Source organism: Actinomadura sp. KC216, assembly GCF_004348535.1.
Taxonomy (GTDB): Bacteria; Actinomycetota; Actinomycetes; order Streptosporangiales; family Streptosporangiaceae; genus Spirillospora.
Map to the genome: position 1 here is coordinate 1 of NZ_SMJX01000032.1, position 43,676 is coordinate 43,676.

At 71.8% G+C, this 43,676-nt stretch carries 27 protein-coding genes and 2 tRNA genes; 15 read left to right on the top strand and 14 right to left on the bottom strand.

From position 1 onward, the window contains the following. Positions 1-94: 94 nt before the first annotated feature. The 5 genes from orn (at position 95) to E1264_RS08280 (ending at position 3,436) form a co-directional block, all read left to right on the top strand. Positions 95-694: an oligoribonuclease gene (gene orn, locus E1264_RS08260; RefSeq protein WP_165964073.1), complete on the top strand. Its 600-nt coding sequence runs from the start codon at positions 95-97 to the stop codon at positions 692-694. A 55-nt stretch (positions 695-749) separates the two neighbouring features. Beyond that, positions 750-825 (top strand) — tRNA-His (locus tag E1264_RS08265). A gap of 101 nt (positions 826-926) precedes the next feature. Beyond that, positions 927-1,490, top strand: coding sequence for a GIY-YIG nuclease family protein (locus E1264_RS08270; RefSeq protein WP_207935790.1), 564 nt, complete (start codon positions 927-929; stop codon positions 1,488-1,490). Positions 1,491-2,178: 688 nt separating this feature from the next. Then, complete coding sequence (locus tag E1264_RS08275; protein ID WP_132171268.1) at positions 2,179-2,394, top strand: hypothetical protein; 216 nt, start codon at positions 2,179-2,181, stop codon at positions 2,392-2,394. 193 nt (positions 2,395-2,587) lie between these two features. Continuing rightward, the gene (locus E1264_RS08280; protein WP_132171269.1) at positions 2,588-3,436 is read left to right on the top strand and encodes a hypothetical protein; all 849 of its coding nucleotides are present in this window, start codon (positions 2,588-2,590) and stop codon (positions 3,434-3,436) included. Here the strand turns inward: E1264_RS08280 and E1264_RS08285 are convergent. Beyond that, on the bottom strand, positions 3,421-3,867 hold the full coding sequence (locus tag E1264_RS08285) for a DUF488 domain-containing protein (RefSeq protein ID WP_132171271.1): 447 nt from the start codon (positions 3,865-3,867) through the stop codon (positions 3,421-3,423). The genes E1264_RS08280 and E1264_RS08285 overlap by 16 nt on opposite strands. Before the next feature lie 135 nt (positions 3,868-4,002). Between E1264_RS08285 and E1264_RS08290 the strand changes: the two genes are divergently transcribed. After that, positions 4,003-4,572 carry a response regulator transcription factor gene (locus tag E1264_RS08290; RefSeq protein ID WP_132171273.1) on the top strand — a complete coding sequence of 190 codons (570 nt, stop codon included), beginning with the start codon at positions 4,003-4,005 and terminating at the stop codon, positions 4,570-4,572. Positions 4,573-4,641: 69 nt separating this feature from the next. After that, positions 4,642-4,714, top strand: a tRNA-Lys gene (locus tag E1264_RS08295). Positions 4,715-5,125: 411 nt separating this feature from the next. On the opposite strand, the gene E1264_RS43215 is transcribed toward E1264_RS08295, so the two are convergent. The 3 genes from E1264_RS43215 to E1264_RS08305 form a co-directional block, all read right to left on the bottom strand. Next, positions 5,126-5,284: a hypothetical protein gene (locus tag E1264_RS43215; RefSeq protein WP_165964068.1), complete on the bottom strand. Its 159-nt coding sequence runs from the start codon at positions 5,282-5,284 to the stop codon at positions 5,126-5,128. A gap of 37 nt (positions 5,285-5,321) precedes the next feature. Continuing rightward, on the bottom strand, positions 5,322-6,704 hold the full coding sequence (locus E1264_RS08300) for an OFA family MFS transporter (RefSeq protein WP_132171275.1): 1,383 nt from the start codon (positions 6,702-6,704) through the stop codon (positions 5,322-5,324). 326 nt (positions 6,705-7,030) lie between these two features. Then, entirely contained in the window at positions 7,031-8,374 is a 1,344-nt protein-coding gene (locus E1264_RS08305) for a beta-propeller fold lactonase family protein (RefSeq protein ID WP_132171277.1), read from the bottom strand. Positions 8,375-8,603: 229 nt separating this feature from the next. Here E1264_RS08305 and E1264_RS43220 point away from each other — a divergent pair, with 229 nt between their 5' ends. Next, entirely contained in the window at positions 8,604-10,916 is a 2,313-nt protein-coding gene (locus tag E1264_RS43220; RefSeq protein ID WP_165964069.1) for a glycosyl hydrolase, read from the top strand. Positions 10,917-10,980: 64 nt separating this feature from the next. Here E1264_RS43220 and E1264_RS08315 read toward each other — a convergent pair whose 3' ends face one another. From E1264_RS08315 to E1264_RS08360, 9 genes are all read right to left on the bottom strand, one after another. Continuing rightward, entirely contained in the window at positions 10,981-12,234 is a 1,254-nt protein-coding gene (locus E1264_RS08315) for a cytochrome P450 (RefSeq protein WP_132171279.1), read from the bottom strand. A 302-nt stretch (positions 12,235-12,536) separates the two neighbouring features. Beyond that, positions 12,537-13,391 (bottom strand): hypothetical protein, encoded by an 855-nt coding sequence (locus E1264_RS08320; RefSeq protein WP_132171281.1) that lies wholly within the window; start codon positions 13,389-13,391, stop codon positions 12,537-12,539. A 655-nt stretch (positions 13,392-14,046) separates the two neighbouring features. Then, on the bottom strand, positions 14,047-20,061 hold the full coding sequence (locus E1264_RS08330) for a hypothetical protein (protein WP_132171283.1): 6,015 nt from the start codon (positions 20,059-20,061) through the stop codon (positions 14,047-14,049). 10 nt (positions 20,062-20,071) lie between these two features. Then, the gene (locus E1264_RS08335; RefSeq protein ID WP_132171285.1) at positions 20,072-23,002 is read right to left on the bottom strand and encodes a hypothetical protein; all 2,931 of its coding nucleotides are present in this window, start codon (positions 23,000-23,002) and stop codon (positions 20,072-20,074) included. A gap of 4 nt (positions 23,003-23,006) precedes the next feature. Further along, entirely contained in the window at positions 23,007-26,528 is a 3,522-nt protein-coding gene (locus E1264_RS08340; RefSeq protein WP_132171287.1) for a hypothetical protein, read from the bottom strand. Between the two features lie 92 nt (positions 26,529-26,620). Further along, positions 26,621-29,392: a LuxR family transcriptional regulator gene (locus tag E1264_RS08345; protein ID WP_132171289.1), complete on the bottom strand. Its 2,772-nt coding sequence runs from the start codon at positions 29,390-29,392 to the stop codon at positions 26,621-26,623. A gap of 185 nt (positions 29,393-29,577) precedes the next feature. After that, a complete protein-coding gene (locus E1264_RS08350; RefSeq protein WP_132171291.1) occupies positions 29,578-32,085 on the bottom strand; it encodes an NACHT domain-containing protein in 2,508 nt (835 codons plus the stop codon). Then, positions 32,082-32,732 carry a hypothetical protein gene (locus E1264_RS08355; protein WP_132171293.1) on the bottom strand — a complete coding sequence of 217 codons (651 nt, stop codon included), beginning with the start codon at positions 32,730-32,732 and terminating at the stop codon, positions 32,082-32,084. Before E1264_RS08355 ends, E1264_RS08350 begins: the two co-directional genes overlap by 4 nt. Positions 32,733-32,777: 45 nt before the next feature. Beyond that, entirely contained in the window at positions 32,778-36,497 is a 3,720-nt protein-coding gene (locus tag E1264_RS08360; RefSeq protein WP_347813370.1) for a WD40 repeat domain-containing protein, read from the bottom strand. A gap of 205 nt (positions 36,498-36,702) precedes the next feature. Here E1264_RS08360 and E1264_RS08365 point away from each other — a divergent pair, with 205 nt between their 5' ends. Further along, positions 36,703-38,238 (top strand): MarR family transcriptional regulator, encoded by a 1,536-nt coding sequence (locus E1264_RS08365; RefSeq protein WP_165964070.1) that lies wholly within the window; start codon positions 36,703-36,705, stop codon positions 38,236-38,238. Here E1264_RS08365 and E1264_RS08370 read toward each other — a convergent pair. After that, entirely contained in the window at positions 38,229-39,239 is a 1,011-nt protein-coding gene (locus E1264_RS08370; RefSeq protein WP_165964071.1) for a phosphotransferase, read from the bottom strand. The genes E1264_RS08365 and E1264_RS08370 overlap by 10 nt on opposite strands. 183 nt (positions 39,240-39,422) lie before the next feature. On the opposite strand from E1264_RS08370, the gene E1264_RS08375 reads away from it, so the two are divergent. From E1264_RS08375 to E1264_RS08400, 6 genes are all read left to right on the top strand, one after another. Continuing rightward, the gene (locus E1264_RS08375; RefSeq protein ID WP_165964072.1) at positions 39,423-39,593 is read left to right on the top strand and encodes a Dickkopf N-terminal cysteine-rich domain-containing protein; all 171 of its coding nucleotides are present in this window, start codon (positions 39,423-39,425) and stop codon (positions 39,591-39,593) included. A 120-nt stretch (positions 39,594-39,713) separates the two neighbouring features. Continuing rightward, positions 39,714-40,109, top strand: coding sequence for a lasso peptide biosynthesis protein (locus E1264_RS08380; protein WP_132171303.1), 396 nt, complete (start codon positions 39,714-39,716; stop codon positions 40,107-40,109). After that, positions 40,109-41,623: a hypothetical protein gene (locus E1264_RS08385; RefSeq protein ID WP_132171305.1), complete on the top strand. Its 1,515-nt coding sequence runs from the start codon at positions 40,109-40,111 to the stop codon at positions 41,621-41,623. The genes E1264_RS08380 and E1264_RS08385 overlap by 1 nt, the downstream gene beginning before the upstream one ends. Continuing rightward, the gene (gene adfB, locus E1264_RS08390) at positions 41,620-41,937 is read left to right on the top strand and encodes an actinodefensin-associated protein B (RefSeq protein ID WP_132171307.1); all 318 of its coding nucleotides are present in this window, start codon (positions 41,620-41,622) and stop codon (positions 41,935-41,937) included. The genes E1264_RS08385 and adfB overlap by 4 nt, the downstream gene beginning before the upstream one ends. Positions 41,938-41,940: 3 nt before the next feature. Continuing rightward, a complete protein-coding gene (locus tag E1264_RS08395; protein ID WP_132171309.1) occupies positions 41,941-42,738 on the top strand; it encodes a hypothetical protein in 798 nt (265 codons plus the stop codon). After that, on the top strand, positions 42,728-43,676 hold a 949-nt coding region (locus E1264_RS08400; RefSeq protein ID WP_207935791.1), incomplete at its 3' end, for a hypothetical protein. The genes E1264_RS08395 and E1264_RS08400, both read left to right, overlap by 11 nt.

Sequence of the window (43,676 nt, forward strand, 5' to 3'; positions counted from 1 at the left end):
TGTCACAGTCCTGTCACAATCGAGTCCGTCGTCGCTGGTCAAATCTGGACATGTCACACTCTCCGCTCGGGTGTTTTGGCAGGTCAAGGAGGGTATAGGCGTGGAGCGTCTTGTGTGGGTGGATTGCGAGATGACGGGCCTCGACCTGCGCGACGACGCGCTCATCGAGATTGCCGCACTGGTCACCGACAGCGAACTCAACATCCTCGACGAGGGCGTCGACGTGGTGATCAAGCCCCCGCCGGAGTCGCTCGCCCAGATGACGCAGGTCGTCCGGGATATGCACACCACGTCCGGCCTGCTCGAAGCGCTGCCGTCCGGCGTCACCCTCGCCGAGGCGGAAGACACCGTCCTGAAGTACGTCCGGTCCCACGTCAAGGAGGCCAACCGGGCGCCCCTATGCGGCAACTCCATCGCCACCGACCGCTCGTTCCTCGCCCGCGACATGCCTGCCCTAGACGCCCACCTCCACTACCGCATGGTGGACGTGTCCTCCATCAAGGAACTCGCCCGCCGCTGGTACCCCCGCGTCTACTTCGCCAGCCCCGAGAAGAAGGGCGGCCACCGGGCCCTGGCCGACATCACCGAGAGCATCCAGGAACTGCGCTACTACCGCGCCGCCGTCTTCGTCCCCCAGCCGGGCCCAGACTCCGAAACCGCCCGCGCAGTCGCCGCCAGGGTCGCCTCCGGCTGACCCACCCGCCCGGAGCCGCTACACTAATGGGAGCCGGACAACGATCCCGGCCACGGTGGGTGTAGCTCAGCTGGCAGAGCACTTGGTTGTGGTCCAAGATGTCGGGGGTTCAAGTCCCCTCACTCACCCCAAGCGAAGGGCCTGGTCACCAAGGGTGGCCGGGCTCTGTCTCGTCTCAGAGCCCGTGATCTTCGGTGTCCGATTTTGGGAGCCCGCTGGGAGTGATCTTGCTGTGACGCCCCCTGAAGAACCGCTCGCCCCCCTGCTCGCCGCCCCAGACAGGCTCTGGACGGCTGCGGAGATTCTCACCAAGCCCAGCCCGATCCCGTCCGCTCCAGGCGTCTACGGATGGCACTTCAGCGTCTCGCCGTTCGCATCCTTGCCGGCCCAACAGCTGCTGTACGTGGGAATCGCGCCGCGCAGGATGACCTCGCGGCGTAGCCGGCAGAACCTGCGCACACGGGTCCGCTACCACTACCGCGGCAACGCGGAGGGATCCACCCTCCGGCGCACGCTCGGTTGCCTGCTCGGCCTCGAGCTCCGACGCGTGGGCAGCGGCAAGCGCATGACGTTCGGCAAGCTCGGCGAGCAACAGCTCACGGATTGGATGGCCGAGCACGCTTTCGTGTGCTGGACGCCCCACCCGGAGCCCTGGCTCCTGGAGACCCAGCTCATCACCCAGCTTGACCTTCCACTCAACCTGGACCAGAACAAGCACAACGCGTTCCACGCCCAGCTCACGGAGATCAGATCAGCAGCCAGACAACTCGCACGCGAGCTGCCCATCTTGGCCTGAGCCAGCTCAGTCGCTTGCCGAAGGCTTTCCGTCATGCGCTCGCGCGTCGCCAGCGGCGCAGAGACCCGCTGGAAGATTCCGCCCCCTGGCGGCAGTCCGCCCGTGCTACGCACGGGCCCGTCGCCGGTTTCGGGGGCGCCGGTCAGGTAGTAGGGCTGATCCTGGTCTAGCTCGAACTCGCCCAGTTGTTCCATTCCGGCTGACACTGCACGGAACAAACGCAGTGTTCACCCACCAAGCGAAGGCCCTAGTCGCCGCAGGGATGACGAGGGCTTCCTCATGATCCGGACCAGGCCCCCGCGCCTGGGAGTGATCTCGCTGGCAGAGCGCCCGTGTCCCGCCAATTGAGGCGGTGGCCAGAGAGGGACAGGCTTCCGGCCTCGGCCACGCATTCGGATACCAGGCGTCAGCCGCGTGCCGGAGCACCCGCTCCCTCTGGTTGGAACGACGGATCACAATGGTGTGCGGGCTCCTAGGGGTGGGGTCCACACAGCCGGCAGCAGTTCCGTCGCCATTTGATAGGCGAGTTTGAGCGTCCTATGCCGGGCAGCCACGGTTTCGCCGGTCTGGGCCATGAGGGCCTCGCGCAGCGGATGACGTGACTCGATGAGGTCGTTGTTGCGCTGCTCAAGCCAAGGCATCCAGGATTCGTGCGGTGCCCGGCCCCCCTTGGCATATCCCCGCGCTGATGGCGAAGCTGACCGAAGAGGGCGAAGAGCTGCGTCTGGCGGCGCCCGAGGAGCGGCTAGGAGAACTGGCCGACCTCCAGGAGGTGCTAGGGGCCCTCGCTGAGGCACTGGGGTTCTCCGACGACCAGGTGCAAGAGGCCGCGCGCCGTAAGCGGGCCGAACGAGGCGGCTTCAGCCGACGCCTGTGGCTGGACAGCGTGACAACACCCGAGTAAGACACGTCCCCCCAGCCGCGCCCAACACAACCACCCATTCGCCACCTCGCGACGGGTCGAGGTGGAAGCGTCGTTGCTGAGCGCCCATTGTGTGGCCGGTCGGCTACTGCCAGATGCGGCCAGCGATCTAGCCGCAGACTCCCCTGAGTCGCACCCTCGGAGTAGGGAGCCCCCGAGGGAGAGGCGTCCAACGGTGGGCACACCGGACCAGCCGTCGCTGTTTGAACCCGACCCGAACGAGCCGCTGACCAAGACCCCCGGTACCCGGACCGAACGCATGCGGGTACTGATCACCGTCAAGGCGGCCCCCAACCCCTCGGAGACGTACGGCGAAACCGTGTGCGTCGCGGGCATACGGATCGACCAGATACCGCACCGGTGGATCCGGCTCTATCCGATCAACTTCCGAGAGCTCGACAACCCCCGCAAGTTCCACAAGTACGACATCGTGTCCCTAGAGGCGCGGCCTGCGGTCGCGGATCCCCGGCCGGAGAGCTACCGGCCGGTGCTCGACACAGTCCGGTCCGAAAAGAAGCTGGTCGGCTGGTCCAGGCGTAAGCCGTTCATCATCGACCACGTCCAAGCGTCGATGTGCGAAGTCCTCACCGCCGTACGAGACCATCCGCCCGCGCGTTCGCTGGCCGCCATCAGACCACGCCTGGTCAAGGACCTTGAGATCCGGCCGCATGGCGGATGGGATCCGTCCGAGCAGGCGAAGATAGACCGCTACGTGCGGCAGGAGGACCTGCTCAGCACCGGGCTCCGCACGGCCCTCGAAGCCCCGAGGTTCAAGGGCTGGTACCGGTACCTGTGTCAATCTCCGAACTGCAAGGGCCACCGCCAAGGTATCTACGACTGGGAATGGGTGGCGCTACAGCGCCGGTTCTCGCATCTGGACGACGTCGCCCTGACGGCAACGCTAAGACGCAACTTCTTCGATCAGATGTGCGGCCCCGCCTACGACACCGTGTTCTACGTGGGCAACCAGAAGAAGCACCAGAATGTGTTCATGATCCTGGGCGTCTTCTATCCCAAGCGGTGAACCTCAGCGGCGATCACGTCGCGGTGGCACCGCTCCTGATCGGCCTCGAAGCAGAGCAGCGCGACCCTGCGCTCGGTGGCCCAGCCGGCGATGGTCGTGAGCCATTCGCGAGCGGCCGGTGCGGCCAGCTCTTCAGCGAAGCGCCGCCTGGCCTCCTGGACCTCGCCGGGCGGACCTCCGAAGCCCGCACGGTTCTCTCTCGGGTTGCCGAGCGGCCGAGCATGCTCGTAGGCGATCCCCACCGACTCCAGCGACTCCGACAGGGCCCGCTTGCTGAATCCGCGCTTGCGTGAGATCGGGTTGAGCCGAACGTCCACCAGCAACGACACGCCTTCCGTGGAGAGCTGATCCAGGAAGGACGCAAGATCATGCCCCTGGTAGCCGATGCCGGTCAGACCGGTCTGGCGGGTGAACTGATCGGCTACGGACATGCCGCACAGCCTCTCACGGTGGACACGGTTGCGAAGCACCCTCCCCGGCTTCGTCGTCGGCGACGCGTCGACTCAGGATGATCGGCCCGTTATGCTCCGACCCTATACATGCCAACGACACCGCAAGGGCATCGGATGAGTGTCGATGAGACGGCCCCGCTGCGCGTCCTCGTAGTGGACGGAGACCCCCGGGTCCGGGCCGACGTGACCACCATGCTCGACGCCAGCGACGAGCTCAGCGTCGTCGCCGAGACCCCGGACCCCGCCGCGGCCCTCTCCCTGGCCGAACGCCTGCGCCCCGACATCGTCCTCCTGGACGCCGCCGCCGCCGGGCACGCCAGCCCCCTCAGCCACACGTCCCGCGTGTTCGTCCTCGCCGGCGTGGACGACCCCGCCGTCCAGGACGCCCTCCGCGCCGGCGCCTGCGGCCACCTGGTCCCCGGGTCCTTCACCGTCCCCGACCTCATCCGCAGCGTCCGCGACGCCTCCCGCACGTCCCTCGGCCTGTCCGCCCGCGAGTCCGAGGTCATGGACCTCATCGCCACCGGACGCTCCAACGGGGAGATCGCACGCCAGCTCTTCCTCAGCGAGAAGACGGTCAAGAACCACGTCAACCGCATCTACTCCAAGCTCGGCGTCAGCTCCCGCGCGACCGCCATCGCCCTCTGGCGCGGCATGGTCAGCGTCCTCCCCGCCCGGGACTAACCGATTCGCACAGGTCCGCAGCTCCTGATACTGTTCTTCCTGTCGCAAGGGCCGGAGGCCCGCCGACAGGCGCCGTTAGCTCAATTGGCAGAGCAGCGGACTCTTAATCCGCGGGTTCGGGGTTCAAGTCCCTGACGGCGCACCCCGCCCCACCAGTGTGGATCCCAAGATTCTAGAGTATTTCCGGCTGTTTTGGATTGATCCAAACACCAGGTTCGCTCGCCGTTCCCGACCGGACGGTCATGCCCCCTGAACCCCACATCAAGGCTGGCTACGCCCCTTGCCGTGGGCTGGCCATCAGTCCCCGGAGCAACACGCCAGCAGCGGAGCCGACAGCAGTGGCTGCGCCTATATGGGTGTTTGAAAGGCTTGGGCCAGGCCTCGTCCGCTCGAGTCCGGAAGGTCCACGTATGGCTGCCTGAACCGAGGACCTCCACCGGCCCCTTCAAAGAGGCCGGGGCGCCGCCGTTGGGCGCGATCGCTGGCCGGGTCGCCGAGGACGATCAATTGCCCGGCACGTCCGAGCGGGGCTCCGTTGTCGGATGATGTGAGCTCACTGACCGAACAGGGGCAGGATCGCCCGGATGGTCTCGACGACGCCGTAGATCAGCGGGATGCCGACGATGGACCACGAGATGACGAGCCGCGGCAGATCCGCGGCGCCGCTCCCGATCCGGCCGTCGTCCGGGCTGCGGTCCTCGGTTGCTGACATGGTGCGCTCTTCCTTCGGTGTCGGGCCGGAGCGGTCGTCAGGTGGCGGGGCTCGGGTCGGAGACCGGGGGCTCCGCCGCGGAAGTGCGGTGACGTTCGGCCACCGGCCGGATGAACAGGTTGGCGGCGAAACCGATCGCGAGAACTCCGACCATGGTGAAGAGGGCGGGTCGGTAGTCGGCGGCCACCAGGGCGCCCGGCTCTCCGCGAGCGTCGAGGAAACGGTTCACGATCAGCGGTCCGGCGATGCCCGCCGCCGACCACGCGGTCAGCAGACGGCCGTGGATGGCACCCACCTGGTAGGTGCCGAACAGGTCCCGGAGGTAGGCCGGGACGGTCGCGAATCCGCCCCCGTAGAAGGAGATGATCAAAGCCGCGAGCGCGATGAAGAACGCGGTGGAAGCGTCGCCGAACAGCGCCAGCAGGACGTAGGCCGCCATCCCGACGCCGAGGTAGCCCACGTACGTGGGTTTGCGGCCGATGTAGTCCGAGGTCGATGACCAGACGAACCTGCCGGCCATGTTGAACATCGACAGCAGCCCGACGAACCCGGCCGCCTCGGTCGCCGACACCGAGGTCGAGGCACCGGAGCGGAAGAAGTCGCTGATCATCGGCCCGGCCTGCTCGAGGATGCCGATGCCCGCGGTGACGTTGCAGAACAGCACCGTCCAGAGCAGCCAGAACTGCGGTGTCCTGATGGCCGAAGCCGCCGAGACGCTGTGCGCCGTGACCATCGTCCTGGAGCGTTCCGACACCGGGTCGAAGCCCGCCGGACGCCATCCCGGGGCGGGGACCCGGACGTTGAACACGCCGAGCATCATCACCAGGAAGTAGGCGACGCCCAGCGTGACGAAGAGGAGGGCGACGGCCGCGCCGGACGGAGGGGAGCCACCCGGGTCGTACAGGGACAGCAGCCGGCGGGACAGCGGCGAGGCGACCAGCGCGCCACCGCCGAATCCCATGATGGCCATGCCCGTCGCGAGACCTGGCCGGTCCGGGAACCATTTGATCAGCGTCGAGACCGGCGAGATGTAGCCGATGCCCAGGCCGATGCCGCCGATGAACCCGTAGCCGAGGTAGACCAGCCAGAGCTGCCCGGCGGCGATGCCCAGCGCGGCGACGAGGAACCCGGACGCCCAGAAGCAGGCCGCGGTGAACATCGCGCGCCGTGGCCCGACCCGGTCGACCCAGGTGCCCATGACCGCCGCGGAGGCGCCGAGCATGACGATCGCGATGGAGAAGATCACGCCGATCGCGGTGAGGCTGACGTCGAAGTGCTCGACGAGGGCGGTCTTGTAGACGCTGGTGGCATACGCCTGGCCGATGCAGAGGTGGACGGCCAGCGCCGCTGGAGGGATCAGCCAGCGGTTGTAGCCCGGTTTCGCGACGGTGTGCCGCTGGTCGAGGAAGGAGAGCGCCACTGCGGGCCTCCAGGTTCGGGGAGCGTGCGGGGGGCGTTGTCTGGTTCTGGAAAGGTCGTGAGGCCCCGATACCGAAGAAACATAGACACGAACGTGCTATTAGAACAGTCCTCTGCGCAGTTTGAAGTGTTGAGTGTGCCGTCTGTCCGGCCCTACTGGGTCGCGCCTCCCGCCGGCGTCGGACTGGCTGGGCGGTGTGGAGTCCGCCGAAGCCTAGGCGGCGGTGTGCCTGGCGAGCCGTCGGCGGGTCGGCGGATCCTTCGTATCCAGCAAGGCCCAGATGATCTCGGCGAAGACCCGGCGGGAGGACGTCCAGGGGCCAGTATCTATGGCGTGCTCTGTTCGCCTATTGCGCGGGACGCAGCCCTGCGCAAGGGCAGCACGTTGACCGAATGGAACGCGGGGCGCGGGCCATTCGAGGCAGCCGTCTGGATGAGGTCGAGAGTGCCGTCCGGCGCCACCGCGAACGCGTTGACGATGCTCTCGGTGTAATCGCTGACATACAGGTGGCGCCCGTCCACCGAGAACCCGACGCCGATCGGACTGGCCATCGTGACGCGCCGGTGCTTTTCGGTAAGCCTCCCGTCGTCGCCGATCGTGAATCCCAGCACCTGGCCCGCGCGCGCATCCGGGTCGTTGCCCTCAACGCCGACCGCGGCGACGTACAGTCCGCGTCCGTCCGGGCTTATCGCGGCGCCCTCCGGGAAGTCACCGCCATCGACGGGTGAGCGCGGCACGCGAGTCAGCGTGCCACCGGAGCCGATGCGGAACCCGTGCACGTCGTTCGAGCCCTGGTTCACGACGTACACGAAACGGCCGTCCGGGGTGATGACGGTCTCCGCGCCGGAGATCCCGATCTCCTTCCGCGCGACCTCGCGCCCCACGGAGCCGTCCGATCGCAGGGCGAAGCCGGTCATCACGGTCGGCGTGGTGTCGCTTGGCGAGCCGTGGCTGACGTACACGAACCGGCCGTCGGGGGTCACGGCGACCCCCTTGGCGGCCTCCGCCCCGGTGTCCACCGGGCGCAGCGGAACGAGTTCGCCCCCTGCCCCCACCGTGAACGGCGACAGCATGCGGGTGCCCGAGTTGCTCACGTAGATCGTCTTTCCGTCCGGGGCGATCGCCATCGCGAACGGTCCCGGGGTCTCGACCTCGCCGAGGCGTTCGAGCGCGCCATCGGGCCCGATCCGGAACCTCACCAACCGGCTGACCAGGGTGTTCGCCAGGTAAGCGAACCGCAGGTCGGGGGTGAAGACCATACTGCGCGCCCCGCCGCGGTCGCCCAGCGCCACCGCGTCGACCGGCGTCAGGGCGCCGGTGCCGCCGATCGAGAAGCGGGTGACATTGGCGGCGCCGCCGACGTTCGCACTGTTCGTCACGTAGACGGTGCGCCCGCCGGGGGACGCGGCGCTCCGCCGCGCGGCCGCCCGGCTCGGATCAGATGCCGCGTCAGCCGGTCCGGCCGATAAGGGCGCGACCACGGCCGCGAGGGTGAGCAGGCCGAGGGCCGCAACGATCGCCACCCGGCCACGAATGAGTCGTCGCATGATGCAACCTCCCATGTGTTCATCGAGCCGACGCACGTCGACGACGCCGTCACACCACCCACGTACCGCGCCGAGAATCGGTTCAAAGCACACGCACATGCCGTGCCAGCCGGACGGCTCCATGAGCACTACGCGAACCCGGAAACCGGAATGGCGGATATGGGCATGGCCGTGCCGCCACGCGCGCGGGCGTCGTCTCGAATGGCGAGGTCATGGGACGAAAGGCGGCGAGGAAGGCACTCACCCGCGAGTGACCGGCTTAGGCCGGGCACCCTGCGCTATTTACTCGGTTCGCGGCCTGGGATACGAGAGGGGGCGGAAATGATCAATGCCGATCCCCCGGAGGTACGGGATGCTGCGCTCTCCACTCCGGCCAAGGCGTGCGACCCGCGTCCTGGCACTCACCGTGATCCTGGCTCCGGTGGCCGCCCTCGCCGCCGTGCCGGCCGACGCGAACACCGCGGCGCCGGCCGCACCGCCACGGCCGCGGGGGCCGATGGCGCCGGGAGAGTACAAGGCCCGGCAGGACACCTCCGGCGGTCTCGGGCTGCCGGAGCGCGCCCTGGTCAAGGCTTCGGAAGCGGCCGCGAAGGGGCCGCGGCTGCCGGTCGACTGGCGCTCCGAGGGGCCCGCCAACATCGGCGGCCGGGTCACCGGGATCGCCGTCGATCCCAACCGGCGGGACACCGTCTACGTCGGCGCAGCCAGTGGCGGAGTCTGGAAGAGCACCGACCGGGCCGCCACCTTGACCTCCGTGTGGCCGCGGCGCAACCCGCAGGCCATCGGCGCGATGGCGGCCGGCCCCGACGGGGCGATCTACGCCGGGACCGGCGAGGCCAATCCCGGCGGCGGCTCCATCACCTACGAGGGCGACGGCGTCTACAAGTCGACCGACGGCGGGCGCTCGTGGACGCGGCTCGGCCTGCGGAACTCCGCCACCATCTCGCTGATCGCCGTCGACCCGGAGAACCCGCGGCGGATCTTCGTGGCCGCGACCGGGTCGCTGTTCCGGCCGGGCGGCGAGCGCGGCGTCTACCGCTCGGAGGACGGCGGCCGTACCTGGACGCTGGTGCTGGCCGGGGCCAACGACACCACCGGCGCCAACAGCGTGGTGATCGACCCGGGGAATCCGCGGCGCGTGTGGGCGTCGATGTGGGACCGCCGGAGGGAGCCCGACCTGCGGCGCTACGGCGGCGTCGGCTCCGGGCTGTTCCGCTCCGACGACGGCGGGAGCACCTGGCGGCGGCTGGAGAACATCGTCACGCCGACGCCCGGCGACGACATCGGGCTCCGGTCCGACCCGCGGCTCGGGCGCATCGGCCTCGGCGTGGCGCCCGGCGATCCGGACCGGGTGTACGTGCTGACCTCCACGTTCAGCCAGTTCGGCGACGTGAAGGGGTTCTATGTCTCCGACGACGGCGGCGACTCGTTCAGGACCGGCACGCTGCCGGCCAGCGACGTCCCCTTCTGGTGGACCGGCCACCTCTGGGTGGACCCCGCGGACCGCGACCACCTCTACATGCCCTCGGCCAACCTGCGCGAGTCGGCCGACGCCGGCCGGACGTGGAAGGTCAACCAGGGCATGCACGTCGACCACCACGCGATGGTCTGGGACGCGAAGGTGCCCGGACGGGTGTACGAGGGCAACGACGGCGGCGTCTACCGTTCCGACGCCAATGGCGCCACGCAGACCTGGACCAAGGCGGCCAACGAGCCGTACACCCAGTTCTACAGCGTGACCGCCAGCGCGCAGGACGTCACCCGGATGGCGGGCGGCACCCAGGACAACGGCTCGGTGCGCACCTGGAACGGCCCGCGCTGGAACGAGTTCCTCGGCGGCGACGGGGAGGCCAACGTCATCCACCCGCACAACCACGACATCCTCTACAGCTGCTACCAGTTCGGCGCCTGCTTCCGCTCGGACGACGCCGGCGACACCCTCACCGAGTTGCGCGGCGCGGCGGCCGACCGCTTCAACTGGTTCAGCCCGATCGAGCTGCACCCGGCCGATCCGAGCGTCGTCTACTTCGGCGGCGACCGGCTCAACCGGTCCGCCAACGGGCTCGACTTCACCCCGATCAGCCCCGACCTCACCGGCGGACCCGGCCGCGACGAGGTGTACCCGTTCGGCACCCTCACCACCGTGGCCGCCAGCAAGACCGCCCCGGGCACCGTCGTCGTCGGCTCTGACGACGGCCGCATCTCCCTCACCCGCGACGACGGCGCCCACTGGTCGCTGGAACTGAAGGACCAGCCCTGGGTCACCCGAGTCGAGATCGATCCGCGGAACGCCCGCCGGATGTTCGCCACCCTTTCCGGGTACCGGGCCAGCGGCACCGGCGGGAACGTCCTGTACTCCGATGACGGCGGCGACACCTGGCGCGACATCAGCGGCGACCTTCCCGGGGCACCGGTGAACGACATCGTCATCGGCCCGCACGGGCTGCTGCTGATCGCCACCGATGTCGGCGTCTACGCCGGGCCGCCGTCCGGCCGCTTCTGGTTCCGCCTCGGCGACCTCCCGCTGGCCGCGATCACGGACATCGAATTCCAGGGGTCGTCCAGCCGCCTCATCGCCGCCACCTTCGGCCGCGGCATCTACAGCACCCGAATTCCGCGCGGCGTGGCCGGCAAGGTCCAGGCCGCCGGCCGTCAGACGCCGTAAGGCCGCCGCGAGCAGACGGCGCAGTGGGGTCCCATCGGCTCCCCTCTCCTCCTAAAGTCCTTGGTCACCATTCGATGAGGAGCCCCTGGGGCGCGCGGAACGCTATGTTCGGCACGAACTCGAACCGCTGCGGATCGACCAGGCGCGCATCGGGAAGGCGCTGGGTGAGGATCTTCAACACAGTTCGGGCCTCAAGCCGCGCCAGCGGCGCTCCAAGGCAGAAGTGGATTCCGTGGCCGAAGCTGAGATGGTCGGAGGCGTTCTTTCGGCGGATGTCGAACGTTTCCGGGGCGTCGAACGTCGCGGGGTCGTGGTTGGCGGCGCCGAGCAGCAGCAGGAGCGGGGCGCCGGCCGAGATGTCGATACCGCCGACCGTCACGTCCCGCAGCGCGCGCCGCCGCCAGGCGACGACCGAGCTGTCGAACCGCAGGATCTCCTCCACGGCGCCGTCGATCAGTTCCGGATCGTCGTGCAGCGCCCGCCAGGACCCGGGGTGCTCCAGCAGCCGCCGCACCCCGTTCGTGAGCAGGCTGGACGTCGTCTTGTGCCCGGCATTCAGGAACGCGAACAGCACGCTGCAGACTTCGTCCAGCGTGAAGACACCGTCGTCGCCGTCGCGGACCGCGAGCAGCGCGCTGGTCAGGTCGTCGCGTGGCGCGGCCAGCCGGTCGTCGACGAAGGCCCGCAGGTAGGTCCAGAACCGCACCATCGCGGTGGCCAGTTCCTCCTGCTCGGACGCGGTAAGGCGCCCCCAGATGAAGCGCACCTGGTTGTCGGACCCCTTCCGCACCATCGCCAGGGCGTCCTGCGGGACGCCGAGCAGGTGCAGGATCACCCGTGCCGGCAGGTCCTCCAGGAACGCGCCGACGAGGTCGTCGCCGGGACGCAGTTCGTCCAAGGCGGCGTGGGTGTTCGCCGCGATGAACGGTTCGAGTCCCGCCACGCGGCGGGCGGTGAACACTCTGCCGACGCTCCGGCGAAACCGGGTGTGGTCCGGCCGGTCGTTGTTGCCGAGGACGGGGATCAGCCCCCAGCCGCCCTCCTCCAGGACGCGCCGCGCCCCCTCACCCACCTCGGTGATCGGCTGGATCGCGTTGCTCGCGGAGTACACCTCGGGCGCCATGAGGATCGACAGGATGTCGTCGCGCCCGGTCACCACCCAGTGGCCGATCAGCTCGGAGTAGAACACCGGCGCCGTCTCGCGAGCGAGGGCGAAGAAGCCGTAGGGGTCGTCGACCATGCCTCTCGCGAACGGGTCGTAGCCGGGGTCGGGGGGCGCGTGCATCAGCGGAGTCGTCCTTTCGTCCAGCGATCTCATGGCGGAAGGGAATGCCGTGACCGATTTCGCGGATGGCCGCGGAACCACCGGCGGCGCGGGCGCCCTGGGGAGGGCCCATTCGGTCTTCCTGGGCGCAAGGGCGGCCACGTCCCGTGCGGAAGACACGGCACGGCCGCATCGTGAACCTCAGCTGCGACACGGCCGTGTCCGGACGGCCAACTTACTACACTGTGTGACCATTCATGCGGTAATCGTGAGCATGTTGCAGCCGCATGGTGCTAGGCCGGGATGCTGACGGTGGTGCTGAGTGATCCGATCGCAAGAGGTCGGGAACGGGGGTGTCAGGGGGCACAGATGGCGTAGGCGGTCACGCTCCAGGGGTCGGGTGAGCCGGCGCCTGGGGTTTCCCGTCCGGTCGCGGTGACGCTGGTGAGCGCCGTGTTCGGGACGACCCGCTCGCGGATGAGCGAGTTGGTGTCGGGAAAGCCTCCGATCGAGGAACTGCCGGCGTGCACGCGGGTGCCCGCCGGGCAGGTGGCGGTGGCCGACTTGGGCGTCGTGGAGTCGTTGGCCGACGATCCGAAGACCACGGTGCGGCCCTGGATCGGATTCGCGCAGACCGCGACGGAGGTGATGGTCCAGGTGCCGGTGTAGCCGGTGTCATCGGGCACCGCCGGGGTCAGGACCTCGGCAGGGTCGAAGGGGTTGCTGCCGAGCAGCATCACCTGTCCCTGGCCGTTGTTGATCTGGCCGCCCATGCCGATGATGTGCTTGCCGCTTGGGCAGAAGACCGAGGTGTAGGTCACACCCGTCGAGCCTGGTCCGGTGCTGGCGACGTGCTCCGCCCCGGCAGGTGCCGAGCCGCAGACGGCGTGGGCTCTGATCTTCCAGTTGCCGCTGTAGCCGGTCTCGTCCTCGTGCGCGCCGACCTGGTAGCCGCTCAGCGTCGAGGTCGGCCGCAGGCCGGTGAACACGACCTCACCGGCTCCGTTGATGATCTCTCCGCCGCCGCCGAGCACTGAGGTGCCCGCCGGGCAGGCGGCCGTGACGGACTTGGTCGTCGACGAATCGCTGACTGTGGTGGCGCTGATCCTTTGCAGATTCGGTACCGCCTGCGCCGGCGCCGTAGTGATCACCATTAAGGCGAAGGCGGTTGCGGTGACGGATAATGAGCGAATCAGGCGGTTTGCGGTCATGGTCCTCTCCGAATTCTTCTCCGCGGTAATGCGGACGGGCGTGTGCGCCTATCGTCGGCCGCGCCGGTTCGGATGCCAAGGGCGGGTGAAGGCCGGATTGTGCCATGCATCGATCCGGTATCTCGGAACTCGGGAAGGATTCTGCACGATCGCCCATCCGACGGAAAATCAGTGACCTCAGAGAACTTCCGTACCGACGGGGCGGCCACCTTGAAAATCAAGGTCGACGGCGCCGCAGAGACGATCACTGTCAGCTCCAAAAGCCTACCTGCGACCGAATCGGCTAAGGCGTGTTCCCAATATGCGGAGAGGCGCGCGAGGAAATCTCCTCCGGTTTCGGGCGACTTCCATCGGACGATCTGTCGGTACCGCTCCTGTGCCCCAGACGCGCGGACACTTCTCGATGTCACGGGGATGCATACTGATTGCTGACGGGACGCCGACCCGAAGTTCGAGGTCGAGCGAGTTGCGGCCTTCGTAGTAAATGCGGGCCGATGAAGTCGATGGCGAAGCCCTCGCGGGCGGAACCGGCCTGCTGTTCGCGGTACCGGTTCGGCCCCGGGCCGCCAGCGGCCCCACCAGCATGGTGGGGAATCTTCCCGTGAGATCCGAAACAGGGCGACCTTTGCGCCGGTTGCCGGCCGGAACGCGGGGGCTATCGGCCCTTGTCCGTCACCGGATCGCCGCTGCCAGTCTGGCCTCTACCCTGGAGCGTCGCGGTCGGTGCCAGGACGGTCTCGGTTGAGACGGTGGCCCGGTAATGGCCGTTGTCGTCGGCCGAACGGTACCGGGGACGGTCGATCGTCCAGGTGAGGTTGTAGGTGTCCGGGGCGAGCGGGGCCGCGGGGATCAGCAGGGCACGATCCTCCGTGCTGTTGGTCAGCACGGAGAGGTCGATCTCCTCGGTACGCTCGACGGGCAGCGGCAGGGCCGGACCGAGCGGCTTGCCGGAGGCGTCCAGCAGCCGTATGTGATCCAGCGGCATGGGATGCGGCGGGGTCTTGCGCGTCCGCCCCAGGTCACCGTGGAAGAGCGTGCCATCGATCTCGGCGCTGTACAGCCGGTACTCCGGGCCGGGCAGGCCGCGCACCGAGTGGACGAGCGTGTGCGCCTCGCTGACGGTCGGCAACGCCTTGGTGGAGATCGGTCCGTCGACGACGCCGTCTCCGAAGACCAGCCCGGCGGCGAACTCCAGCAGCTCGCGTGGCGCGTCGGAGGGCGGCTGCCCCTGCGACGTGTGCGTCACGCGGAGGCTGACGTCGCGGCTGAACGGCAAGCGTTCCGGGCTCTCCAGAACCAGCAGCCGCGGCCCGACCGAGCCGAGCCGCAGCCCGGGCACCGACGGCGACAGCGGGATCGCGAGTTCGCTGATCCACCGGTCGAACAGGCGCTGGCGGATCTGGGGGTCGCCAGCCATCACCGCCGGAATCCGGCCGATCGTGGCGACACGGAGCGCGGCGACGCCGTCCGCGTTGCCCGGGAGCGGCCGGACCTGGCCGTCCCAGCTGCCGATGTGCTCCTCGAAAGAGGCGTACCTGCTCGTGGTCACGTGGGTGATGTACGCGTCCAGGCCGTCGACGTGAAGCGCGGTGCATCCGGCGGATCCGGAAAGGACGACCGCGACCCGGCCCTCGCGCAGGTCTCCGCGCGCGGCCTCGACCGAGACCTCCCCGACGCGTGCGCGCACACGGTCGTCGAAGACGAGCACTTCCAGCGCGTACGGGCCCCCGGCGGGCAACGGGGCGGTGGCCAGCTGTTGCGTCGCGCCGCCGCGCCGGGCGAGGAGCCGTAGTCGCCCGGCGTCGATCAAGGCCACCAGGGCGCGGTCCACGCGGGGCAGCCCGCTGACGGCGACGGCGATGCCAGCGGCGGCTCCTTCGCCGTCGGCGGAGGAGAACTCGGCATTGATCTTGATGTGATCCCAGGTCGCTTCGCCGAACAGCGCGTAGTGCCGCAGCCCCGGCGCTCCGGAGGCGGTGAGCGCGCCATCGCCGACCCGCCACGCCGATGCGGTGGTCAGCCCTTCGTCCGCGGGGGTGAAGGCGGTCTCGTCACCGGCGGCGAACGGTCGGCGCGACACGTGGGGGCCGGCCTTCTCCCGGACGGCGACCCGCAGCGTGGCCCGCGCGGGCCAGAGTTCCTCGGTGGGCCCGTGCGCAAGGACTTGCGAGAAATGCAGCCGGAGCTCGCCGAGGTCGCAGGACGGCGACAGGACTTCGAGGTTCTCCAGCCGCCGCGCCATGGGCCGCAGCGTCGGAGCATGACGGACCGTCGCCTGCACCACCGAACCATCGATGACCCGCGGCGCACGGATCGGCGGCGGCGTGGCCCGGTGCGCGACGACCCAATCGGCGCTGGGCACCGACAGCCGCTCCCCGTCGAGCTGCGAGACGACCGGTACCCACTCCAGCAGCTGAGTGCGCTCGGCGGGGGCGTTCGGCGGAGGCGTACGGTCGACGGGGAGCAGCGAGTTGAACCGTTCGTCGAAGGCCAGCACGATCGGTTCGCGGCGATACAGCAGGTCGCCGTAGACCGACTCGACATAAGGCTCCAGCTCGGTTCCCGGCGTCACCGTCGCGTTGAGTCCGGGCAGTCCGCGAGTACGGAAACCGGCCCGCTGGACGACGAGCACCTCCTGCACGCTGCGGTCGTAGTCGACCGTCGCGCGCACGGTCAACGCGATCTCGTAGTCATGGTTGGGCAGCCAGGCCAGCTTTCCGCCACCGGCGGCGTGGGCACCGCACCGGCCTTCGTCGGCCAGCCGGTCACGTTCCTCGCGCACGGTCCGATACCGCAGCTCTTGGATCTCCAGCCATTCCCCGGCGGGCTCGGCCGGACCCGCCTGACGCTCATAGCGCAGCGTCACCGACGTGATCCCACCGGCGTCCTGGCATCGGATCGGCATCGCGGGATTGCCCTGATGCAACGGGATCACCTGACGATCGACGACGCTCAGCCCGCGCACTGCCTCGACCACGAGCGCGCTGCGCAGATCCGGCAGGGCCACCGGCCGCCAGGACGCGGTGAGGTCCAGCATGAAGGCGGGTTCGTCGAAGGTCACCACCGCGATCGTCAGATCCCGCGCGCTCGTGACCAGCACTCTGGCGGCCGCGTTCGCGACCACGACCGGGGGCCGCACCCAGCGCATCGTGCTCTCGCTCTCGGTGAAGCGCTGCACCACGGGCACGCGGCTCCCGGCGGGCAGCCCGACGAAGTCGAGAACGTGGTCGACCGCGGGCCGTTTGAAGCAGCACGGGAACGACGGATCTTTGGCGAGCAGCCCCTCCTCGACGGCCGGAGAGCCGGTCAGGAACGTGTACGGCGTATCGGCGTTCACCAGCAGCCTGCGCGGATCGACCGTGTCGTCGTCGGTGACGACGTCCGCGTCCCACCTGAAGCGCACCTCCGACCGGAACCGCACGCTCAGATCGGGGTCGTTCAGCAGGTCGCCGAGACCGCCGATCTCGCTGTCGGCCGGTGCCAGCAGGTCGGTCCACACACCGGCCCCGGGACCGAAGCGCGGCCGGCGCCGGACGCCGACCCGGACGAGCGTGTACGTCGCGCTCAGCTGATTCTCCGCGGGAGGAGTCGCCGCCTGCCGTCCGGCGCCCACCGGAGTGCTCGGCACCGCCGTGGTCTCGTTGCCGACCGCGACGGCGAGGTCGACCGCGATGACCGAGTCCACGCTGACCGGAGCCAGCCCGGCCCAGACCGATTCGTCGATCGGCCCGCCGGACGCGCTCAGCCCGGTGACCGAATGGACGGCGCCGGGCGCGCCCAGCTCCGTCGCCGCGAGCGCGGTCTCGGTCGACGTCCCGGGATCCAGTGCCCCGGCGTTCAGCAACGGCGCGGACAGCACGGGCATCGCCTCCGGCTGCGGCGTCTCCCGAATCCGGGTCACGCGCCAGGTGACGTCGGGGAGCCACCACGGCGTCTCGATCCGCACCTCAAGGCTGACCCGGCGGTAGTTGGGCTCCTGCGGCCCCAGCTGCTCGAAGACCGCCTTCACCACGGCGCCGAACGAGAACACCTGGAACACCTTGATCCGCAGCGCCACCTCGGCCCAGGCGATGAAGCCGGACGAGCCCGCCTCGTTGCCCCACACCCCGACCAGAAGGCCGAACGCGGCGTAGAGCTGGACCTTGCCGATCGGGCACAGTCCCTGCACGGACAGGGTGAGCGCGAACCCGGCTCCGCGCGTCTCCCTGGACATCTCGAAGGCGAACGCGACGGAGACGCGGCCGCTCAGCCCGAGCAGCGTCTTGTCCATCGACAACGTCAGCCAGGTCGCCTGGTCGGCGAGCCGGCCGATGGCGAACGTGGCCGGCGAGTCGCTCGCGACCACCCTCCCGGCCAGCTTCGCCAGCCCTTTGAGCATGCTGCTGTCGGTGTCGAGCAGCTTGGCGAGGTCGATGTCCACTTCGACCAAGGCGCTCCACCGGCCGTCGCCGACCTCGACCGCGCCAGTGCCGATCTTGTTCTTGAGCGCGAACACGTCGGCGGCGACGAACAGCACGGTCGAATCGCTGTCGTAGACGAAGATGAACGACCGCAGGAACACCGCCTTGCCCACCGGCAGCGTGATGTCGGCGCCGATGCCGCCCGCCACGGCGCCCTGGTCGACCCGCCAGCCGCCGCGCTGCTGGTCGCGATCGCCGCGCAGCTCGACCGCGCCGGATCCGCTGTGCTGCTTGTACCAGTCGAGCAGCCGCATCTCCTGCGGGCGACCGCTCGGCTCGGGCAGGAGCGGCGACAGGCCGGAGGCGCCCAGCGCCCGCACGTTGCGCAGTTGCGTGAAGCCGAGCGGCAGGTGGGACAGCTGGACGCCGAACAGCCAGTACGTGAAGTTCTCCACCGGGCCGGTGACGCGGCCGTACGCGAACTGCGCGCCGACGCTCACGTCCGTGCCGAGCGCCGGGAACCGGAGCAGCAGGCCGAGGGCGAACTCCCGGACGCGGTGCCCGTTCACGGCGATGTCGGTGACCCCGCCGGAGCCGCTGAGTTCGAGCCTCCCCTTCCTGACGAACAGGCTGACGCCGTCGAGCAGCCATTCCGCCGCCTGCTCGCCGCCGCCGGTGCGCAGCCGCAGCCGCCGGAACCGCAGCCCGGCGGCGCCGCCGGCCGGCCGCACCGGCGCAAGCTCACCTGGAGGGCCCGGGTGAAACGGAAGTTCCGGCCGGTCGCCCGCGCCCGGGTACACCGAGGCGCCGCCGCTGAAGCTGATGTAGCGGCCGCCGTTGTCCTCGCTGAGGAACGCGACCTCCTCGACCTCCAGGTGGACCACGTCGAAGGCGTACAGCTTGAGCGACTCGGGGAACCAGAGGTCGGGCAGGAGCCTGACCTCTCCCTGATCCCAGCCGAGGTCGCGCAGCACCATCGTCTGCTCGACCCGGGTCCTGAACAGCTTGCCGGTGCTCTCGCCGACCTGGACGCCGATGTCGCACAGCAGCCGCACGTGGTCGTCCCAGCTGCTGTCCGGGACGTGGCGCAGCAGGTAGCCGAGCTTCACCGTCATCAGGCTGACCGTCACGTTGACGAACGTGAAGAGCTTGAGCGGCTTCGGTGGCACCCAGGCGCCCTGCACGAGCCAGCCGTCGGTGACGTCGATGAGCAGCGCCTGGTCCTCTTCTTCCCGGTCGCCGAACAGGACGGCCATCCGGACGACCGCAGTGGCCGGCGTCTCGAAGAGCAGCCGGAATATCTTCAGCCGCCATCCGTCCAGGACGGGCAGTTCTATCTCGACGGGCGCGAGGGTGAGGTCGTACGCCTCCGGCTGGTCGGCTCCCGCCAGTACGGCGCGACGCAGCCCGAACCGGCCGTGCACGGTGATCGGAGCGAACATCATCACCGGCAGCGCCAGGTCCTCGAGGACGAACTCCAGTTCGGCCAGGGCCTCCTTGTCCTTGGCCTTGTCGACGAGTCCCTTGATCGGGTCGAGGGTGTGGTCGAGATCCAGCGTCCGTACGGTGAACAGCCCGCCGAGGTCGTCGGTGATGGGATGCCGCGTCCACTCCAGGGCCAGTTCGTGCTCGGTGTGCTCGCCGGTCAGTTGCGGATACGGCAGGAGGCCGAAGTCGTGCACGGCCCGGCACGGCAGTGCGCTGAACCGGCATGGGCCGAACGAGATCGGCACGGCCGGCTCGATCACCACTTGCGATTCCTCGGTGAGCCGCACCCGCAGGTGGACGAACACCGACGATGGCGCCACGTCCCGGAGCACCGCCTCGAACGTGTCGTAGAAACCGGGGGCGAACGGCCCGCCCTGCTTGACCTCCGTGGACGTCAACGGAGTCACCAGCCCGGGAGGCAACCGGATCTCGACCGGCAGTCCCTCGATCACCACCTCGACACCGGCGCCGGACTGCGTGACGAACAGCCGTACCGGCCGGGCCGGGACGACCGGGCGCAGCAGGAACAAGAGGTCGGGCATTCTCCGCAAGGCCATCGGATGCGGGTCGGGATGCGGCTTGACGGCCACTTCGGCGAACATCCCGACCCGGTCGGCCGCGGCGCCCGGCCGGACGGCGCCGAACTCCAGCACGGAGTTCAGATAGCCGGCCAGCGGCTGGAGATTCTCGTCCGCGAACACGCCGTCCGGCAGTTTCGCGGCCGCGCCGGCGGTGCTCGTCACGCCGAGCAAGGCGAACAGGGTCAGTGGTTCGCTGGTCATCGGGACAACCTCACACCTGGCCCAGTTCAGGGCCGATCTCCGGATCAGGGTCGTTGGCGGTGGTGGACTCGGCGAAGACGTTCCACAGGTACGGGATGATCGCCAGCTCGAAGGTCGGCACCGCGGTGAAGGCCAGCATCTTCTTCCAGGTCGAGGATTCGCTGGGGAACCCGAGCTCCGGGGTGACGCCGAGCACCCCGAACGTGCTCAGCCGGTTGCCGTTGACGACGGGGCGGCGGAACAGCTCGAACGCGGCGACCGGGTCGGCCAGCAGCGCACGGCCCATCGCGGGCGGAATCCCGAGGTGCTCGGCCCACAGCGCGGTCCGCAGCGCCAGCGCCGGGTTGTCCCGCGCCGCCTTGAGCCTTTCCGGGACGGCGAACGCGGTGATCTCCCCATCGTGGAAGAACCCGCGCCGGTTGGTGTTGCACGAGCCGATCCCGGCGAAGACGTCGTCCACCATGATCGCCTTGGTGTGCACGTAGATGCCGGTGACCTGGTGGAGGCTCACCGGGGCGCCCTGGGCGTGCGCCCGGGGCCTGGCCTCCCACGTCGAACCGGAGCCGCCCGACCGCCGCACCAGGTACCGGCGTGCCGGGAAGTCGGCCTGCACGTCGCCGCGCTTCTCGACCGCGAGCATCCGCTCCCCTTCGACCCAGAGCCAGAACGGCACGTCGCCGGGCAGCCGCGACCGCGGCCCGAGGGTGAGCAGCGCGTCCCCGCCCGATTCCCCGAGCGGTTCGAGCAGGATCAGCCGTCCCTTGCTCGCCACCCGTTCGGCGTCGCCCAGCACCGGGCGCCGGACGACGGTGCCGACGATCATGCGGTCGCCCCAGGCGTCGTCCAGCCGCTGGAAGATCTGCCGCCGCCGGATGTCTCCGACGACCTGGTCGGCTCCGCCGGTGAGCACGATCAGCAGCCGGGGCCTGGGGTCGCGGGCGGCCGCCTCGACCAGCGCGCGGACGTATCCGTCGTGCGGGGTGAAGTACTGGTCCTCGATGTAGATGTACTCCCGCGCCTGCCTGATCGCGCGGAGGGTCGCCTGCTCGATCGTGGCCTCACCGGCCGGTGACCACGGCAGCGGCGTGCCGCCGCCGTCCGGTCCGGGCGCGAAGCCGGTGCGCGTGATCTGGACCAGGTGCCGGGCGGGCTGCGCCGGCATGGCGGCGGCGTCCGGGGTCGGGAAGGCCAGGTCCAGCGCCGGCGTGCCGGACGGCCGGCGGCCGGTGTCGAACGCCCAGCGGCGGTCGAAGGTCAGCGCGAGGTCGGCCGCGGCCGGGCCGGTGATGCGGGCGTGCACGTCGTGAAAGGGATCGACCTTGGGGCTGTTGGAGCTCTCGCCGGGCGGGCGCCATGCCTTTCCGTGGTGGCCGGGGGTGTCCAGCCGGTTGCGGGTGACGTCGATCCCGCCGACGTAGCCGACCACCTCGCCGCCCACGCGCCGTACGACCTGGAACTTCTGGTGCCAGCTCGTCGGCCCGTCGACGAACCGCGCGGGATCGATGTCGGCCGGGTTGTCGACCAGCGGGACGAGCGGATTGTCGGCGAAACGCGCCGGGTGCCGGGCCCGCAGCGCGATTCCCGGCCGCATCTCGTCGAGGACGGCGGCCATTCCCTTGCTGTTGTCCATGGCGTCCTCGAGCACGCCCATCAGGACCTCGATGAGGGGGTTGGCCGCCAGGGCGAGAATGATGTTGACGCTCAGAAGGGCGAGGTAGCTGTGATCATCGGTTTTGAGCTCCTTCGACAGGGACGCCACGACGAGTGCGTCGACGCCGAGGGTCAGCAGCAGCACCATCAGCCGGCTGGCGTCGTCGGCCGGCGCGTCCTGACGGAATTCCAGGAGCTTGTCCATCAGGAACCGCGCGCCGTCGCCGTCGCCGCCGTCGCCGAGGCCGCGGATCACTTCGGTGAACATCGACTGGTCGGGATCGGCCAGGTCGAGCGGGACGTCGTCGAACGACCACCCCGCGAAATGCGCGCCGTCGGCGGCGCGCAGGTCGGTGAGCAGCGCGCGGAAGGCCGGGACGCCGTCGACCAGTGGTTCCAGCCTGCTGTCCTGGCGGACATGCCCGAGCCCGGGGTGGAGTTGCGGCGGCCGGTCGGCGAACCAGCTCGCGGCGTCGAACAGCTGCAGGTGGCCGGCCGTCAGCGCGGCGGGAACGGTCAGCGGCGTACCCGGAGGAGTGCTCGTGTTCCGGTCGCCCGGTGCGGCCAGCCCGTTCTCGTACAAGGCGTGCACGGGCCGGGCGGCCTGCCAGGTCAGCTGCACGTCCCCGGGCGGCAGCGGCAGCGTCCCGTCCGCTCCCGTGGTGGTGATGGACGCGTTCACCTGGAAGGCGGCCCCGGCAGCGGGCCGTCCGACGTGATCGAGGACCCGTATCGACCTCCCGGCGGGCGCGAACCGGCCGAGCCCTTGCCACGCGGTGACCGCAGGGGCGTCCTCGATCCCGGTCATGGCCAGCGCGATCTGCTGCACCCAGGCCGCGGGCGACAGCGCGATCCGGTCGTCGAACAGCAGCCCGGCGTACGCGGCGTCGGCGAACCCGATGGTGCTATCGATGCGAACCAGGTGGTTCTCGGCGGGCAGCGGGTCGGTGATGACCGGCGCCAGGTAGAACGTGGGATATCCGGGCAGCCGCCGCAGCACGCCGGCGCCCTCGAACGGGAGCGGCGAAAGCTCGACGGCCATCGTCACATCGGGCAGGCCGGCCACTTCCACCCGGCGGCACGTGCCGGTGACCGGCGCCGCCAACCGGAACGGCGACGTGCCCTCGGCCGCGAGCCGCAGCCAGACGACGGTCGCGCCGGCATGGCGTGCGACCCCGTCCCGGACGATCGGCTCGGCGGCGCCGCGCGGCGGATCGGGCAGCGCCACGGTCAGGTCGGGGCCGTCCCGGCGGACCCCGGTCGCGGGCACGAAGGGCATGAAGGCCGGCATCGGGTCACACCTCCACGGTGTACGGGCCGATCAGGCGCGACGGGACGCCGTCGTGCGTCAGGGTGGCCAGCCAGACCCGGGGACGTTCTCCGGTCACCGGCACGGTGAGCTCGCGCGTGCCGTCCGGATCGGTCACCACGTCCGGGCCGGTCATGGGGAGCGCGGTCGGGGCCAGCATTCCGCCGTCCGGCGCGCGCAGCCACAGCCCGCCGCCGGGCGGCAGGTCCGGCCGGTTCGGCACCCGGCTGATCTCGGTGGCCTCGACCGGGCCGGTCGCCGCCGACGGGGCCTGGAAGACCAGCACGTGGCTCACGGCCGGGTCGGCCGGCACCGCGACCCGCAGCCCGTCGGCCCGGCGCAGCCGGACGGGGGCGGCGCCGGGCATGAGCGACGGCACCCGGACCACGACCCGGGCGGTCGCCGATCCCGCCGAGACCTGACCGGCCGCGTCCACCGCGCGGACGCGGTAGATCCACCGGCCCGCGGCGGGGGGCAGGATCTCGGTGAACGGCCCCGGCGGCACCGGTTCGTCATGGGCCGCGGCGAACAGCCGGTCGCGGTAGGCGTGCCGGCCCGCGAGGTACACCAGGAACCGGTCGCTCACCGCGGTGCTGACGCCGGACTGGAGCGCCGCGACGAGCTCGGCGCGGTCTGCCGCGCTGGGCACCTCGATCTCGACCTCGGCGTCACCGGGCGCCGAGGGCTCGACCGGGATCGCGTGCACCCGCCCGTCGGACGTGGCGCGGCACGCCTCGATCAGCGCGCCGGCGGCGACGCGTTCGTGCCGGAGCCGTCCGGCCTGGAACGCAGCGGGCGGAAGGAAGGCCGTGAGGTCCAGCGGGAAGCGCAGCGGCTCCGCGCCGGGTTCCGGGGTCCGCAGGCGCGGAACCGACGCGAGCGGCGGCGGGATCTCCAGCACCGGCCGGCCGGCGTAGCGTCCGGAGGCGACGACCGGCGCGATCCCGCTTTCGTTGCCGGGCCGCGACTCCGGACGCTGATCCGCGACGTACGGCTGGTCGTCGGCGGCGCTGACCCCGACCCACAACGCGTCCGCGGGATGGCCGGGGGTGAGGGTGAGCCGATCGCGCAGCACGGCCTCATAGGCCGTGGCGTCGGTGATCGGGATGACCTGGATCCGTTCCGCCCATGCCGGTGGGCGGGTCAGGCCGGGTGTGAGCGGGTGGTCGAGCCGGATCGGCCCGAGGGCGGGCACCGGCGCCGCGCCGCCGACCGGTAGCCGGGTCTCGACGACCATGGACACCGTGGTGCCGCCGGTATGCGCGCGGATCAGGAACGGATGGCCGGCGTGCAGCCGCAGCCCCGCCGCCACGTCTGCCTGTACGGGCCGGTCGAGCCGCAGATCCAGGCCGTACGACGTGACCGGTCCGGTGCTGAGCGTCGTGGTCTTCAGAACCTGCCCGGGGACGACGTTCAGGGGCGGCGCGGCATAGATCCGGAACTCGCGTGCGTATTCGTCCTGTCCGCGTTGTTCGGCCTGCCAGCTCCAGCGCAGCACGATCGCGTTGTCGCTGGTGCCGAGCAGGGCCTGCTCCGCCGCGGTCAGGTCGGGCGCTCCGCGCACCAGGACGCGCGCCGCGACCTCGATCGGCACGGGCGGGGGAACGTGCTTCTCCAGCCGGAGCGGTGCCGTCTCCGTCCACGTCGCGCTGGGCCGCCCGATCGCGTCGACGGCGCGGACCCGGTAGCGGACGGACGTGCCGGGCCCGAGCCCGGAGGTGAGAACGTCCACCAGGCTCAGATCGAGGTCGCCGCCGGTGGGGCGGCCCGCCGTCTCCGGGAACGCCAGCATCAGTTCGGCGCCCGGGTACAGCCGTGGATCGCGGATCGCGGCGTCCCGGTCCCCGAGGGTCCAGTTCTCGTCCTCGTGGACGGGCGCCCAGCCGCCCTCCGCCCGGCGCTGCACCTCGAAGATCGCGGCGTCCAGCGGCGGGGGCGCCACGGCGTCGCGCGGCCAGCCCGTCAGGCCGAACGCGGGCGACGGGCGCCAGGACACCCGGCAGCCGAGCTCATGCCGGGGCCCCGGGACCGGCTGCGTCGATCCCTGGGGCGATTGGAGATTCGTCGCGGAGGCGTTCAGCGGGGCCGTGGGCGGCGGGGTATCGGCCAGGACGATGGGAGGCGGCACGACGGACGCCTCCGCCGGGGTGTGGTTCGCGGTCGAAATCCGCAGTGCGTGCAGAAAGCCTCGCCCCCGCAACCGCAGTTGACCGGCCGGCCCGCCGAACACGAGCCGCGGCGCCGTGCCCGCGGGCACCTGGCCACTGCCGTGCACCGTGTCGAACACGAGGTCGTGGCCTTCGGCGAGTTCGAGGATCACGGACGTCGCCGGCGCCGGAAGGTCCGCGACCAGGCTCCAGTCGTCGAGCGACGGGGTGACCCAGAACGGATCGTGGCGCGGCTCCAGCGCGATGCCGCGCCTGACGACCCGCACCGGATCGCCGGACGCCGCCGCCGTGAGGCCGACGATCACCGGCTGCGGCAGCCGGATCCGGACGCCGCCGATCGAGAAGTCGGCCGGCAGCAGCGTCCCGGACGGCACGGTCGCGAAACCGTGGTTGGCGTCGGCCAGGTCCTCGGCCGGGAAGTCCGCGCTGATCCGGTATTCGTAACTCCCCCCGTTGAGCAGCGAGGGATCGTCGTCGAACAACGCGAACCCGAGGACTCGCCGCCATTTCGGATGTGCCAGCAGGATGCTCAGCGAGTCGAGTGCCCGGACCTCGTCGTCGTCGGCGCCGGGCTCCTCCCGCATCAGCAGCGCGAGCTCGGACGGGCGCGTCCCGGCGGCCCGCAGGATCGGCCGGACGACCCGGGCGACCCTGCCGAACTCCTCCGCCGCGATGCTCTCGCCGGGCAGCAGCCGGTGCCTGGCCTCGGCCAGCTCGTCGGCCTCCGTGACCAGCGAGGGCATCACCTCGCGGAACGGCAGCGTCAGGTCCCGGACGACCACCGTCGCGTCCCGCCACTCGGTCGCCTCGTCGTCGCCGGGAAGCTCGACGCAGACCCGTACCGCCGTCGGATCGAGCGTCACCACCGACACCGCGTCGATCCGCGGCGCCCGCAGCATGTGCTCGGCCTGGCCCGCGGCCGCCCCCCGCACGGCGACCGCCCGGCCCTCGCAGTAGGCGATGGCCATGGACGATCCGGCCGTGACGGCGACCCGCACCAGCCGGTGATCGTCGGTGAGATCGACGTGGAACACCTCGGCCGGTGTCCCGCCGTCCGGCGACGACCCCGCGCCGTCCAGCGGATCGAGCCATCCGCCCGGCCGCAACGTGACGACGCCGAAGCTCAGCATCGCCTCCCGGGTCGACCGCAGTTCCGCGATCGCCGCGGCATCGAGCTGCTGGCAGTTCAGTGCTTCCCGGCCGCGCGAGAACCGGCGCCGCACCGTCCAGCCGCCCGGCGCGTACAGCCACGACCGCGGCCCGCTCCAGGCCAGATGGATTCCCCTCGCACCCACTGTGACCTGTGAGATCCCGTAGGCGTCCACGCCGTAGGCGCCCATGCCCCCGTCCCCCTTCCCGGTATCGTGCACATCTCAACCCGGCGGCGGCCCGCGGCGCTTCGGGGAACTCCCTCAACCTGGTTCGGACGCCCTCAATCCGACCGGCCGTTGCGGGTGACGTGGGCGGTGAGTTCGGTACGAGAACGCAGGCCCAGCTTGCGGTAGACCGCGGACAGGTGCCGCTCCACGGTCTTGCGGGAGATGAACAGCGCGGCGGCGACCTCCGGATTGCTCAGCCCCCGGGCGACCGCGAGCGAGACCTGCAGTTCCTGCGCCGTGAGGTCGTCGAGCCCCGGAGTCCTGACGGTGGCCGGTACGGCCACGCCCGCGGCGGCCAGCGCCGCCTGGGCCTGCCGGATCCAGGGCGTGGCGCGAAGCCGCTCGAAGGTCCGCAGCGCGTCGGCCAGGACTTCGCCGGCGCGGGCCGGCTGCCGGCGCCGCCGGCTCAGCAGGCTGTTGCCCCAGCACAGGAGCGTGCGAGCCTGCTCGAACGGGACGTCGACACGGGCGTGCCGGCTCATCGCCTCCTCGAAGTGCTCGTCGGCCGCGTCGCCCGAGGCGAGCAGCGCGCGGCACCGGGCGGCGGCCGCGGCGGGCCAGGACAGCCCGGTACGGTCCGCCTGACCGGCGAGATCGGCATGCCTGCGGAGCGCGTCGTCCCGCCGGCCCGTGCGGATCAGCACCTCGATGTAGTCGGCGGCCCACGGCACCGTCAGCGGGTTGCCCAGCGAGATCTCGTCCAGCTGCGCGGCAAGCCGGTCCAGCGCCCGGGCCGCGCCGCGGAAGTTGGATCTGCCCAGCTCGAACCGGCCGCGGATGGCGTTGGCATAGGCGGTCATGCAGTCCACGCCGCCCCGCGCGCCGAGCTCCTCCGCCGCGCCCGCCATGGCCAGCGCCGCCGCGTCGCCCCGGTCCGCCTGGACGTTGCCCAGCCGGGTCGCCGCGTACGCCTCGGCGCCGAGCTGGTCGAGCTCGCGGCCCAGCCGGACGGCCTCGGCCGCGTCGGCGGCGGCGATCGTCCACGAACCCGTCCAGTGCGCGATCTCGCTGCGGCCGGCCAGCGCGTCGGGCAGGATCAGCGGTGCGCTCGCGTTCCTGGCGGCCTCGATGACCTGGTCGATCAGCTCGAACGCCTGACCGAACCGCTCGCACCAGGTGAACGACTGCGCGGTGTGGCACAGCGCGGGCAGGGCGTGCGGGGTCTCGCGCGGCGTCAGGTCGAGTACGCCGTGGTCGAGCAGTTCGAGCCCACCGGCGACGTCACCGTTGAGGATCATGGCGTGCGGCGCGAGCGGCCAGGGCAACCGGCGGCTCCGCATGTCCTCGACGCTCAGGTACTTCAGGGCGTTGACCGCGGCGACGGCCGCGTCGGGGGGACGGCCGCCCATGGTCTCCAGCAAGGCCAGTTCCAGGTGGATCTCCGCGGCCCTGCCCGGATCGGACTCTCCGATGTGCCGCAACGCGTCGGCGAAGACCGCGCGGGCCTTGTTGATCTGGCCCGACCACATGGCCGCACGGGCGTACTCGGTGCGCGCGTCGGCCCGGACCGCGGCGACGTCCGTGGCGGCGTAGGCGTCCCGTACCCAGCCCTCGACCAGGTCCAGCCGTCCGGCCGAGCGGGCGTCGGCCGCCGCCAGCAGGAGCCGTCTCGCGCGGGCTTTCGCGGACCCGGTCAGCTCGGCGGCGCGCCGGAGGGTCCGTGCCGCGGTGAGGTGACCGCCCGCGTGCCGCGCCCGCTCGGCCGCGTGCTCCAGGCCGCCGGCGATCGCCTCATCGGGTGTTCGCGCGCTCGCCGCCCGGTAGAGCACTTTCACCTCGTCCGCGGCGGTGGCGGCGAGCGCCTCGTACGCACGCGACCTGGCCCGCGCGGACGCGGCGTCGCTGATCGCCGAACGCAGCAACGGGTGGCTGAACTCCACCCGCCCGTCGGTCAGGGTGATCAGGCCGGCGGCGGCCGCGTGCTCCAGGCTCTCCGGGGTCCGGACGGCCCTGCTGACCGCCGCCAGGTCCGCGTCGACGGACAGTGCGGCGATCAGCAGCGCCTCGCCGGTGTCGGCGTCGAGGCGGGCGACCCGGCTGGACATCAGTCCGCGCAGCGCACGCCCACCGGCGAGTGTCTCGGGCAGCGCCACATGACCGCGCAGCTGCCCCGCCGACAGCGACGCGACCAGCTCGCGCACCGCCAGCGGGTTGCCGTCGGCGGCCGCGGCGAGTTCGGCCGCCACCCGCGGCTCGATGCCGATCTCGACGGTCAGCGCCGCGAGGAGCGCGTGGCTGTCCGTCATGCTCAACCTGGGCAGCTCCAGCACCGGCAGCCCCGTCGCCCGGTGATCCAAGGCCGGTTCGTGGGTCCGCAACGTCATCAGCAGCAACGCCGCGTGCTCCGTGAGCCGCCTGCCGACGAACAACAGCGCGTCGCGTGAGATCGGGTCCAGCCAATGCGCGTCGTCGACCGCGACGATCAGCGGGCGTTCCTCCGCCAGCAGGGTCACCAGGCCGTGCACCGCAGCGAAGATCGCATACGGGCTGGCCGCCGCGGGCCGCCCGGCCGCCCCCCGCACCGCCCGCAGCGCGTTCGCCTGCGACTCCGGCAGCCGCCCCAGCTCGTCGGCGAATGCGCCGATGAGCTCGCCCAGGCCGGAGCCGGCCAGTTCGACCTCCGATTCCACACCTCTGATGACCACTACCTGATGCCCTTGCGAACGGCCGACCGCGTCCAGCAAGAGCGCGGTCTTACCGATCCCCGGCTCCCCGGTGATCACCAGCGCACCGCCGCGTGCGGACCTCGCATCCTCTATCGATCGGGCGACGCGCGCGCACTCCGCCGTCCGCCCGACCAGCCCTTCTATGACCTGCCGCCCCATCGCCGACCCCCTGCGGAAGCGCCTCCTGCCAAGAATCAAAACTGGTCAGGATCAGAACTCGATGAGAACCAGAACAGCCGCCGAACAAGTGCGGGCTTCGTGTCCGGTCCCGCCCCGATGGTCGCCCAACGATTGCCGCTCGCACATCCGGGCAGGCACGGACTTCCGGCGCTCGATTCCGCTGTTCAGAGTGCGGGTAGGCGTTGTTGGGCGGAGTGGGCTTGGGTGTCGTCGGAGGGTTTGGGCGGGGTCAGGAAGTCCTGGAGTTCGCGGTGGCGGAACTGGTAGGTCGCGCCGCTGACGCGTAGCAGCCGCGCCTCGCAGGCCCAGTCGAGGAAGGTCCACAGCTGGAGCGGGAGCAGGCCGCGCGCGGCCGCGACGAGCAGGCCGATCATGGCGCGGCACCAGGCGATCGCGCCGAAGGCGAGGCCGAAGGTGACGCCGCCGACGAGGGCGCAGGCCAGCGACTCGATGACGCTCTGGTTCATGAGGAACACCAGGAATGCCGCGACGCCGCCGGTGAGGCCGAAGGCCGTGCCGATGATCGGATTGCGGTGCAGGGCCTCGCGCGGGTGCGTCAGTTCCGCGTCCCTGCTCCAGCCACCTGTGGTGATCTTGAAGACGACGCCGAGCGCGAAGGCCAGGGCGAACGCCCCCGTGACGCCGAGCGCCATGGGGACCGGGCCGGCGTGCGCCAGCCGGAGCGGCGGGAGCCCGGTCAGCGCGCCGCACAGTCCGAAGCCCAGCAGCGTGAACGGTTCCGCGCGGACGGCCTCGCGGACGGCCATGCGCTCGGAGTCCCGCCGCCCGGCCGCCGTGAGCCCGATGACCGCTCCGAGCACCGCGCCGCCGGTCGCCCCCGCCGTGGTGGCGTAGAGGAGGCCGAAGACCTTCCCGCTGGTCAGGACGAGTCCGGCCAGTCCGCCGAGGACGCCGAGCGGGAGGCCGACCAGGGCGCCCAGCAGGCTGCCGATCACCCGCCGCTTGCGCGGCACGTTGGCACGGCCACCGGCGGCGGCCGGCCATGGCGACAGCGACAGGCCGGTGGCGATGGCGACCCAGGCGGCCATGAGCGCCAGGGTGACCCCCTCGCTGGGGGTGAGATCGTCCGGTTGGTCCATCGCCGAACCCGTCCAGAACGCCAGCATGGCGATGACCGCGAGGACGACGCAGGCCAGGCAGTGCAGCGCCCGGACCCGGCGGCGCCCGCCGATCGGCCACAGCAGATGCGGGACGATGTCGACCGCGGTCAGGCCGGGCGGCCGTTTCGTGTCGGCGGCCTGCCAGGACAGGTGCGCGGCCAGGTGCTCCAGCCACTTCCGCACCTGCTCGGGCTGGTGCGGGGCGGTGCGCGGGGTGAGCCGGGTCGCCGCGGGGACGTACAGGTCGAGCAGTCGCCGGACGATCCGGGACGCCGCCTCGCGAGGGTCGCGGTCCGGGTCCACGTCCAGCAGCTCGGCGGGATGGGCGCCGGACTCCACCGCGGTCGCGAGCAGCTGCAACCGCCACGGCGTGGACAGCGCCATGTGGACGGCCGTCTCCGGCGGACCGGACAGGGCCGCGCGGATGCCGTCGCGGTGCGCACCGCACGGATGCCCGTCCGGCCAGCGAGCCTGCAGGTAGGCGCGGATCTGGTCGGTGGTCAGGTCGTGGAGGTGGATCCGGGCGGCGTCGTCCAAGCCGATCCGGGCCTCGAACAGTTCGGTGTAGCGGTCGGCCCGGCAGGTCACCACGACCGCACCCGGCCGCCGTCCGGAGAGGTCGCTGTACCGGTTGAGCTCGGTCAGCAGCCCGATCGCCCGGCGGGGCGGGCCCGACGGTCCGGAGTCGAGCTCGTCCAGGCCGTCCACCACGGGCAGGACCCGGCGGTCCCGCACCAGCCGCACCGCTTCGTTCTCCGAAAGCCCGAAGTCGCGCTGCAACTGCTCGGCGAGCCATTGCTCGAACGGGCATCCCAGAATCCATCTGGCGGCGTTGAGATGGACGGGCACCATTTGCCGGTCATCGGGTCGCTGGTCGCTGGTCAGGAAGGACTCCAGCAGTTGCAGCACCAGTTCTATGGCGAGGACGGTCTTGCCCGCCCCCGACTCGCCGACGACCAGCAGGCGCCGCGAGCGCAGGCCGCTGAAGAACCGGCCGATCGAGTGCAGGTCGCCGTCCGCCTCGCCGGGAACCGCGCTCGGCCCGAAGGACACCGGGGCGAGGCTGTACCCGCCGAGCATCCCCTTGCGCGCCCTGTCCTCCTCTCTGGCCACTCGCCTCGCCAGCAGCTCGACGGCGTGATCCCGCTCGGGAGGGGCGGTGGCGTCGACCGGCGCGGGCCGCTCCACGGGATCGGGTGACGCAGGAGCGGCCGGGCCCGCCAGGGCGGCCCTGGCCGCACGCCAGCGTTCGATCTCACCCGGAATCCGCTCGGCCGGATAGTCGCGGTAGCGGTAGCAGGCGGTGACGAAGGCCTGGACGAAATCCCACCGCGGCAGCTTGCCGGTCTGCCGGAGAACGTGGGAGATCGTGCTCTTGGGCAACGCGTCGACCGTGGTCCCGTCCGAGGCCAGCGTCTGGCCGCCGAGCGACCGCAGCCTGCTCAGCGACGGCTCGCCCGCCCACTGCTTGAGCCGGATCAGCGATCGCACGAAGTCCGCGGTGGTGGCGGCCGTCGTCGGGTCGGGCGGCGGGGGGACGTCAGCGGTCATCGGCCGGTCCTCACGAGCGCCCACTCGAACGTCGCCCTGCCGCGCCGCGGCCACCCGCCGTCCAGATAGGTGCCCCCGAGTGTCTGGACATGTCGTGACTCCATCAGGAAGTTGCGCGCCTCATCGGCCTCGACCAGATCCCGGCCGACCGCGATGGGGACGAAGCCGTGCCGCGGAATGTAGACCCACCGGCCGCGGTCCCAGTCGTAGGGATCGAACCAATGGTGGCGGACCGTGCCGGACACCCGCACCTTCGCCCCGGCACGGGTCAGGACGAACGAGCCCTGCGATCGCAGCAGGCTCATCCGGCTGACATAGAACAGTTCGGTGCCGATGAACGCGTTGATCCGCGCGTCCCAGTGATCGTGCACCCAGGTCGAGGCGCCGTCCTCCAGCGCCGCCGCCGCGCGGACGATCTGCCGTTCGAAACGGCGCTGGTTCTTGCGTTCCGCCTTCTTGATGACCTTGAAGGAGCGCAGCCACCGCCGCGGCAGCGTTCTGGAGGAACCGGCGCCGTCCATGAAATGGTTCAGGACGTCGGACGCCATCGGGTAGATATCCCGGCTTTCGGTGGCGATCGAGCGGAACAGCACCGCCAGCTCCGGGGCGGGTTTGCCCGTCCGCCGCCTGAAACCTCGCAGAAGCATTCCTGTCTCGTCCGTTCGTTCACGCGTCGCGGCCCATGTGCACGGTCACGGGCATATCTCTTGGAATTCCTCCCCCGATATGTACTGTTCCCACTCGGCGCGGGTCAGTGATCGGCCGGCGTTGGCGCAGGTCATGGCGGCGGGATCGGCGGACGTGACGACGTTCCACAGCCGCGCCGTCCCGTCGTTGCCGACCGTGGCGACGGTGGTCCCGCCGGGGCTGTAGGCGACGGCGGTCACGCTCGAGGTGTGGCCGGTCAGCGGGGGGCCGATCTGGCTGCGGGTCTGCAGATCCCACAGCCGGACGGTGCGGTCCGCGGAGCCGGTGACCAGCGACCTGCCGTCCGGGCTGAACGCGAGCGCGAAGACGAGGCCGGTGTGACCGGTCAGGGTCGCTGCGAGCCGGCCGCCGCCTGCGATGTCCCACAGCCGCACGGTTCCGTTGCCGGCCGTGGTGGCGAGGGTCTTCCCGTCAGGGCTGAACGCCATGTCTTGGGCGAAGCTTCCGGCGGTCGCGGCGGGCAGCGGATCCCCGGTCTGGCGCCTGGCGGCCACGTCGAACAGCCGCACGGTACGGTCGGCGGTCGCGGCGGCCAGCGTGGCGCCGTCCGGGCTGAACTCCACTTCCGAGATGGAGTCGGCCTCGCGGGGAAGGGCGATACGGGGCCCGGTCTCGCGCTTTCGCGCGATGTCCCAGAATCCGATGGAGCGATCGAAGACAATGGCGAATATCCGCCCGTCAGGGCTGAATTTCACCCTCCAGTCGTCCCGGTCCGAATAAACGGGAGGCCCGTTCTGGCGATGGGTGGCGGCGTCCCACTGGATAACGTTCCCGCCGACGCTCGCCGTGGTCAGCGTCCTGCCGTCAGGGCTGAACCCGATCTCGTACACGGCGCCCACGTTGCCGCGCGCCAGGGCGCCGGCCGGCTGGAGGCGGGGGCCGATCTCACGCTGGGTGGCGACATCCCAGAGCCGGACCGCCCGGTCGGCGTCCTCGGCCGAGGGGCGGACGCCGGGACCGGCCGCCGCCAGGGTCGTGCCGTCCGGGCTGAACGCGACCTCGGCCGCGGCGGGCAGCGCGGTACCGCTCTGCCGGTGGAGCAGCGGGTCCCACAGCCACACCTTGCCGTCGTCGTCGGTGACGGCGAGGAGCCTCCCGTCCGGGCTGAACGCCGCCTTGTGGACCGGTACCCGCCGATCACCGAGGACGGACCCCACGGGGCGGCGGCCGGCGGTGTCCCAGAGCCGCGTGGAGCCGGCGGCCCCGGTCGTGACGAGCCTCTTCCCGTCGGGGCTGAAGGCGATGCCGCGGAACCCCCGATCTTCGCCGGGCTCCCGGAGCTCGCCGGTCTCGTCGCGGGTGCTGAGGCTCCACAGCCGGGCGGTTCCGTCCGTGCTCGCCGTCGCGAGGGCCGTCCCGTCAGGGCTGATCGCGAGGTCGGTGATGTCGTCGGTGTGCCCGGTGAAGGCGGCCCCGACCCGGCGTTGCGCGGCGGTGTCCCAGAGCCGTGCGACGTCGTCGGCCCCGGCGGTGACCAGGCGTTTCCCGTCGGGAGTGAAGGCCACCGCGTTGATCGCGTGACCGCCGGTCTCGGTGTCGGGGCTGCCGAGGGGCTTCCCGATCTTGCGGCGCGTGCGCACGTCCCACAGGCGGGTGACGCCCTCGTAGCCGGCGGTCGCGAGGATGCCGCCGTCCGGGCTGAACGCCATCGCCTCCACCGACCCGAGCATCCCCGTGGCGTCGCTGGTGGCGAGCGGGGCGCCCGCCGGCCTGCGCGTGGCCACGTCCCAGAACCGGACGGTCGCGAAGCACGCCACGGCCAGCAGCCTTCCATCGGGGCTGAAGGCCACGTCGAACCCCGCGGAGCACCCCGGCCCCGGATGGACGATCGAGCCCGGGAGCCGCCAGCGCGACGCCGTGTCCCACAGCCGCACGACACCGTCGTCGGTCCCGGCGGCGATGATCGAACCGTCGGGGCTGAACACCGGCTCGGTCTTCGCGCCGGCTCCGCCGTGGCCAGGGAGGACGGCCCGGCCGGGCCGGGCCGCCGCGTCGAGCATGCTGTGACGGGCCTCGGGCGTCGGGGCGATGCGCCACGCGGCCACGGCGAGCAGCGCCGAGAGCACCGGATCGCCGGCGACCTTGCTCTGCGCCGCGAGCTGGCGCGAGACCGCGAGGTCGCGCTGGCGCTCGGCGTCGTTCGCCGCGTCGACGGCGGCGCCGGCCGCGGCGAGGGCGAGCGCCGCCAGCACCGCCAGGCCGGTCATGACGAGGCGGCGGCGGCGACCGGCGCGCCGGGCCTCCCGGGCGGACGCGGCGACGAAGCCCTCGACGGTCGGGCCGGGCGGCGGGAAGCTGACGGGGTCGCGGTCCCAGCGGGCCCGGACGTCGTCGACGGCCAGCAGCCGGGCGCCCCGGTAGAGGAACGCGGGGTCGCGGTGGTGTTCGGCCCACTGCGCGGCGTCCTGGATGAGCCGGTCGTACACCGCCTGCGCGGTCAGGTCCGGTTCGAGCCACTGCCGCAGCGCCGGCCAGGCGGTCAGCAGCACCTCGTGGGCGATCTCGACGGTGTCCTCGTGGAGGGTGAGCAGCCGCCGGGCGGCGAACGCCGACAGCAGCTCCCGGACCCGGTCGCGCTGCTCCGCCGAGCCGGCGGACGCGGCGGCGTGGAGCTCGGCCAGCGTCGCCGTCCGCCGCGCCGTCCGCCCGCCCGCGGTGATCACCGTCATCCGGCGGAACAGCCTGAGCGCCAGCTTGCGGTCCGCGGCCGGCAGCCCCTGGAGGGCGTCATCGGCCGTGCGCCGGACCGAGTCGCGGACCCGGCCGGACTCCTCGTACCCCCGGATCGTCAGCCGCGCGCCCTCGCGCCGGTCCCAGGTGTTGCGCAGGGCCTGCGAGAGCAGGGGCAGGGCCCCGGCCTCGTACCGGTCACCGGCGGCGCGCCCGGCGCGCAGCTCGGCCAGGATGGTCTCCACCAGGCCGGGGTCGATCTCCAGGCCGGCCGCGGCCGCGGGTCCGGTGATGGCCAGCCGCAGATCCGCCTCCGTCATCGGCCCGACGATGACCTGACCGTCCTGGATCGCCTCGGCGAACTGCGGGTAGGCGGCGCACCGGTCCCAGTAGTCCGCCCGCAAACCGATGATCACCGCGGCGCCCGGCCGGCCTTCCGCCAAGGCGTGCAGCGACCGGACGAACGCCTGGCGCTCCTCCTCGTCGGACACCAGCGTGAACAGCTCCTCGAACTGGTCGACCACCAGGACCAGCCGGCCGTCCGGCGTGAGGGGCCCGGCCTGCGGCGGATCGTCGCGCAGCCGCCCGTGCACCGTTTCGGCATCGCCGCCGTACGTCCGCGCCCACCCCTCGGCCAGTGCCCGCAGCGGTTCCGGCGTCGGCGTGATGAGCAGGCGGGGCCAGTGCCGGGATTCGGGGAGCTGTGGTGCTCCCCGAGCGAGTTCGGGTATCAGGCCGGCTCGCAGAAGCGACGATTTGCCCACTCCCGAGGCGCCGGACACCAGCAGAATGGTCCCGCTTTCGGCCAGGCGCGGTTTCAGCCGGTCGAGGAGGTCGCGGACGGCCCGCGAACGCCCGAAGAACAGATCGGACCTGTCGGTCTCGAATGGCGCGAGCCCTTGATATGGGCAGGTGTCGTCGCGGTCCGCGGAATTCGCCGGCCGGGGCCGCGGCGGTGTCTCCGGCGAAGTCGAAGCCGGCGCGGGAGCCGGAGCCGGAGCCGCGCGGTGATCATCTTCGTGCACCCCGCCCATGCGCTCATTCTCGCCAACCCCCGGCGGTAAGACCAATCGCGGCCGATCGGCGCTGGTGACGGCCGTCCGATTCCGTCCACTTCCGTCCGAGAGCTGGCTGGACGGCCCGAGCCCGCCGTTCGATGGGATGCGGGCCCCGACCCGCGGGGCCGGTGAAGGACGGGACACCCCCGTCCGTGATCATCAGACATCTCTCGGGGGCGATGTGAGCGTGCGCAACGGGGTATCGGACGGCCTGCCCGGCGGCGATCTGCGCGAATGGCGGAAACCGAACCACGCCGATCGGCCGGTCCGGCCGGTGGCCGGGGAGGTGAACGGTCGTCACGCGATTTCGTTCGCGGCCGACGGTCCCTCACCCGACCAGATCAGGACGCCGGCGGAATTCATGGTCCGGCTCCGGCAGCTCAAGGAATGGACCGGATTCACCTATCGCGAACTGGAGACGCGAACCGCCGAAATCGGGGACCATTTGCCGCGCAGCACGCTCGCCTCCACCCTCCGGCGGGACGCGCTCCCGCGCCAGCGGTTCGTGGAGACGCTGGTCCGCGCCTGCGGCCTCGACCCGGTTCCCTGGACGCGCACCCGCACGCGGCTCGCCGTCCGCCTCGCGACCGCCGCGCACCCGGCGGAGCCGCCCTCCTCCCCGGAACCCCGGCGGGTGCCGTGCCAGCTCCCGGTCGGCCCGCCCGGCCTGGTGGGACGTGACCGGGAACTCGACCGGCTGGTCCGGATGCTCGCCACCACGCCCGTCACCGTCGTCAGCGGGCCGCCGGGGGCCGGCAAGTCCGCGGTCGGCGTGCGCGCCGCGCACATGGCCGCCCACCTCTTCCCCGACGGGCAGCTCTACGCCGGCCTGCGGGCGAGGGCTCCCGGAGCCGAACCGCCGGCCCCGGCGGAGATCGCGGGCCTGCTCCTGCGGAGCCTCGGGGTTCCCGGCGCATCGGTGCCCGCGGACGCCGAGGAGGCGGCGGGAGCGCTGCGGACGGTGCTGTCCGGCCGCCGGGTGCTCGTGCTGCTGGACGACGTCGCCACCGCCGCGCAGGTCCGGCCGCTCGTGCCGGTCGGCGGCCGCAGCGCGGCGATCCTCACCTCCACGGCCGCGCTGACCTCGCTGGACGGCTCCGGCTGCGTCTATCTCGACCCGCTGTCACCTGACGAGGCGCGGCAGATGCTGGAGCGCCTCATCGGCGCGGAACGCGTCCGGGCCGAGCCGGAGGCGGCACGGACGCTCGCCGACCTGTGCGGTCACCTTCCGCTGGGGCTGCGGCTCGCCGCCGCGAGGCTCGCCGCCCGCCCGCACTGGCCCGTGCGCGCCCTCACCGAGCGGATGGACGACGAACGGCGGCGGCTCGACGAGTTCCGGGTGGACGGCATGGAGCTGCGGGCGAGCCTGGCCGTCAGCTTCGAGCATCTGGCCCGAAGCCACGACGAGCACGCGCGGCTGGCGGCGCGCGTGCTCGGCCTCCTCGCCGGGCTGCCCCCCGGGGAGATGCGGCTGGCGGAGGCGGCGGCGCTGCTGGACATGTCGCAGGAGGCCGCGGACCGCGCGCTCGAACGGCTGGTGGACGCCAACCTCGTGGAAAGCCGGGGGCCGGGCAGCTACCGCGTCCCCGACCTGGTCCGGCTCTTCGCGCTGGAGCGCAGCGGCGGCGGCGGAAACGGCAGGGACGGCGGAGGCGGCGGGCACGGCGCGCGGCACGAGCGCCCGCACCTTTGGCAGGCACCGGAGGCTCATACCTGAGCCGCGCCGCTCGTCCCGGATCGCTCGAACGGATGCCGCAGGAGCGCGCGCAGGCGGTCGGCGACGGCCCCCGCATATCGGGGACGGGCCCTCTCGTCGAGCCCGCTGATGGCATCGCGCCACATCAGGGCCCGGCTGACCAGGGCCGGAGCCGCCGCCAGGCGCACCGCCTCGGCCAGCCGACCGCGGCTTCCGTAGCGTCCCCACGCGTCGAGGTAGACGTCCGTGATCCGGGACAGGGACGCGTGGTCTCCAGGGGAGAGCATCCGCACGTCCTGCCGGATGACCTCCAGGGAGTAGAAGGGGTGGGCGACCATGCTCTCGGCCCAGTCGAAGACCAGCGGCCCGCCCTCGGCGATCACGAAGTTCCCGCGCCAGATGTCGGCGTGGACCACCGTCTCCGGCAGGGCGAACGAGGCGAGCCGCCCGCAGGTCTCCCGGAACGGCCGGGCGAGGAGCCGCAGGCGCTCGAGTTCCTCCGGCGCGAGCCCATGGGGACCGCCGATCAGCAGCTCCAGATCGCCGCCGCCGGACACGAGCTCGTCGAAGAGGCCGGGGAGCACGGCCAGCCGGTGGTCCGGGCAGCCCAGGTCGAGCAGCTCGCCGACGCGCCGCGCCGCGTTCACCTGGATCCCGGTGAAGGCCGGGATCATCTCCGCGCAGGCCCGCAGGATCCGCTCGGGTTCCATCGACCGCTGGTCCGCGCCGAAGTCGGCGGTGAGCATCCAGTTGCGTCCGGCGTCGATGGCCAGGACCTCCGGGACGTTTCCGGGGAACCATTCGCAGAGCGCCCGGGTCAGCGCGGCCTCGTGGCCGAAGGCCGGCGGGGAGGACTTGAAATAGACGTACCCCACCGACGTGGGGATACGGAACTGGCGTGACCACGCGCGGGCGCCGAGCCGCTCGACGGGCCCGCCGACCTCGACGCCGGCGTCCCGCAGCCGCTCCGCGGCCCAGTTCTCTGCCGCCGCCGCCATCACCCGATTCTTTCTCTCCGCCATTCGCCAATTGTCGTCCATCCATTCACCCATGCCCAGGCGTCCGTATATGCGGGACAGAACGGGACAGAACGGGACGGCGTACATACCTTGCCGACACCGTTCCCGGACATTTAGCGTCCTGAGTGTCCGAAGAAACGGCGGATAGGCCGATGCGGTTCATCCGCCACAAGGAAAGGAGAGGCCGTGTCCACGACCTCGATCGCTGCGCGCATCGCCGGCAACGGCCTGCAGCAGCACCTGCACGCGGAGCCGGCCACCGTGGCCGAGTGCCGCAGGCTCGGCACCAGCTGCTGGCACGACACCGACTGCTGCAGCGGCCTGCTCTGCGAGTGGTGGACCTGCCGCCGCGCCTGATCGCCGCCGAGAAACCCCTGTCCGGTTAGCCGGAGAGTCTTGCCGGGCGGCGGTGAGCGCGACCTCGCCGCCGCCCGGCTGCCATTTCATATCTCCTTGGAGCACCGAATGCTGCGTGTGATGAGGGCGTTTCTGGCCGCGCGCGGGGCGCGCGAATTCCTGCGGGAGGCCAAGGGCGCCGAGGCCGCCGCCTACCGGCTTGAAAAATGGCCCGAAGTGCGCGGTGGAGGCTGGCGGGCTCGGCGGGCGCGGAACGTGCGGGCCGCCGTGGTCGGGCTCAGGTTCGCCCAGCGGCTGACCGTGGGATTCCTCGACCCCGTCGACGACTCGGTGTTCCTCACGGCCGGGCTGCGGCGGCTGGGAGTTCCGGCGTCGTTCCACCTCGGCCGCGAGCTGGCCCCGGCCATGCCCCCGGCGGGCTACTTCGCCTGGGTGCAGCACGGGGATGACGTGGTGAGCACCTCGCTGCCGGTCAAGGACGAGTACATCGAGATCCACAGATCGGCGGTGGCGTGATGAAGCACAGGCCAGGGCTGGTCGAGACGGTTCCCGGCGGCGGGGTGCGCCGCATCGATCCGGAGGCGCCGGAGACCAGGGCGGGTGCGGGGGCGCCACCCGAGGCGCACGGCGTCCGGATCGACGCGTCTCCCTCGTCGTTCGAGCTCCTCCGCGAGTACCCGGACGCGACATCCGTCTACTACCGGGTCGACTACGGACGCCTCGAATGGGGGTTCGACCTCGAGGCGTTCCTGCCGGAGAGCGGGCCCCCTCCCGTCCCGTCGCCCGGGATCCTGCTCCCCCTGCTCCAGGGCAGCGCGCCCGCACCGGACGCCACGGTCCTCCCCGGCGTGCAGCGGCTGCCCGTCGGCACCGCCGTCCGCGTGACCGGACAAGGGATCAACGTGACCAGGCGGCAGCCGGTCCTCCCGGAACCCGCGCGCCGGGGCGGGCTGGTCGAGGCCGTGGCGGAGGTGCTCGGCGGGAGCGGCGACTACGCCATCGCCTACAGCGGGGGCTTGGGTTCGGCGTTCCTCGCGGCCTGCGCGCTGGCGGCCGGCCACCGCCCGCCGCTCCTGCACGCCGACCTCGGCGCGAGCGTCCACCGGACTCCGGCCCCGGACGTCCCCGGGCTCTCCCTCAAGCGGATCCGGATCGACCCGTCCGAGCTGCTGGACGAGCATCCCATCACCGGTGAGGAACTCGTCCCGCCCATGCCCGACCGCGAGGTCCCGAGGAGGCTGGCGGCCGCACTCGCCGGGGCCCGGGACGGGACCGGCGGCCCTCCGCTGATCGGCGGGACGCTGGTGAAAGAGCTGACGTCGGCGAAACTGCCCGACGTCAACACGGGGGTGCGGGGCTGGCGGCTGCTGGGCTGCGAGCCGTTCCACGCCGCCGGGACCCTGCGGACGCTCGACGACGCCCGGACGCTGCTCGGCAAGGGCGTGGTCTACTCGCCGGACGCGCAGCCCGTGGGGGCGCCGGCGCCGCCGTCACCGACCGGCGGCACCGCCCTGCCTGGACTGACCGCGGAGGGCGCCGAGGTCTTCCAGTCGGCCCACCGGGCCGGCATGGCGATCTGGCAGGAGCTGCTGGACTCCCTGGACCCGGTGCTCGGCGCGGCGACGGCGGGCATCGCGGAATGCGGCGACGGCGGTATGCGGCTGCCGGTCCTCGACCCGCGGGTCCTGGCGACCCTGGCCGCGCTCAAGCCGTCCAGGCTGGGGCGGATCCGCGGCGGCACGTTCGAGCGCAACCTGCCGCTGCACGCCGCGCTGGCCCGGCACGGGATCACCGGCGTGCGGCGGACCGCGCGGGGGCACTGGCTCAGACGGGCGGCGGCCACGCACCTGCACCGGGAGCGCCGGAAGATCATCGCGCGGCTGGACCGGGAGTGCGCCCTGGCCGACCTGGGCCTGGTCGACCCCCAGGCGGTGATCCGCGTACTGAGCGACGGGCGCGATCTCGCCGACAACGCCCTGCCGCTGCTGCGCCTGGTCTGGCTCGAACACTGGTTGCGAGGTGGATCATGAGAACCGCGCCCGGGGTGACGTTCACCCGGCTCCCGCACGGCGGCGCCGTCCTGGTCGACGGGACCACGCTGGCGCTGGCCGAGTGCGGCGAACCCGAAGCGGTGCTCATCGAGCACCTGCTCGCCCACGGCCCGCGCAACGCCGCGGAGGCCGATCCCACTGCGGAGACCGATCCCACTGCGGAGGCCGATCCCGTCGCGGAGGCCGTCCCCGCCGCCGGGAAGCGGGCGGGGGACCCGCCGCCCGCCCTGCTCCGCCGGATGGCCGAGCAGATGATCGAGTCCGGCTGGCTGCTGGACGACCGGAGGTCGTGACCGATGTTCGCCGATGCCGTGACCGCCGCGCTGGCGGGTCCGCTGATCGTCGCCGGGGCGGCGAAGGTGCTCACGCCCCCGCACAGGCTCGACTGGCCCTTCGGGAGCGGGCCGCTGCGTCCGCCATGGGGACCGCGGCTGACCGGTGCCGCGGAGCTCGCCGCGGCCGCCGCGATCGTGGCCGTTCCCGGCAGGCCGGCGGCGCTCCTCGCGCTGGTCGCCTACCTCGCGCTGACCGCCGTGGCCTTCAGGCTGCGCGGGACGCGGTGCGCCTGCTTCGGGCCGGCCCGCCTGGCGTCCGTGGGCAGGGCCCGCATCGGCCAGAACTTGGCCGCCGCGCTGGTCGCGGCGGCCGTCCTGGCCGTGGGGCCCGGCTACGAACCGGCCGTGCGGACGGCGGCCGCGGGCGGAGCGGCCGCGGCCACGCTCACCGCCGTGCTCCTCATCGACCGGCGGGCGCGCCGGCGCGAGGACGCGGCCGTCCCGGCGCATCCCGACCGGCCGATCATGGGGGTGCGGATCTACGTGACGGAGACCTGCCCGTCGTGCCGGTCGCTCAGGCAACTGCTGCAGATCATGGAACCGGCGCGGCGGGACGCCATCGTCATGATCACCATCGGGGACGCGGAGGCGCTGCCCGAACCGGTGACCGGTCTGGGCGTGCCGTGCGGCGTGGCCATCGACGCGTCCGGTGAGCAGGTCGGGTCCCCGGCCGAGGGCATCGGAGCGGTGAAGGCGCTCGTCGACGGCATCACCGTCCGGCACACCCGCGGCGCCAGGGAAGACACCCATGTCGGCTGAGTGGACGTCCGTGCCGGCCGAGTGGGAACGCCGGGACCAGGCACCGGATCCTTCCGTCTGGGCGACCGTCCGCACTCCGGCGCTGCCGTCCATCAGCGAATGCAACCCCGCGGCGGTACGGTGGCGCGACCTCGTGATCGATCCGGATCTGGCGGGGCTCGTCCCCGGGAGGGCCCGCCCCTCGTCGATCGTGATCACCGACGGCGGGGACGAGTGGCGGCTGCCCCTGGACGACGTCCTGCCGACACGCCTGGCCTGGCACCCCCAGCGCCCGCTGCTCGCGGGGCTCGCCATACGGGAACGACGCGCTTATGTGTGGACGGCCGACCACCGGGCCCGGACGGTCACCGTGCACCTGCACCTGCGGGCCGCCGTGTCGTTCACCGCCTACGGGCATCCGCCGGTGGCCTGGTGCGGGGACGACCGCCTCGTGCTGCCCGTCCCCGGCCCGGACGCAGACGCCCGCCCGGACGGAGACGCCGAGGCGGCGCCGCCGGAGGCGCGGCCCGTGGCCTTCGAGGCGACCGGGCCGAACGTCGTCGCGTTCGAGCCGCCGCCCGAAGAGCTGGTACGGCTGGCCGGGGCCAGGCTCGCCGTCGCCGATCTGGGATCGGGCACCGGGGAGAGCACGCCTCTCACCCCTCCCATGCTCCTCCGGAGCCTGCTTCCGGCACCCACCGGCAACAAGGTGATCGCGACTCATGGCTACTGGGACGCCGGGGACGAGGCACTGCACTGGGCCGACGTCCTGATCGACCTCGACGCTCCGGGGACGCCCCGTCCCGTGCCGTCCGGCGGCGAGTACCGCGCGCTCCTGGAACCGCCGCCGAGCGACCCCGAGCCCACCGCCGGCGCGGTGACCGCCACGCGGCCCGCCGTGCCGATCCCCACCGGGCTCGGCACGGCGACGCTCGCGCTCCCGCCCGCCGTTCCCGGCC

Bases quoted from the DNA above. Each gene is read 5' to 3' on its own strand.
- E1264_RS08275 (WP_132171268.1), top strand. From the start codon at position 2,179: ATGGCGAAGCTGACCGAAGAGGGCGAAGAGCTGCGTCTGGCGGCGCCC.
- E1264_RS08285 (WP_132171271.1), bottom strand. From the start codon at position 3,867: ATGTCCGTAGCCGATCAGTTCACCCGCCAGACCGGTCTGACCGGCATC.
- E1264_RS08290 (WP_132171273.1), top strand. From the start codon at position 4,003: ATGAGTGTCGATGAGACGGCCCCGCTGCGCGTCCTCGTAGTGGACGGA.
- E1264_RS43215 (WP_165964068.1), bottom strand. From the start codon at position 5,284: ATGTCAGCAACCGAGGACCGCAGCCCGGACGACGGCCGGATCGGGAGC.
- E1264_RS08305 (WP_132171277.1), bottom strand. From the start codon at position 8,374: ATGGAGCCGTCCGGCTGGCACGGCATGTGCGTGTGCTTTGAACCGATT.
- E1264_RS43220 (WP_165964069.1), top strand. From the start codon at position 8,604: ATGCTGCGCTCTCCACTCCGGCCAAGGCGTGCGACCCGCGTCCTGGCA.
- E1264_RS08315 (WP_132171279.1), bottom strand. From the start codon at position 12,234: ATGAGATCGCTGGACGAAAGGACGACTCCGCTGATGCACGCGCCCCCC.
- E1264_RS08320 (WP_132171281.1), bottom strand. From the start codon at position 13,391: ATGACCGCAAACCGCCTGATTCGCTCATTATCCGTCACCGCAACCGCC.
- E1264_RS08330 (WP_132171283.1), bottom strand. From the start codon at position 20,061: ATGACCAGCGAACCACTGACCCTGTTCGCCTTGCTCGGCGTGACGAGC.
- E1264_RS08335 (WP_132171285.1), bottom strand. From the start codon at position 23,002: ATGCCGGCCTTCATGCCCTTCGTGCCCGCGACCGGGGTCCGCCGGGAC.
- E1264_RS08340 (WP_132171287.1), bottom strand. From the start codon at position 26,528: ATGGGCGCCTACGGCGTGGACGCCTACGGGATCTCACAGGTCACAGTG.
- E1264_RS08345 (WP_132171289.1), bottom strand. From the start codon at position 29,392: ATGGGGCGGCAGGTCATAGAAGGGCTGGTCGGGCGGACGGCGGAGTGC.
- E1264_RS08350 (WP_132171291.1), bottom strand. From the start codon at position 32,085: ATGACCGCTGACGTCCCCCCGCCGCCCGACCCGACGACGGCCGCCACC.
- E1264_RS08355 (WP_132171293.1), bottom strand. From the start codon at position 32,732: ATGCTTCTGCGAGGTTTCAGGCGGCGGACGGGCAAACCCGCCCCGGAG.
- E1264_RS08360 (WP_347813370.1), bottom strand. From the start codon at position 36,497: ATGGGCGGGGTGCACGAAGATGATCACCGCGCGGCTCCGGCTCCGGCT.
- E1264_RS08370 (WP_165964071.1), bottom strand. From the start codon at position 39,239: ATGGCGGAGAGAAAGAATCGGGTGATGGCGGCGGCGGCAGAGAACTGG.
- E1264_RS08380 (WP_132171303.1), top strand. From the start codon at position 39,714: ATGAGGGCGTTTCTGGCCGCGCGCGGGGCGCGCGAATTCCTGCGGGAG.
- E1264_RS08385 (WP_132171305.1), top strand. From the start codon at position 40,109: ATGAAGCACAGGCCAGGGCTGGTCGAGACGGTTCCCGGCGGCGGGGTG.
- adfB (WP_132171307.1), top strand. From the start codon at position 41,620: ATGAGAACCGCGCCCGGGGTGACGTTCACCCGGCTCCCGCACGGCGGC.
- E1264_RS08395 (WP_132171309.1), top strand. From the start codon at position 41,941: ATGTTCGCCGATGCCGTGACCGCCGCGCTGGCGGGTCCGCTGATCGTC.